The following is a 56,165-nucleotide window of genomic DNA, read 5'->3' as shown; positions in this document are numbered from 1 at the left end:
AGTTCCAGCGTCACGCGGTCGCCCGCGAGAATGCGGATGTGGTTCTTGCGCATGCGGCCCGACGCGTACGCGCCCACCACGACGCCGTTTTCCAGCGTGACACGGTATTTGCTGTCCGGCAGCACTTCGTCGACGATCCCGTCGAGTTCCAGCAGTTCTTCTTTTGCCAAACCAATTCCTCCAGACAAGGTGATTGACCGCGGCCGCGGCGATCTGCCGGGCGCCGTTTCCCGCAACGGGACGACGGCTGGCAGGCTGCCGGGTATCGGTTCGTTCAGACGGGCCACAGGCCTGTCTTGCGATCGGAGCCCGGCGCGTTGCGGCGTTCGGGCGGTCAGTGGCGGCGGCGCAATGAGCGCCGCGCAAGTCGGGACCGCGCCGGCTACTACGGCATGGCGGCGGTCTGCTCGGGTTGATGCGTTGAAGCGGTGATGCGCTGGCGAAGCGGCGGGCGCTTCGCGAGGGCGTTGCGTCGCACGCCGGTCAGGCATGCGATGAGGGAGGCGTCACGACCGATGCATCGTGAATGACGCGATGCATCGGTCGTGCGCATCGGAATCGCGCTGGCCGCCGATAAAACAGGCGCCCCGCGCGAAAGTCCATCCGGCAGCAGCCACCGATTGGCGGCCGATGCCGTTGCGGCTTACTGCGGCGTGATGTTCGACGCTTGCAGACCCTTCGGGCCGCGCTTCACTTCGAAGCTGACCTTCTGGCCTTCGGCCAGGGTCTTGAAGCCCGTGCCGCGAATTTCCGAGAAATGGGCGAACAGATCGTCGCCGCCGTTGTCCGGGGAGATGAAACCAAAGCCCTTGGTTTCGTTGAACCACTTGACGGTACCGGTATCCACAAATACTTCCTTAATACGAATAATTGAACATGCGCCCACGACAGGCACAGAAAGAATCAAAGAGGGAAAGGCCAACGACCGCCGCACGGAGTGCGGCCAATGATGAGCTATCGAACTTCTTGAAGACTTCGGTCACGGACACTACGCGGCAACCGCCGTTTCGTCAAGTTCTTTCTATGCAGCACGGGCGCGCGAATGCCGCGTGCGCCTTATGCGGCGGGTGTTGCCGGCCGACGGCGCGCATTTCGATGCGCCCCTCATTTTTCGGCCGGCGCGCCCGTTTTTACTGCGGCTCGAACACGTGATGCAACGCCGGCGGCTCGGCGCCGTCGCGAATCCGCATTTCAAATGCCTTACGCGCGACGCTCGTCGGCCGCACATCGGCCGCGTCCAGATAGAACTGCGAATACCAGTCGCGCATCTGGTACAGCGGCCCGTCGCCTTCGCACAGCAGCGGGTTGTCGATCCGCGTCTTGCTGTGCCAGATGTCGACGTCCTCGTAGAACGCGCGCTGCGCTTCCTTCACGTACGCGTTCGCGATCTCCAGGTTCTGCTCGTCGCTGAGCCCGACCACCTTCTTCACGATCACGCCGTAACGCAGCTCGAAGCTGTTCATGTCGATCGGCACGTGGCAATTCAGCAGCACCGAATGGATCGGCTGCCCGTTGCTCTGCCCCGTCATCTGCGTGATGTGCACGGCCGGCCCGAAATACGTCGACAGCGCGGTCAGGCTGTCGCCGCCGAGCTTCTCGCTGCGGCCGACCATCAGCTGCGTCGCCTTGTGATCCTCGAACAGGTTCGCGAAATAGTCGATCGGCGCGCGGTGCACGGTCGCGAAGTGCGCGACGTCCGAGATGTTGTCGACCAGCTCGCGGCAGTTGGCCTGGATCACCATCTTGTCGACCACCCAGTCCGACCATTCGTCGGAGAAGCACACGTCGAGACGCGGAATCGCGACGTCCGCCGGCGGCGCGTTGCCTTCCGGGTCGTTCCAGACGAACAGCAGGTTGTTTTCCTCGCAGGTCGGCCATGCGCCGATGCGCGCCTTCGGCGGAATCCGCTTGCAGTATGGGATCGACGCGCACTGCCCTTCGCCGCTCCAGGCCCAGCCGTGGAACGGGCACACGAGGTTGTCGCCCTGGACCGTGCCGAGGCTCAGGTCGGCGCCCATGTGCGGGCAGTAGGCGTCGACGACATTGACCTTGCCGGTCGAATCGGCGAACGCGGCGAGCTTGCGGCCGAACACGTTCAGCGTGTGCGGCTTGCCGTCCTTGTAGTCGCGGGCGAGCCCGAGGCAGTGCCAGCCGCGCGCATAGCGCTGCGCGAGCGGCTGGGCTTCGATCTTGTAAGGGCGTGCGGACATGTGGGTTGACTCCTCTCGTGGGGAACGCGCGGCGGCCCGCCGCGCGCGGGGTGATGGGGGTGCGCCGCTCAGCGCATCGGATTGCCGTGTTCGAACGCGGTTGCCTGCTGCCGCGACGGCGCGGCCACCGGCGACGGCGACGACTGTGTCGCGCGGCGCTCGGCCCGCTCGACGCCGAGCCACGCGGCGAGCGCGGGCAGCAGGAACACCGCGCCGAACAGGTTCACGAGGAACATGAACGCGAGCAGCACGCCCATGTCGACCTGGAACTTCAGCGCGGAGAACGCCCACGTGCCGACGCCGATGAACATCGTGACGGCCGTGAACAGCGCCGCCGTGCCGCGCTGGCGCATCGCGTCGGCAAACGCGTCCGGCAGCGACGCGCCGTGGCGGATGTCGTGCTGCAGGCGCTCGTACAGGTAGATCCCGTAGTCGACGCCGACCCCGACGCCGAGCGTGATCACCGGCAACGTCGCGACCTTCAGCCCGATGCCGAGGCGCGCCATCACCGCGTTGCACAGGATCGACACGAGCGTGAGCGGCACGACGATGCACAGCACCGCGCGCCACGAGCGGAACGTGACCGCGCAGAGCAGCGCGATCGCGCCGAAGATCGACAGCAGCATCGCGATTTCCGCGTCGCCGACCGCCTCGTTGGTCGCGGCCATCACGCCGACGTTGCCGCCCGCGAGCCGGAACGCGACGTTCGGCGTCGGGTTCTCGGCCGCGAAGCGCTTGATCTCGTCGACGATGTGCGCGATGGTCGTGCCCTCGTGGTTCTTCGTGTAGATCAGCACCTGGATCGCCTTGCAGTTCGCGGTGTTCATCCCGTTGTCGGGGTCGAACGCGTTGGAACCCTGCGTGAGCCCGTCGCTGGAACGCGGCAGCGCGGCCCAGCGCGGGTTGCCTTCGTTGAACGCGGCGATGAACACCTTGCCCTGCGACGACACGCTCGTCACCGACTGCACGCCGGCCACGCCGCGCATGTTCATCTCGAACTTCTCGATCGCGCTCATCACCGGGTAATGCAGGCACGCGTCGTCGAAGCCGGTCGTCTCGACGATCACCGACAGCACGTCCACGCCGATGTTGTACTGGTGCGTGATCGCCGCGTTGTCGATGTTGTAGCGCGAGTTCGCGCGCAGTTCCGGTGCGCCGGTGCCGATGTCGCCGATCTCCAGCTTGCGCGATTCGAGCGTGCCGTACGCGAGCAGCGCGAGCGCCACCGCGAACACGCCGAGCGCGGGCGCCGGCCGGGCGAACACCGCGAAGCGCGACCACATCCGGCTGCCGCCGGCCGCCGCCGTGCGCTGCGCGCGCGCCAGCGTGCCGCGTTCGAGACGCGTGTACGACAGCAGGATCGGCAGGAACACCTTGTTCGTCACGATCATCAGCAGCACGCCGAGGCACGCGGTGATGCCGAGCTCGCGCACGATGTCGATCCTGATCCGCATGATCACCATGAAGCCGAGCGCGTTGGTCAGCAGCGCGACGGTGCCCGGCACGAACAGCTTGCGGAACGCGTCGCGTGCGGCGTCGACCGACGACTCGCCGCGCACCAGCGCCTGCTTCCATGCGTTGGTCATCTGCACCGCGTGCGATACGCCGATCGAGAAGATCAGGAACGGCACGAGGATCGACATCGGGTCGATGCCGAGCCCGAGCAGCGGCAGCGCGCCGAGCAGCCAGACAACCGGCAGCAGCGCGACGACGAGCGCCAGCACGGTGGTCTTCAGCGAGCGCGTATAGCCGAACAGCAGCGCGGCCGTCACGAGGAACGCGAGCGCGAAGAACGCCATCACGCCCGCGATGCCGCTCTCGACGTCGCCGACCAGCTTCGCGAAGCCGATGATGTTCACGTCGATGCCCTGCTTCGCGTACTTCGCGCGGATCTCCTCGAGCTGGCGCGCGACCGCGCTGTAGTCGAGCCGCTTGCCGGTGGCCGGGTCGGTCTCGCGCAGCTCGGCGCGGATCAGCGCCGACTTCAGGTCGTTGCCGACGAGGCGGCCGATCTGCCCCGAACGCGCGACGTTGCGGCGCACCTTCGCGAGATCGTCCGGGTTCGCGCTCGAGAACTGGCCCGGCACGACCACGTCGCCGCGAAACCCGGCCTCGGTCACCTCGGTGTAATGGACGTTCGGCGTGAACAGCGAGAACACGCGCGAGCGGTTCACGCCCGGGATGAAGAACACATCGTCGGTCGCATGGCGCAGCGCGTCCATGAACGTCTGGTTGTAGATGTCGCCGTCGCCCTTCCAGCGCAGGCTCACGAGGATCGTGTTGGCGCCGGGGAACGCGCCCGCATAACGCTCGAACACCTGCATGTACGGGTGCTGCATCGGGATCATCTTGTTGAAGCCCGGATCGAGCTTCAGGCGCGTCGCGGACAGCCCGAGCGCGAGCGTCACCGCCACGCAGAGCAGCATCAGCAGCCGGCGCTGGCGAATGATCGTGTTGGCGCAGCGCTCGACGAAGGTGGCGAGGCGCGACGCGGGAACGGCTTCAGGGGGGCGTGACAGGTCGTTCATGGAATTCTCGTGTCGGTACGGACTGGCGATGCGAAACGAACCAAAGCGGACGAAAACCGGCGGCCACTGCGGCCGCCGTGGCCGCGCATCAGGACGGCGCCGCGGCGAGCGGCGCGACGCCGGCCTCGCCGCCGAGCAGCAGCGCGCCGTGGCCCATGTCGAGCACGGCCGCGAGGCTCTGCACGCCGCCGAGCTTGCGCACGTCGAAGGTCAACCCGCCGTCGCGCGACGCGACGATCGCACCGCCCTGACCGACCAGCACGAGTTCGCCGTCGGTCAGCTGGGTCGCGCCGAAGTACGACACCGGCACGTGGCTGTCGACATGCGTCCAGGTCGCGCCGCGATCGGTGCTGCGCACCACATTGCCGCGCATCCCGTACGCGACCCAGTCGCCGTTCGCGAGCATCAACGCGCCGAACAGCGAGCCGGCGTACGGCGAAGGCAGCTTGTCCCAGGTGACGCCGTTGTCGGTCGAGCGCAGCAGCGTGCCGCTCTCGCCCGCGATCAGCAGGCTGCCGTGGCCGTCGCCGACGATCGCGTTCAGGTGACGGTCGCCGGCGGGCGTCTTGACCGTCTGCCAGTTGACGCCGGCGTCGTCCGAGCGCAGCAGCTGGCCGAAGCTGCCGGCCGCGAACAGCGGGCCGTCGGCGGTGCCCCACACCGACAGCAGCGGATCGGAATGCGCGTGGTCCATGTGCACCTCGCGCCAGTGCACGCCCGCGTCGTCGCTGCGGATAATCCGGCCGTCGTGGCCGACCGCGATCCCGAGCATCGGCGTGATGAAGCGCACCTGCGTGAGCGTCGACGCCTGGTCGGGCGTGACCGACGCCGGCCGCCAGTGGGCGCCCGCGTCGTCGCTCAGCAGGATCACGCCACGTTCGCCGACCGCGACGATCCGCGCGCCGGCCCGGGCGAGCCCGTTGATCTGCAGCCGGTCCGCATGGATCGCGGTGACCGGGAACGCCGGCAGCGGGCGCGGCGAGAACGCGAACAGCGCGGCGCCGAGCACGAGCGCCGACATCGCGAGTCCGGGCAAAGTTCGTTTCATGCTTGTCTCCTGTGTCTGCGTTCGACGGCGGTTCGCGCAGAAGCGCCAACCACCGTCGCCTGCAAATCTCCGGGCCGTCGGTCTTTGCCGCGGCCTCGAATGGTCCTGAATGGCTGGCCGCCGTCTCCGGCGGCCGATTCGGCGCCTGCTACGCGCCGACTTCGAACAGCGCGGCGGCACCCATCCCGCCGCCGATGCACATCGTCACGACCGCGTGCCGCACGCCGCGCCGCGCGCCTTCGAGCAGCGCGTGCATCGTCATCCGCGCGCCCGACATCCCGAACGGATGGCCGAGCGCGATCGCGCCACCGTCCACGTTCAGCCGGTCGTCGGAGATGCCGAGCGTGTCGCGGCAATACAGCGCCTGGCACGCGAACGCCTCGTTCAGCTCCCACAGACCGACGTCGGCCACGGTCATCCCGAAACGCTCCAGCAGCTTCGGGATCGCGAACACCGGGCCGATACCCATCTCGTCCGGCTCGCAGCCGGCCACCGCGAGGCCGCGGAACGCGCCGAGCGGCGTCAGACCGCGGCGCGTCGCATCGCTGCGCGACATCACGACCACGGCGGCCGCGCCATCCGACAGCTGCGACGCGTTGCCGGCCGTCACGAACTCGCCCTGCTCGACGACCTTGCCGCCGCTCCACGACGGCTTCAGCCCCGCGAGCCGCTCGGCCGTCGTGTCGGCGCGCACGCCTTCGTCACGCGCCGCGCGCAGGTCTTCATGACCGGCCGGGTTGCCTTCCTTGTCGAACAGCGCGCGACGCACGTCGAGCGGCGCGATTTCCGCGTCGAAGCGGCCGGCGGCCTGTGCTTCGGCGGTGCGCTGGTGGCTCTGCAGCGCGTAGGCGTCCTGCGCGGCGCGCGAGATCCCGTAGCGGCGCGACACGATCTCGGCCGTTTCCATCATCGCGATGTACGCGGCCGGCTGGTGGTCGAGCACGGCCTGCGAACGCGCGCGATACGCGTTCTTGTGTTTGTTCTGCGTAAGCGAGATCGACTCGACGCCGCCCGCGACGACGATCCGCGCATCGCCCGCGCCGATGCTGCGCGCGGCGCTGGCGATCGACATCAGGCCCGACGAGCACATGCGGTCGATCGCCATGCCGGGCACCGACGCCGGCAGCCCGGCCGCCGCGGCCGACAGGCGGCCGATGTTGTAGCCCTGCGTACCCTGCTGGGCGGCGCAGCCGATCAGCACGTCGTCGACGTCCGCCGGCGCGACACCCGCGCGTTCGAGCGCCGTGCGCACGACGTGGCCGCCCAGCGCGGGCGCCTCGGTGTCGTTGAACATGCCGCGAAACGCCTTGCCGATCGGCGTGCGTGCGACGGAAACGATGACTGCGTCTTCCATGTGCTGGCTCTCTGAATCTGGATCTAGAAGTAGTAACGGCTGATCGTGTCGGCGACGCAGCCGGGCTTGCCTTCGCCCTCGATCTCGACGGTCACGCGAATCCACGCCTGCACGCCGCCTTCGAGCGGCTCGACGCGCAGCAACTCGCCGACGCCGCGCACGCGCGCGCCGACTTTCACCGGCGCGGGAAAACGGATCTTGTCGCAGCCGTAGTTGACGCCAAGCCGCGCGCCGTCGATGCGTACGATCTGCGGCAGGAAATAGTTGACGAGCGACAGCGTCAGGTAGCCGTGCGCGATGCACGCGCCGAACGGGCCGTCCTTCGCACGCACCGGATCGACGTGCACCCACTGGTGATCGCCCGTCGCATCGGCAAAGCCGTCGATGCGGATCTGGTCGATCGCGAGCCACGCGCTCGCGCCGAGCATCTCGCCGACGGCCGCCGCGAGTTCGCCGGGATGCGCGAACACGCGGGGTGTCGCGCGCACGGGGTCGAGGGTCGTGTCCATCATGCGTGCTGGCTGCTGACCGACAGCACTTCGCCCGTCATGTACGACGCGTAATCGCTTGCAAGAAACACCATCACGTTCGCGACCTCCCAGACTTCGGCGGCGCGCCCGAAGGCTTCGCGCGACGCCAGTTGATTCAGCAAGTCGGCCGGCGCCGACTTCTTCAGAAAATCGTGCATCGCGATGCTCGGCGCGACCGCGTTGATGCGCACGCCGTACGGCGACGCTTCGAGCGCCGCGCAGCGCGTGAGCGCCATCACGCCCGCTTTCGCGGCCGCGTAGTGCGCCTGTTCCGCCTGCGCGCGCCAGCCGAGCACCGATGCGTTGTTGACGATCGCGCCGCGGCCGCGGGCCTGCATGTGCGGCAGCATCGCGCGCATCATCCGGAACGTCCCGGTAAGGCTAATGTCGATCACGCGCGACCATTCGGCATCGTCCATATCGACGATGCGGGTCGACCCGCCGAGCCCGGCGTTGTTGATCAGCACGTCGACGCCGTCGAGCTTGTCCTGCGCGTCGGCGACGAGCGCCTGCACGTCGGCCTCGACCGCGACGTTGCACGGGCGGCCATGGATCTGTTGCAGCCCCGTTTCGGCGCGCAGCGTCTGCACCGCCTGTTCGAGGCGCTTTTCGTGGATGTCGGAGATGAACAGCGCGCGGCAGCCTTCCTCCGCGCAGCGGCGCGCGGCCGCGAAGCCGATGCCGGCGCCGGCCGCAGCCGTGATCAGCACCGATTTGCCGGCGAGCAGCTGGTGGCCCGGCACGTAGGCCGGTGCTTTCTGGATCTGGGGTTCGGTCATGCTTGTCCTCGCGGTTCTCTCGGCATGCCGAGCCCGCGCTCGGCCATGATGTTGAGCTGGATTTCGTTGGTGCCGGCGTAGATCGTGTCCGCACGGGAGAACAGGAATACGCGCTGCAGATGGGTGAGCTTTTCGTCGGCCGGATCGATCACGTTCGCGCGCGGTCCCAGCGCGTCCATCGCGAGCTGGCCGAGGTCGCGGTGCCAGTTCGACCAGTAGTACTTGTAGATCAGTGCCTCGCGGCGCAACGGCGCGCCGCCGTCGGCGTCGTCCGCGCCGGACAGCATCCGCAGCGCGTTGTAGCGCATCACGCGCAGCCCGGCCCATGCGCGGCCGATCCGCTGGCGCAGCACCGGATCGCGGTCCGCGCCCGATGCGCGCGCCGCGTCGATCACCCATTCGAGCTCACGGACGAACTGCATCTGCTGGCCGAGCGTCGACATCCCGCGCTCGAAGCCGAGCAGCGTCATCGCGATCCGCCAGCCGTCGCCCGGCGCGCCGACCAGGTCGCATGCCTCCGCACGCGCGCCGTCAAAGAACACTTCGTTGAATTCCGCGCCACCGTTGAGCTGCTTGATCGGGCGGATCTCTAGGCCCGGCTGGTCGAGCGGCATCAGCAGGAACGACAGCCCCTTGTTGCCTTTCGACGCCGGATCGGTACGCGCCAGCACGAAGATCCAGTCGGAATCGTGCGCAAGCGACGTCCATACCTTCTGGCCGTAGACGCGCCACGTGCCGTCCGCATCCTGTTCCGCACGCGTGCGCACGTTGGCCAGATCGGAACCCGCGCCCGGCTCCGAATAACCCTGGCACCAGAACTGCGTGCCGGCCAGGATGCCGGGCAGGAAACGCGCACGCTGATCATCGGTGCCGCACGCGACGAGCGTCGGCCCGAGCAGCCCTTCGCCGATATGGCCCATCCGCCCGGGGCCGCCCGCACGCGCGTATTCCTCGTGGAAGATCACCTGCTCGGCGACCGAGAAGCCGCGCCCACCGGCGTCGGTCGGCCAGCCGAGCCCGGTCCAGCCGCCTTTGGCCAGCTCCCGTTCCCATGCCTTGCGCAGTTCCGGCCACGCTTCCTCGTCGCCGGGGCCGCCGCGGTATTTCAGGCAGGCGAATTCGCCGGTCAGGTGCGACTGCACCCAGTCGGCCACTTCGTGCCGCAATTGCTGTTCGCGCGTTTCGCTGTTCATTGAAGGGCTCCTGCGCGCGCGGCGGATGGGCGTGTTGCGGCGGTGATCGGCGATGCGGCCGATCCAGCCGTTTCGGTTTCGTCGCGCGTCGCCACGCTGCCGTCGATCGCGTGGCGCGCGATCCACTCGAGCAGTTGCGGCGTCGTGCCGAACTGCGCACCCGACGCCTGCGCGCGCTTGAAATAGAGATGCGGGTCGTATTCCCACGTAAAGCCGACGCCGCCGTGCAACTGGATCGCCTCCTGCGCACAGAACACATACGCGTCGTTTGCGGCGGCTTTCGCGGCCGCGATGTCGGCGCGCAATGCGGCGCTTGGCGTCGCACCGGCTTCCGCGTCCCATGCATGCGCGGCGCCGAGCACGGCCGAGCGCGCCGATTCGATCGACACCATCATCTGTGCGCATCGATGCTTGACGGCCTGGAACGACGCGATCGTGCGGCCGAACTGCACGCGCTGGCTCGTGTAGTCGAGCGTCAGGTCGAGGCATTGCTGTGCGCCGCCGAGCTGTTCAGCCGCCAGCACGAGCGCCGCGAACCACGCGGTGCGCTCCAGCACCTGTGCTGCATCGCGGCCGGCCAGCAGTGCGTCGCGGCTCACGCGAGTTTCTTCGAACGCCACGCGCGCGATCGGCCGCGTGGCATCGAGTGTTTCGAGCGGCGTGACGGTCAGGCCCGACACCGTTTCAGCGTCGATTGCGAACAGGCCGATCGACTGCCCTTCGTTCGCGATCCGCGCGGGCACCAGCAACAGGTCGGCACGCGCGCCGTCGATGACTTGTTCGATCACGCCGGACAGCGCATAACCGCCCGCTGTTTCCTCCGCGACGATCGGCAGCGACCAGGAGGCCACGGTGCCAGCCGGCAGGTCCAGCGGCAGCGCCAGCGTCGCGCTGCACGCGCCTTCGGCGATCTTCGCGAGCCAGCCGGTCGCCAGCGGCGTGTCGCAGCCGGCCAGCGCGGTCGCCGCAAGGCACGCGGTTGAAAAATACGGCACGCACGCGACGCGCCGGCCGAGCTGTTCCATCAGCACCGTCTGCTCGACCGCGCCGAGCCCGAGCCCGCCCGCCGCCTCGGGCAGCGCCAGCGCGTTCCAGCCGAGTTCGCCCGCGAGCGCGGCCCACAGCGCGTCGTCGCGGCCGGCCGATTGCTCGAGCGCGCGGCGCACGTCGGCGGACGCGCTGCGTTCGGCGAGCACGTCGGCCGCCGCGTCGCGGATCATCGCCTGTTCGTCGGTGAGCGCCAGATCCATGGGTCAGCTCCCGTACACGCGCTGCGCGGGGCGCGCATCGGCGAGGAGCTGCGCGACCGCCGGGCCGACCTCGGCCGCCGCCCAGCGCGCGCCGCGATCGACGCTCGGGCCCGTACGCCAGCCTTCCGCGACCGCGATCATCCCGCCCGCGACCTCGAACACCTGGCCCGTCACGTCGGCCGACAGCGCGCTGCCGAGCCACACGACCAGCGGCGCGACGTTGGCCGGATCGAAATAGTCGAACCCGCCGTCTTCCGGCTTCTTCATCATGTCGGCGAACACGCCTTCGGTCATCGACGTGCGCGCGGCCGGCGCGAGTGCGTTCACGCGCACGCCGTAACGCTGCAGTTCGACCGCCTGCATCAGCGTGAGCGCGGCGATCCCCGCTTTCGCCGCGCCGTAGTTCGACTGGCCGATCGAGCCTTGCAGCCCGGCGCCCGAACTCGTGTTGACGATCCGCGCGTCGACCGGATTGCCCGCCTTCGCGGCATCGCGCCACACGCGCGCCAGCACGCTCGACAGGCAGAAGTGGCCGCGCAGGTGCACGCGCATCACGTCGTCCCAGTCCTGCTCGGTCATGCTCGTGAACATCTTGTCGCGGCAGATGCCCGCGTTGTTGACGAGCACGTGCACGTCGCCGAACGCTTCGCGCGCCGCGTCGACGATCCGCTGTGCAGTGTCGACGCGCGTGATGTCGTCCGCATTCGCGAGCGCGCGGCCGCCTTGTTGCGCGATCTCGTCGCACACGGCCTGCGCGGCTTCGTGCCGGATGTCGTTGACGACGACCGCCGCGCCTTCGGCCGCGAACGCGAGCGCGTATTCGCGCCCGAGCCCGCCGCCCGCGCCGGTGATGATGACGCTGCGTCCGTTACAGATTCCCATGCTTATGCCTCGTGGATCGTGAAAGTGACGCGCTCACAGGCGCTCGATGATCGTGACGTTCGCGAGACCGCCGCCTTCGCACATCGTCTGCAGGCCGTAACGGCCGCCCGTGCGTTCCAGCTCGTGCAGCAGCGTCGTCATCAGCCGTGCGCCGGTCGCGCCGAGCGGATGGCCGAGCGCGATGCCGCCGCCGTTCGGGTTGGTCTTCTCGTGCGGGAAGCGCGTGTCGGCCAGCCAGGCCTGCGCAACCGACGCGAATGCCTCGTTCATCTCGACGACGTCGATCTGCGACCAGTCGAGCCCGCTCTTCGCGAGCGCGGCCTTCGTCGCCGGAATCGGCGCCGTCAGCATCCACAGCGGATCGTCGCCGAGCACGCTCAGGTGGTGAATGCGCGCGCGCGGCGTGAGGCCGTAGCGCTTCAGCGCGTCTTCCGACACGATCAGCAGCGCGGCGGCCGCATCGCAGGTCTGGCTCGCGACGGCGGCCGTCAGCGAGCCGCCCGGCGTCAGCGGTTCGAGCGTCGCCATCTTTTCCAGCGACGTGTCGGGGCGCGGCGTCTCGTCATGCATCACGCCTTCGAGCGGTACGATTTCCCGCTTGAAATGGCCTGCCTCGATCGCCGCGACCGCGCGGCGGTGGCTTTCGAGCGCATAACGCTCCATCGCGTCGCGCGACAGGTTCCAGTGATCGGCGATCCGCTGCGCGGCGACGAACTGCGACACCGGCGCGTCGCCGAAGCGCGCGCGCCAGCCTTGGCTGCCCGAGAACGGATCGGTGAAGCCGAGCGACGCCGCGCAGGTCATCGCGGACGAGATCGGGATCTGCGTCATCGTCTGCACGCCACCCGCGACGACGACGTCCTGCACGCCGCTCATCACCGCCTGCGCGGCGAAATGCACGGCCTGCTGCGACGAGCCGCACTGGCGATCGACGGTCACGCCCGGCACCTGCAGCGGCAATCCGGCCGCGAGCCAGCAGGTGCGCGCGATGTTGCCCGCGAGCGGGCCGATCGTGTCGACGCAGCCGAACACCACGTCGTCGTATTCATCGGCCGGAATCGCGTTGCGCTCGACGAGCGTCTTCAGCACGAAGCCGCCGAGGTCCGCCGCATGCACGTGTGCGAGCCCGCCCTTGCGGCGGCCGGTCGGCGTGCGCAGCGCGTCGACGATATAGGCTTGTTTCATCAGTTGTGTTCCTCGAGGTCGAAGGTCTGCGCGGGGCCGATCGGCAACGCGTCGCCGAGGATCGCGTCGGCCACGCGGGCCTTGTGGAACGCGCTGTCGCCCCAGCTGCCGGAGAGCGCCCAGATGCGTTTCATGAAGATCTGCAGGTCGAGCTCCCACGTGTAGCCAATTGCGCCGTGCACCTGCATCGAGTGGCGCGCGGCCAGCTGCGCGGCCGACGTCGCCGCGAGCTTCGCGTGCGACACGAACACCGCACGCTGCGGATGATCGTCGGCGATCGCCTGCGCGGCGCGCGCGACCACCGGCCGCGCGAACTCGTAGCGGATCGCGACGTCGGCGAGCAGATGCTTGAGTGCCTGGTACGAGCCGATCGCCTTGCCGAACTGCTTGCGCTGCGCGCTGTAGTCGATCGCGACGTCGAGCACGCGCTGCGTGAGGCCAAGCAATTGCGCGGCGACCGCGAACGCGCCGTGGTCGAGCGCGCGATCCAGCAGCGGCGCGGCCTCGGCGGCGCCCGCGATGCGCGTGGCGGCCGACGGTTCCCAGTCGAGCGTGAACAGGCGCCGAGACGGGTCGACGCTGTCCACCGCGCGCCACGCGCATTGCGCGGGATCGACGCGATGCAGCTCGCCGCGGTGTTCGCACAGCAGCACTTGCGCGACGTGCACGTCGGCCGCATACGGGTTCACCGGATGCACGAGCGCGACACGCGCGCGCCCTTCGGCGATGTCGCGCAGCAGCGCGTCGCGCCAGTCGCTCGCGGGCAGCCGCGCGAGCACGCCAGCCGACACGAGCGCCGTATCGAGCAGCGGCTCCGGGCTGCCGAAATAACCGTAGCTCTGCGCGAGCAGCGCCCATTCCGCTTCGGTCAGGCCGAGGCCGCCGTGCGCCTCGGGTACCGACACGGCGGTCAGCCCCTGCGACGCGAACAACGCCCACAGCGCATCCGAGCGCCCGGTCGGCGTGGCCCAGAGCTCGCGGATCAGCTCGGGCGTCATCTCGGTCATCAGCAGGCGCTTCACGCTGTCCGCGAGCGCTTCCTGGTCTTCATCGAATACGAAATCCATACGATGTCCGTTCAGTGAGGGAGTCGCCGGCGCCGTTACGCGCGCGGCATGCCGAGCATCCGTTCGGCGACGATGTTGCGCTGGATCTCGTTGGTGCCCGCGTAGATCGTGCCGGCCTGCGCGAACAGGAAACCGTCGAGCCAGTGGCCGAGCGTCGCGTGCTGTGCGGCCGTCTGCGGGACGACCTCGCCCTGCGCGCCGAGGATGTCGAGCGCCGTCTGGTGCATGCGGAGGTCGAGCTCCGACCAGAACACCTTGTTGGTGCTCGACTCCGCGCCGATATGGCCGCCCTTCAACAGCCGGCTCGCGGTCGCGTAGGTCGACAGCGCATAGGCCTGTGCATCCATCCACGCCGATACCACGCGCTCGCGCAGCGTCGGGTCGCGGTCCGCGCTGTCGCGGTGCGCGAGATACAGATCGCGCAACGCTTGCGCGGTGCGCTGGAAACGGGCCGGCGAACGCAGCATCAGCCCGCGTTCGAAGCCGGCCGTCGCCATCGCGACCTGCCAGCCCGCGCCTTCGGCCGCGAGCCGGTTCTCGACCGGCACGCGCACGTCGTCGAAGAAGATTTCCGCGAAGCCCGTCTGCCCGTTGAGCTGCCGGATCGGCCGCACCGTGATGCCCGGCGCGGACAGCGGCACCATCAGGAACGTGAGCCCGTGGTGGCGCGACGATTCGGGATCGCTGCGGAACAGCCCGAACAGCCAGTCGGCCCACACCGCGCGGGTCGACCAGATCTTCTGGCCGTTCAGCACGTACTCGTCGCCGATGCGGGCCGCCGTCGTGCGGATCGCGGCCATGTCGGAGCCCGCGTTCGGCTCCGACCAGCCCTGCGCCCACACGTGCTCGCCGGCCGCCATCGCGGGCAGGAAGCGTGCCTTCTGTTCCGCGGTACCAAAATCCATCAGCGTCGGGCCGAGCAGGAAGATGCCGTTCTGGTTCACGCGCATCGGCGCGTCGGCACGCCAGTACTCTTCCTCGAAGATCAGCCACTCGATCAGGTCGCAGCCGCGCCCGCCCAGCTCGCGCGGCCACGTGACCATGCTCCAGCGGCCCGAGTGCAGCGTGCGCTCCCATTCACGGTGCGCGGCGAAGCCTGCCTCGGTGTCGAAACTCGGCAGCCGCTCGCGCGGCACGTGCGCGGCGAGCCATTCGCGGATTTCCGCGCGAAACGCCTGCTGTTGCGGCGTATAGGTCAGGTTCATGCGCGCGCCTCCTCGGCTTGGGCGTCGAACCGCGCATCGCGCTTCTCGACGAACGCGGCGCGCGCTTCCGTCGAGTCGTTCGTCATGTACGCCTGCAGCGTGAAGCCTTGCTCCCAGCGGTATTTGTCCTCGAGATCGCCGTCCTCGACGCCGTTCAGCGCCTCCTTCGCGAGCCGCACCATCGCCGGGCTCTTCTCCGCGATCTTGCGGGCGATCGCGAGCGCCGCATCACGCAACGCGTCGCGCGCGACGACCTGCTCGACCGCGCCGAGCCGGTACGCTTCGGCCGCGTCGATCATGTCGCCGGTGAAATACATCGCCCGCACCTTCTGCACGCCGAACAGCCGCTGCAGGTGCGCGCCGCCGCCCATCGCGCCGCGGTCGATCTCCGGCACGCCGAAGCGCGCGCAATCGGCCGCGACGACGATGTCCGCCGCGCCGCAGATGCCGATCCCGCCGCCGAGCACGAAACCGTGCACGGCCGCGATCACCGGCTTCGGATTGCGGTGCACCGCGCGAAACGTCTCGTAGTTGCCCGCGTTGACTGCCACGATCCGCTCCGGATGCGCGGCCAGTTCCTTGATGTCGACGCCCGCGCAGAAGCCGCGGCCTTCGCCGCGCACGACGATCACGCGCACGTCGTCGTCTTCGCCGAGCGCGTCGAGCGCGCGGGAAAGCGCATGCCAGCCCTGCGCGTCGAGCGCGTTCACGGGCGGATGGGCGATCACCAGTTCGGCGATGCCGTCTGCGCGATCGATCCGGAACGGCTGCGCGCCGGCCGGTTGAGTGGATGCTGTCATCTCCATTGCCTCCCTGTGATGTTCTTCATGCGGCCTGCGCCGCTGCCGCGCCACGCAGCGCGGCCAGTGCATCGAGCCGCTCGCCGGCTTCCGCGACGATCCGTGCGATCAGCGCGTCGCACGATTCGATCGCGCCGATCATCGCCGCCGCCTGGCCGCTCGGCAGCACGCCTTCGTCGGGGCGGCCCTCGACGATCGCGCGCTGGATCAGGAACGGCGCGTTCGCGGCCATCAGCGTCTGGCTTGCCGTGTAGTCGTGCGAACGCAGCGCCTTGATCGCGAGGCCGAGCATGTCGCTCGCGCGCAGCCCGTTCTGGCGCCGCCACGCCTCGGCCGTCTTCAGCGCGAACAGCGTGCGGCGCAGCGGGCCGAAGCGTTCGAGCTTCAGCAGATACGGGTTGTCGATCATGCGTTGCGGCAGCCCGTCGAGCGCGTCCGACACGCGGATGCGCGCCGGGTCGCCGACCGCGACGTAGCGGTCGAGCGTTTCGCGCGGCACCGGCGATTCGGCGGTCATCAGAAAGCGCGTGCCCATCGCGATGCCGGCCGCGCCGTACGCGAGCGCGGCAGCCAGCCCGCGCCCGTCGAAGAACCCGCCGGCCGCGACAACCGGCACCCGCACCGCGTCGAGCACCTTCGGCAGCAGTAGCGTGGTCGGCACCGAACCCGTGTGGCCGCCGCCTTCCGCGCCCTGCACCGTCACGATGTCCGCGCCGAGTTCAACCGCCTTCGCCGCATGTTTCGGCGCGCCGACGGTCGGCATGCAGACGATGCCGGCCTCCTTGAAGCGGCGGATCGTCTTCGCGTCGGGCCCGCGGCCGTAGCTGACCGCGCGCAGCCGGTGCTTGATCGCGAGATCGACCACCTGCGCGGCGTTCTTCTGGAACATGTGGAAGTTGATGCCGAACGGGTGGTCCGTCAGCGACTTCACCTTCAGGATCTCGGCCTCGACCTGCTCGGGCTCGAGCGTCGCGCCGGCCAGGAAGCCGAAGCCGCCCGCGTTCGCGGTCGCCGCGACGAGCCGCGCGTCGGCCACCCAGCCCATCGCGGTCTGCACGATCGGGTAACGACAGCCGAGCAGGTCACACAACGGCGTATGGAGCGGGCTGCGAAGCTGGCTGTGAAGCGTCGTGCTCATGCGGCGGCTCCGTTGACGGCGACCGGTGCCGGTGCGTCGCCGCGGTCCGCGCCGTTCGGCTGGCGCTGCGAGCTGGCCATGCTGCGCGCGTCGTAGCCGCCGAGGCGGTCGCCACTGACGAGCTCGTTGTGCGCATGCGCGAAGTGATGCCACGCGAACGCCGCATCCATCGCCGCGCGCTTGCCCTGCAGTTCCTCGACGTGGTTCAGCGCCTGCTTGGTCAGCGTCAGCCCGAGGCGCGGCATCGTCGCGATCTTCGCGGCGATCGCGTAGGTCGCGTCGCGCAGCCGCTCGCGCGGCACCACGCGGTTGACCATCCCCATCTGGTACGCGCGCTCGGCCGGCATCCGCTCGCCGAGGAACAGGAATTCCTTCGCGATGCGCGGGTTCAGCTCGTACGCGTGAGCGAAATACTCGACGCCCGGAATCCCCATCCGCACGACCGGATCGGCAAAGAACGCATCCTCCGACGCGACGATCAGGTCGCACACCCACGCGAGCATCAGCCCGCCCGCGATGCACGCGCCCTGCACCATCGCGATCGTCGGCTTCGGCAGGTCGCGCCAGCGCCGGCACATCCCGAGGTACACCTCCTGCTCGCGCGCATAGAGAAATTCGCCGCCTTCCTTGTCGACGTGGTCGTACCACAGCGATGCGCGATCGAACGACTCGTGGATGTCGCGGCCCGGCGTGCCGATGTCGTGCCCAGCCGAGAAATGCTTGCCGGCGCCCGCGAGCACGATCGCCTTCACCGCGTCGTCGTGCGCCGCGCGCCGGAACGCCGCGTCGAGCGCATACGTCATCTTCGAGTTCTGCGCGTTGTGATACTCGGGGCGGTTCATCGTGATCGTCGCGATGCCGCCTTCGACCGCGTAGTCGACGACACCGTCGCCGAACGTCACCTGGGTCGCTTCCATGTCAGGCCTCATCCCCGGCGCGGCGCCGGATTGTTGCGCACGATCGTCGCGCGCAGGTTGTGCGGATCGAGCGCGCGGACGATACGCAGGTCTTCCGCGTTCGGCGCGGCCGTCGTGGCGAGTTCCGGATGCGCGATCATCGGGAAGCCGGTCGCGTCCTGCACCTCGTCGAAGCTCACGCCCGGATGCAGCGAGCGCACGCGGATCGCGTGGTCCGGCCCGCCGAAATCCATCACGCACAGGTCGGTGACGATGCTGCGCAGGTCGACGAAGGTCTTCATCCCGGGCAACCGGCGTGCCGGGTTGTAGCCGACCGTGCACACCATGTCGACTTCGCCGGCGACGAACGTGCGCTTGCCGTGGCCGCTGACGAAGAACGAGTTCGCGTGGTTCGTCGAGTTGCCGGGGAAGCCGCGTGCGCCGAGCAGTTGCGTCTTCGGGCGTGCGTAGTCGTCGCCGAGCCACGAGATGTTGGCCTGGCCGAAGCGGTCGATCTGCGTCGGCATCACGAGCGCATGGCGGCGGCCGTGCCACAGGCAGTCGAACACGCGTTCGTAGGTCATCCAGCCGCTCGCCTTCACGCGATAGCCGTCGGGGCGCGGACCGAGCGGCACCGGCTCCTCGACGAGATAGGCTTCGCCGTCGGTCAGCATCAGCCCGTTGTTGTACGCGAGCCGCGCGAGGCCGGCCGCGAGCCGCGGGCCCGTACCGATACCGGTCGCCAGCACTTCGCCGTCGTCGCGCCAGAGTCGCGCGGACGCGACGATCATCAGTTCCGCGAGGGAATGGTCGAGAGATTCGCTCACAGGCGCTCCTTTACAGAATCGGCAACGGCAGCGTCGTCACATGCGGCAGGCCGCCGACGCCTTCGAGGTACTGGCGTTCGTCCTGGCCGACCACGTCGCGCAGGTACGCCGCCGTTTTCTCATCGTCTTCCGCGCTCGCGCAGTACGCGCGCAGGTGCGGCAGGTCCCAGCCGTAGGCCGGCCCGCACGACGTCGGATGCGCGCCGCCCGGCGCGTGCACGACACCGGTGACGAGCGAACGCTCGAACGGATTGCGTTTCGCGGCATCGAGGTCTTCCGTCGCGATCGATGCGTCGAGCGTTTCCGCCGACACGTAGCAGCGCTGCGCGGCGCGCGCCATCCATGTATCGAAGAACGGATCGGGGCCGTCGATGCGCGTGTTGCCCATCCGGTCGGCCGCGTTCACGTGCAGCAACGCGACGTCGAGTTCGATCGCGGGCATCGCGAGCAGCGTCTCGCCGTCGTCGTACGGCGAGCTCACCGTGCGCAGTTCCGGCGCGTGATCGAGCAGCGCGGTGCCGAGCCCGGCACGTGTCGGCAGGAACGGCAGGCGCGCGGCGGCCGCACGCAGGCCGAGCTGCAGCATCCCTTCGTCGAGTTCGAGCACGTCGATGCGGCCCTGTTCGCGGGCACGGCGGAAATGCGGTTCGAGCGGGATCACGTCGAGCGACACGAAGCCGAACACCACCTTGCGGACCTTGCCCACCGCACACAGCAGGCCGACATCGGCGCCGCCGTACGCGACGACCGTCAGGTCCTTCAGGTTCGAGCGCGCGATTTCGCGCACCAGTGCCATCGGCTTGCGCCGCGGCCCCCATCCGCCGATGCCGATCGTCATGCCGTCGGCGAGTTGCGCGACCACGTCGCGCGCGGACATCGTCTTGTCGAGAGGTTTCATCGTCATCGTGCTGGCTTACCGGTATCCGATGCTGAAATCGTGGCCCCACTGGCTCACCTTGGTGGCCTCGAATACCGCGTGCTTCGACCAGTCGACCGTGAGGCCGCCGAAGCCGTATTCGAGATCGAAGCCGCCGGGGGTCTTCATGTAGAACGAGATCATCTGGTCGTTGCAGTGCCGGCCGAGCGTCGCCGACATCTTCACGTCGTGCGCGGCGACGCGGTCCAGCGCGCGGCCGACTTCGTCCATCGAGTCGACTTCGGCCATCACGTGCACGCAGCCCGACGGCACGGCCATCTCGAACAGCGCGAGGCTGTGATGGCGTGCGTTGCGGCAATGCATGAAATGGATGCGCTTCTCGGGTTCGGCCGGATCGGCCGTGAACTTCACCCGAAAGATGTCGGACAGCTCGAAGCCGAGCACGCCACGCACGAATGCGTCGGTCGCGTCGAACTGCAGCGCGGGCAGCACCGCGTGGCCGAGCCCCATGTCGCCGGTGACGAAACGCGCGACGCCCAGCGGCGACACGAAGCGGCGGAAGTCGCAGCGCGCGCCCCAGTACAGCTCGTGGCGGTTGCCGGACGGGTCGGTGCACCACGCCATCGCCTGCACGCGGCGCAGCGCGGCTTCGGCGGGCGTCGCGCGGATCGGCTCGACGCCGGCGCGCTGCAGCGCCGCAACCGCGGCGTCGAACGCGGCACCGTCGGGCAGTTCCCAGCCCGATGCGAAATAGCGGTCGGTCGTGCCGGGGACGATCACGTAGCGGAAATCGCGCTCGTCCATCTTCAGGTACAGCGCGCCGTCGGGCGCGTCGAGCGCCTGCATGCCCAGCACGTCTTCCGCGTAGCGGCGCCACGCATCGACGCGCGTCGCCTCGACGACGACATAGCCAAGCGCACGGACATCGATCATGTCGGCCTCCTCCTGGTTCAGAATCCGTTGTTCGTGAAAGGATTCTGGCCGGTCGGGGGTGGTGTTACATCGTCTGTTGGGACGAGAGGCGCCGGGGAATCGTAACGGCGCGGAGAAGCGCGGAAGCCCGGCGGAACGGGCTACGCGCGAAGGGGAAGACGGGAAGCGGACGCAGGTTGCCGCGGTGCGGCAACCCGAATCAATCGAACGGATTCAGCAGCCGGACGCCGGTGCGCGCGAAATCGTCGACATTGCGCGTGACGACCGTGAGATCGTTGATCAGCGCGGTGGCCGCGATCAGCTTGTCGAGTTCGTGCGCCGGATCGGGCACGCGCAAATGCCCCCACATCTGGCTGGTCTCGATATCGACCGGCAGGATGTTCGGCGCATAGCCGGACAGGATCGTCGCCATCCATGCCTCGAGCGCCGACGCCTGGCTGTGATCACCGCGATGACGGATCAGGTCGACGCCGCGCCGAAGTTCAGCCACTGTCACGACGGACAGGTAAAGCGGGCTCGCGTCGGCTTCGGCCTGCCTGAAGAACGCCCGCACGCCGCGGTTGGTTCGCTTGCCCTTCCTGATTTCGCTGATGACGTTCGTATCAATCAAAAACACGCCTGACCTCGCCGGAATCCTGAACACGTTGGAAATCCGTGTCTTCGCCAACATCGGGCATGCTCATCAGCACTTGCGCGAATGTCCTTCGCTTCGGCCGGCCGAGCGCATCGGCCAGAATGGCCCGATGTTCGGCCTCGGCACTCCTGCCATTTGCCGCAGCCTGCTCGCGCAGGCTCTGAACGATATCGTCATCCACGTTACGCACCAGAAGATTTGCCATAGGTCCCTCCATCCAGATTGCTATCAATGATAGCAACGTGACGGTGAAATGCAAGCATTGCTATCATCGTCATGGACAGAGGGAAAACGGTGGTTGGCGTCGGCGAGCGGCAACCGCCGCATGAATCCATTCGGCTTTCGTCGCTCGCCCGACACGTCGAACTGCTGTCTGCAAGGTATGCCGGATCGGAAAAACGGAAAAGACGGCCGATTGGCTAATCGACGCGGTCCAGCCTGCGCAAGCTCGCGCAGACCACCGTGGGGCGGCTGCATTCACTGCGTCCGGGTGGATCACGCAAGGCAGCCCCCGTCCATCCGGCCAGGACCGCCGAATCGCAGGCAACATGTTTGTTGGCACGTCCCTATCGGCAACACACCGCTCAACACGCTCAACGACAACTCCCCCGCTCAAAACCGATACGAAATCCCGATCTGCAAGACCGGGTACCACCGATAACGCGACATCACCTGCCGCAGTTGGTCCAGCCCGCTGGCGGCCAGGATCTGGCTCTTCGCCGGTCCCGCAGCGGCCGCCAGCTCCGGCGACAGCGTGTATGAACACTTCGGTATCCCGTATGCAACGCCGAGGTCGGCGACGAATCCCAGCCCTTTCGACGCCGGCCGATGCCCGTAGCCGATCCCGACGTACGGCATCACGGTCGGATAGCGCGCTTCCGCGACCGCATACATCCCCGGCAACGCCGGATAACGCTTGCCGCCGAACACGTAAGTCCCGTTGGTCGGCTCCGATACGCCGCGTAGCTCGTCGTCGTTGAAGCGCATCCCGACCGTCGCGCGGAAACCGCTGCCCCGCCACGGAAAGATGTCCGCGTACAAGCCGCCCTGGCGCAGCTTCAGGTCGTCCTGATAGCGATTGCCGGCCACCGTGAAGTCATGCGAAAGATCGATCGCATTGAAATCCGCGTGTGCACCGAGCATCGCATTGAAGCTCACGGCCGCGCCGATGCCGACGCCCTGCGTGCCGCCCTGCAGGTAGATTTCCTGCGCGTGCGCGCTCGCGGCGAACAGCACCGCGGCGGCTGCCCATTGGCTCACCGTCATTTTCACGGGCGCCTCCCCCGACATGTGCCGGGCGCGCCGTCCCCCCGCATGCGCCCCTTGCGCAATGCGTGGCGCGATCCCCGGCACGACACCTTGCAAGCAAGCTTGCTGTTCGACGGATCGGGAACGCGTTACACCGTGCGCATGGCCGATACGACCTGCGCGACGCGTACACCGCAACAGGCGGCGCCCGCGACCCGATCCGATTCCCCGTTTGTTTCGATGTCGTTGCATGCGGCCGATGCGCTCATCGTTCTTGCCAATTTCGTTTGCACCGGCGGCACCGGGTCAACTGCAAAGCGCGTGCCATGCGGCGCAAACCGAAGCGGGACAAGCGTTACCGCCGGACACTGACGGTCACGCGGGGCGGAATCGGGAGAAATGTTTCAGGAACGTATCCGTATTCGGCAGACGAAGGCGGAACACGCGATTTGACGTATCGCGCGTTGATGCCGAAACGCGTATCGAATGAGGCCAGACGGCCGTCAGCGCACGCGAGTCGACAATGCGATCAATCGCGCGCGGCGGAATACATCGAAGAAGCGTTGCAAAGGTGTGACCTCGCGCCGGGCGCAAGCGATGCCGATGCGCAATCGCGCGTGACGAGGCAGGGTGAATACCGATGCGTGCGCATGCATCTTGTCCGTCAATGGATCAATACATCAGTCGAGATTACAACGGCGGACCGATGAAGACGTCGATTACGTGACGACCAGTGCGAGGTAACTGCAGCTGCAAAAAAGAATGGCATTGTCATGATGCACAATTCGCCTCAACTTCAACATCATGAAAACCGTCGTGCCTCTCTGTAAAGCAAATCCAATCACGATGTGCTGATTTACGGACTTCCTATGACAACACGTGAACTGCGTGTCTTGGTACAATCCATCGACCAAGAGCAGGCCGATTTGGCAATCAACCTGACCACTAGAAAATCACTGGTGACGCAGCCATTCTCCAGTAACTCGGGATGCCATCGGCAGTAAATGAGACCAATCGACTAGCGGGGAAAATGTGAATCGCATCGTATTTCTTTTGTTGGCTGCAGCCGTGGTAGCAGGTTGTAATTCGAATCAGTCCGACAACAACACTCAATCTTCCGCAGCGAGCCCCGGCGCGTCGAGCGATACCGCCACGACACAACAACCTCCACCGCAGGTAGTTGCTTCGCCTGCACCTCGGCCCCCGTCACACAACTACGCAATGAGTCAGGATGGCACGTATGGTTACGAGCCAGCGCTCAGTGAAGACGACGTGAGAGCAGGAAAAGCGACAAAGGCCCTCGTCATGATGCGCTACATTGGCCTGAAGGACGGTAATTATATTCTGCTGTTGGTCGACGAGGACGATCCGAGCATTTCGAATCGCATCACGTGCAAGGCTCCGTGTGATTTCGCCAAGTCGCAAACCATGGATGGCAAATCGGTTCTTCAAACCGAAACGTTACGGGTTGTACCTAATTCGCTAATCGGCGCGATGATTGAGGATGCAGTGTCCGGACAACTGACTCCCTATGGTCAACGTACGTCCCTTTGACCCAATCGAACTCGCCCGTGGCTCATCCGATTGCCAACCACCCCGCAAGCGATGTGATGGCGTCTCCACTGCAACAAACGACCTTCGACTGTGTCAAGGCCAAAACCACTCCTGAATTTTCGATCTGTCACGATGCAGCTCGTGCAACAGCGGGATTTCCGGGAGGAAAATTGTCACGACAAGGAATGCGTGACATCGTGATACGCGTACCAGAAGTGCATACTGACAAAAAGTGCACAAACCGGTGATGTCGCTGTTCCGGGCATCTGACACACCTTGAGTAAATCTGAAGCCCGCTCATCCAAGCGGGCTTTTTCACGCCCGCTACAACCCATACCCACCAGAAACATTCAACTGCTGCCCCGTAACATAATCCGCCCTGTCCGACGCCAGAAACACCGCCGCCCGCCCCACGTCGTGCGCCTTCCCCCAGCGCTTGAGCGCGAGCATCTTCTGCGTCTCGTCGATCCACGCCTGGTCGAACTGCCCCTGTTCGAGCAGCACCGGAAACATCCCCGCTTCGATCACGCCGACCAGGATCGAATTCGCGCGAATGTTGTACCTGCCCTCCTCACGCGCGAGCCCCTTGACCAGCGCCTCGTTCGCCGCCTTCGGCGCGACCGACAGCCCGTCGCGATCGGGCCAGCGCAGATGCCCGGCCGAACCGAGCGTCACGAACGATCCGCCGCCCGATGCGCGGAAATGCGGCAGCGCGGCTTTCGCCGCCACGAAGAAGCCGATCGTCTCGACCTCGATCGCGCGCCGCCAGTCGTCGAGCATCATGTCGCCGATATGGCGCTGGTTCACGAACGGCCCGGCCGCCCAGACGACCGTGTGCACGCGGCCATGCGCGTCGATCGCGGCCGCGAGCGCGGCGTCGACCTGCGCGGGATCGGTCACGTCCACGCAGTGCGTGGTGGCCGCCACACCTTCGCCGCGAATGTCGCGCGCGACGCGTTCGGCCACGTCGGCCTTGCTGCGATAGCCCACCGCAACCGGCACGCCGGCGCGCGCGAACTCGAGCGCGACGCCCTGCCCGACCCCGCCGCTGCCGCCGAACACCAGCACCGCGCCCTGCGGAAACCCGTTGTCGTTCATGCGTTCATCCCGTTCGTATGTGGCAGCAGCGATCAGGCCGCCGCTTCGGTCGCCGCGCGCAGCCGGTACTTCAGCACCTTGCCCGCCGCGCTCGTCGGCAGTTGCTCGACGAACGTGAAAAAACGCGGCACCTTGTAGTTCGCCATGTTGCGGCGCGCCCAGTCGTTCAGTTCGTCGACGTCGGTATGCGCGCCCGGACGCAGCACGACATATGCGTGCCCGACCTCGCCCAGCCGCGTATCGGGCACGCCGACCAGCGCGACCTGCGCGATCGCCGGATGCGCGGCGAGCAGCCGCTCGATCTCCGCCGGATAGCAGTTGAAGCCGCCGACGATGAACATGTCCTTGATGCGATCGGTAATCTTCAGGTTGCCGTTCGCATCGACGCAGCCGAGATCGCCGGTATGCAGCCAGCCTTCCGCATCGACGGTCTCGCGCGTCGCGTCCGGCTGGTTGAAATAGCCGCGCATCACGTTGTAGCCGCGCACCCAGATCTCGCCGGTCTCGTCCGGCCCGAGCGGCGCGCCGCCCGGCCCCGCGATGCGCAGCTCGACATCCGGCATCGGCCGGCCCGACGTATAGGCGACGGTCTCCGCATCGTCGCCGTGACGGCACAGCGTCGCGAAGCCGCACGATTCGGTCAGCCCATAGCCGGTCAGCACCGTTTCGAAGCCGAGCTCCGCGCGCATCCGCTCGATCAGGCTCGGTGCGATTGCCGCCGCGCCCGTCACCGCGATCCGCAGCGACGACAGGTCGCGCGTCGCGCGATCGGGCGCATCGAGCAGCGCGTAGTACAACGTCGGCGGGCCGGGCAGCACCGACACGCGGTCGTCGGCGACGCGCCGCAGCACATCGGCCGGCTGAAACACGAGATGCGGCAGCACGGTCGCGCCGCTCGACAGCGCGGCGAGCCAGCCGGCCTTGTAGCCGAACGTGTGGAAGAACGGATTGACGATCAGGTAACGATCGTCGTGGCGCACGCCCGCGATCGCCGCCCACGCCTGCGCGGCACGCAGGTTCTGGCCATGCGCGGTCATCACGCCCTTCGGGCGGCCCGTCGTGCCGGACGTGAACATCAGGTCCATCACGGTGTCGGGCGTCACCCGCGCCTCGCGTTCGCGCACCGCAGCCAGCGGCACCGCCGCGCCGCGCGCGAGGAACGCGTTCCAGGTCTCGTCGCGCGCGCCTCGCGGCGGCTCGCCGTCGAACACGACGACGCGCTCGAGCGTCGCGGGCCGATGCGGCGCGAGCATCTCCGGATAGGATTCGCCGAGGAAGGTGCCGCAGCAAAACAGCAGCCTTGCGCCGCCGTCGTGCAGGATGCCGCCGACCTCCATCCCCTTCATCCGCGTATTGACCGGCACGAGGATCGCGCCGACGGTGTGGATCGCGAGCGCCGCGACGATCCACTGCGGCAGGTTCGGCGCCCAGACCGCGATGCGGTCGCCGGCCTCGATGCCGCTTGCCAGCAGCGCGCGCGCCGCATCGAGACGCGCCGCATCGAGTTCCGCGTAGGTCAGCCGGCCATGCTCCGATTCGATCGCCGGATGCGCGCCGTGGCGCGCGGCAGCCCGCGCGATCAGCGCGGGCGTGGTCAGGATTTCATTGTCCATCGTCATAGGCATCAGGGTTGCCGTGCGCGCCGCCGGCGCGGCACGGCTCAATCGGGAAACACCACGCGCAGCGCATCGCTCGCGGGCCGCGCGCAACAGGCGAGCGTCCAGCCGGCTGCCATCTCGTCTTCATCGAGCACGTGGTTGCTGTCGAGCGCGACCTCGCCGCGCTCGATCCGGCACATGCACGCGCCGCATTGCCCCATCCGGCAGGAATTCGGCGCCGGTACGCCCGCGCGCAGCATCGCGTCGAGCAGCGTTTCGCCGGGCGCGCTGTCGAACGCGAACGCGTCGCCGTCGAGCACCGTCTCGATCGCCGCGCCGTCGCCGGACGCCGCCGGTGCCGCAGCCGATGCCGCGGTATCGGCCTGCGCTGGTGCATCGGGCAGCGACGCGAACCGCTCGACGTGCACGCGCGTACGCGGCAGCCCGAGGCCGAGCATCGCGGCCAGCGCGTTCTCCATGAACAGCGCGGGGCCGCAGATGAACGTCTCCTGCTGGCTGAACGGCCGCGCGAGTTCCTCGAGATGGCGCTGCTGCGGGATGCCCTGCACGCTGTCGAGCCAGTGGATCACGCGCACGCGGCCCGGATGGCGCTGCGCGAGCTGCTGAAGCTCGTCGCGGAAAATCACCGAGCGCTCGTCGCGGTTCGCATAGATCAGCGTCAGCATCCCGCGCCCGTGCACGAGCGCCGATTTCAGGATCGACAGCACGGGCGTGATGCCGCTGCCGCCCGCGAACAGCAGCAGGTCGCCGTCGAGCGTGCGCGGCGTGAACACGCCGGCCGGCGGCAGCACGTCGAGCGTGTCGCCCGCCTGCACGCGGTCGCACAGCCAGTTCGATGCGCGGCCGTCGCGCACGCGCTTGACGGTGATCTTCGGCGCGGCGTCGATGCCGGGCGCACTCGACAGCGAATAACAGCGCGCGACGGTCGCGTCCGCGCACGGCACGTTCAGCGTCAGGAACTGTCCGGGGCGGTACGCGAATGCGTCGCGCAACGCGGCCGGTACGTCGAACACGAACGAGCACGCGTCGTCGCTTTCGGAAATCACTTCGGCAACGGTCAGCCGGTGGAAGCGCGAATCGCTCATCGCCGGCTCCTCACGCTGTGCCGGCGGGATGGCGGGCGCGCTCGCCGTGGCCGGCTTCGCGACCGGCAACGACCAGCGCCGCGTTCGACGCAAGCGCCGGTGCGACGCACGCGAACGCGTTCAGCACCTGCGATGCCGCACCGCCGAGCATGCTCACGATCTCGCGCGCGGCCGATGCGCCGGCATCGCGCCGGGCCTCGTCAACGTTCGCGGTGGTGCCGTTCAGTCTGCGTGTCATGGTTCGTCTCTTGCGGATGCTGGAAAACCCGTGCGGCCGTCACGCGGCCACGCGGTTCGCGGGTGCGCCGGGTGTCGTGTAGGCGCCGTCGAGATAGACGAGCGGATCGACGTCGCCGCTCATCAGCACCTCGCGGATGCGCCCGATGAACACCGTATGCGTGCCGTATTCGAAGCGGCCGTCCTGCTCGCACACGAAGCTCGCCTGCGAATCGCGCAGATAAGGCACGCCGTGCGGCGACGTGTGCCAGTCGCCGGTCGTGAAGCGCGCTTCGCCCTTCAGGCGGCCGCTGCAGTCGATCGCAATGCCTTCGTGGCGCGCCGACAGCACGTTCACGCAGAACGGCGCGCCCGCATCGAGCGGCGGATACAACGACGCGGTGCGGTTGATGCAGATCAGCAGCGACGGCGGATCGGTCGACAGCGAATCGACCGCCGTCGCGGACATCGAGTAGCGCCGGCCGTCGTGCGCGCTGCTGATGACCGTGACGGAGCGCGCGAGGCGGCGCATCGCGAGCAGCATGTCGGTGCGCAGCGGGTGGGTGGTGAGATCGCTCATGATCGGACTCCGTCAAGTTCAGTCGTGGATGGCCGGGCTGGCCGGCCGCCGGCGTCGGCCGCCTGCGCGGCCAGGTGGTCGGCGGCGATGAAACCGAAGGTCATCGCCGGGCCGAGCGTCGAGCCCGCGCCGGGGTAGCTCGTGCCCATCATCGATGCGCTGGTGTTGCCGATTGCGTAGAGGCCGTCGATCGGCGCGCCGTCGGCGCGCAGCACGCGGGCCAGCGCGTCGGTGACGAGCCCGCCCTTCGTGCCGATATCGCCCGCGTCGATCCGCACCGCGTAGAACGGCGCCTGGTCGACCGGCCCGAGGCACGGGTTCGGCGTGTTCCGCGGATCGCCGTAGTACGTGTCGAACGCGTTGTCGCCCTTGCCGAACGCTTCGTCGATGCCGGTGACCGCGTAGCGCGCCATGTCGCGCAGCGTGTCGTGCAGACCGGCCGCGTCGACGCCGATTCGCGCGGCGAGCGCGTCGATCGTGTCGGCCTTCACCAGCACGTCGCGAAACGCTGCCGGAATCCGCGAATCGGGCATCATCGACGCCGGCATGATCGGCCCGCACGGATACTTGCGGCGAAAACGCGCGTCGAACACCATCCACGCAGGCACGCTCACGCCGGTGCGCGCATGGTCGCGATACATCGCCGGCACGAATTCGGAATACGGCGCGGCCTCGTTGACGAAGCGCTTGCCGAGACGATTGACGATCGCGCAGCCCGGCAGGTTGCGTTCGACGAACAGCGCGCGCTGCTTCTCCTCGCCGCCAACGCCGACCGTCGGCGCGCCCCACACGTGCTCCATCAGCGCCAGCGCGCCGCCGAGCCGGTGGCCTTCGGCGATCGCGTCGCCGGTGTTGGACGGCGGCGTCGCGCTCCACTGCGCCTGCGTCGGTTGCGGCAGGTAGCGCTCGCGCATCGGCTGGTTACGCTCGAAACCGCCCGCGCCGAGGATCACGCCGCGCCGCGCGGCGATCGTCACGGGCTGCCCGAAGCGCTGCGCGCGCACGCCGGTCACGCGGCCGTCCACATCGAGCAGGTCGCGCATCGGCGTGTCGAGCCACACGGGCACGTTGCGGTCGAGCAGCGCGCGGCGCAGCCCGCCGATCAGCGCGTTGCCGAGCGTCAGGCGCCGGTCGCGCCGCGTGCGGCGGCGCATCCCGAGGTCGAGCCAGTAGCGGCCGAATTGCGCGATCGCGAGCTTCATGAAGCCGGGCCCGCGCGAGAACAGCGTGTGCGCCTCCTTCGACGTCACCGCGACACGCCCGCCGATCAGCGTGCCAGGCGACGGCGGCCGCAGCCGGTCGAACTCGTCGCCGAGCAGCCCGCCGTCGAACGGCAGCGGATCGAGTGCGCGATAGCCCGGCATCGCACCCGGCACCTTCTGGAAATAGTCCGCGTACTTCGGCAACGACTGGTAGCGCACGGGCGTCTTCGATTCCAGGTAGCGCAGCATCTGCGGCGCCTGGTCGAGATACGCGTCGAGCTTGTCGGGTGTCGACGCACCGGCCACGCACGCTTCGATATAGCGGCGCGCGGCCTCGCGTGTATCGGTCACGCCGAGCGCCGCGATATGGTGGTTGCACGGCACCCAGATGCCGCCGCCCGATACGGCCGACGTGCCGCCGTACAGCGCCGTCTTCTCGATCACGACGACGGACAGGCCGCGGTCGGCCGCGCGGCACGCGGCGAGCAGCGCGCCCGCGCCCGAACCGACGACCACCACGTCGAACACGTATTGCTGTGCTTGCGGGTCGCTCATCTCGGCCTCGTCAGATGAAGAAGTCGGTGTTCTCGCGGCCGAGCATCACGGCGCCGAGGTTCTGGCCGAAACGGTCCACGTTGTTCGCGTAGTGCGCGCGGGCCGCGTGCAGGTCGAGGAAGCGGCGCACCAGTGGATTGCGGTGGTAGATGCCGTTGCCGCCCGCGTAACGCAGCAGCGCGTTCGCGGCCTGCGCGCAGCGCTCGGCGACCTGCGCGGACTGGTAGCGGAAATGCACGCGGCGCTCGATCGACACGGCCGGGCCGCCGGTGACGGATGCCATCAGTTCGGCGAAATTGCGTTTGAGCACCACCTTCATCTCATCGATCGCGACGGCCGCGTTCGCGCACGCGTTCTGCGCGCCCGGATCGTCGGTCGTCTTCGCGCCGCTGTTCGCGGACACCCGCGTCGCCGCATAGCCGGTGAAATCGTCGAGTGCGCCCTGCAGCGCGCCGATGCACGACGTGCACACCGCGCGCACGAAGATCTGCGCGAACGGCAGCTTGAACAGCGGCGCATCGTTCACCGCGAGGCCGGGGCTCGTGCCCATCATCCCGTCGATCGCCTTGTGCGTGCGGTACGCGGGCACGAACACGTCGTCGACGACAATGTCGTGGCTGCCGGTCGCGCGCAGGCCGAGCACGTCCCAGTCCTGCTGGATCCGGTAGTCGGATTTCGGCAGCAGGAAGGTCCGGTATTCGGGCGGCTGGCCGGCAACGGCTGCCGGCACCAGCGCGCCGAGGAACACCCATTCGCACAGTTCGCTGCCGCTCGAGAACTTCCAGTGGCCCGACAGGCGGAAACCGCCGTCGACCGGCGTCACGCGGCCGACCGGCATGTAGGTCGACGCGATCAGCGTCGCCGGGTCGTTGCCCCACACATCCTGCTGCGCGCGCTCGTCGAACAGCGCGAGCTGCCAGTTGTGCACGCCGACGACGCCGTACACCCACGCGGTCGACATGCAGCCGCGCGCGAGCGCCATCTGGATGTCGAAGAAGGTCTGCGGATCGAGCTCGTAGCCGCCGTAGCGCTTCGGCTGCAGCACCTTGAAGAAGCCGGCGGCCTGCATGTCGGCGATCGTCTCGGCCGGGATGCGGCCCTGCGCTTCCGCCTGCGCGGCACGGCCGGCCAGCGTCGGCGCAAGCGCCTCGGCCCGGGCGATCAGCGTGGCGGCCAGTGCGTTCGTATCGTTGTCGCGATGCACGAATGTCTCCTGTGGAACGGAGCGTGCGCCGCGGCGCCTGCTCCGGTCTCTCTCAAAGTTGTTCGTCGCGGCCCGCGCCGCGAGCGATGGGTCCTGCCGCCGATGGTCGGCGTCGCGCGCCCGCGCCGCATCGTCCGAAGGGACGACGGGCGCGGCGCGGCCGGCCTTACGCGCAGGCCCGTTCCTTCTCCTTGTTGAAGAACGGGATCACGTGCTCGCCGATGTTGCGGATCGTCTCCATCTGCGCTTCATGCGGCACCGTGCCCATCTGGCACAGGAACAGCACTTCGTCGACGCCAGCTTCCTGCAGGCGGCCGACGTAGCCGATGCAGTCGTCCACCGTGCCGTACGCGTGGTTCGGGTTCATCATCGCGAGCGCCGGATCGGCGAAGTTCACGACGACTTCCTCCGACGCGAAGCGCGAGCGGATCACCATCTCGCCGGTGTCGGCCTGCACGAGGTCGTCGCCCCACTTCGCCGGGTCCGGCCGCTCGCCGCCCGTGTACCAGTACGCGAGCGATTCCATGAAATAGCGCTGGCCGCGAATGCCGATCTTGCGGGCCGCCTGGCCGTCGGCCATCACGACCGTCGGGCACAGCGCCGCGAGGTGCTGGGTCGGGCGGAAGCCGACCTGGTCTTCCGGCTTGCGGTTCGCCCACGCTTCGCGGTACACCGCGTTTTTCTTCGCGACTTCGTCGGGGCCGCCGAAACCGAGCACCAGCGCGCCCATCCCGCGCTGGCCGGCGCGCAGCAGCGCGTCGGTGTTCGTGCACGCGAGATACATCGGCGGGTGCGGATCCTGGAACGGCTTCGGGTGGATCGGGCGCTTCGGGATCTTGATGTACTTGCCGTCGTGCTCGATCTCGTCCTGCACGAACATCTTCGGCACCAGGTACATCGACTCGTCGATCATCGGCTGCAGTTCGTTGAGGTCGTAGCCGAACGCGCCCGCTTCCTGCTGGCTGCCGCCCTTGCCGACGCCGAAGTGCACGCGGCCGCCCGACAGGATGTCGAGCAGCGCGACGCGCTCGGCGACCTTGATCGGGTGATTCATCGCCGGCGGCAGGCACACGACGCCGTGGCCGAGGCCGATGCGCGTCGTGCGGCCGGCCAGGTACGCAAGGAAGGTTTCCGGCGCGCTCATGTGCGCATAGTTGGTCAGCGACGTGTGCTCCACGCACCAGATCGTGTCGAAGCCGACCTGCTCGGCGAGCAGCGCCTGTTCGACCGTCTCCTTGAACACCCGGTGGTCGCCCTCGCGCGATGCGTCGGTGGTCTGGGCTTCGTAGATGAGGGAAAACTTCATTGCGTGCGTCTCCATGTTTGTTGGACGAGTCGGGGTCGTGCGGCCCGCCCGCACGATACGGACCAATAGCGACGGTCCACGAATGGGAGTGTCGGCGCGCGGGCGGGCGCGGGCATCGTCTGTTTGGAGTAACGGCATGCCTGCGGGGACAGAGGGGTTTCACGGTCATCCGATCGGACTGCGTGAGCGCGCGAACGGCGCGCTAGCATCGAGCGGCGGCGCATTGCACGCCGCCCACATCAAGACAAGGGAGATCCGGGATGAAGGTATCGATGCTGCTGTATCCGGTCGACGACATCGACACGGCGTTGCCGCTGTTCGTCGACGGGCTGGGCCTGACCGTGAAGTTCCGCGACGGCGACCGCTATTGCGCGCTCGACGGCGGCCCGCTGACGATCGCGCTGGTGGCCGGCGACGAGCAGATCGTCGAGCGCGCGGCGCTCACGCTGCGCGTCGACGAGGACGACGATCTGTATGCGGCGATGGCGCGGGTCGTGAAGGCCGGCGCATCGGTGCGCGTGCCCGTGCAGGCCGGGCCGCACGAATTTCGCGCGGTGCTGGAGGACAAGAACGGCGCGCTGCTCGTGATTTCGCAGAAACGGTCGGCATGACGATGCGCGGTGCGGGCACCGGATGCGCGCGGATCACGCGTGGCAGGTGCGGCAGACGCGGCAGGCGCGCTATGCGTCCGCGCCCGATGCGCGCAGGTCGCTGGTCTCCAGCAGTTCGAGCAGCGTGCCGGCCGGCTGGCTGAGCCGCTTCGCGGCCAGCGCGATGAATTCGACGTCGGGCAGCACGGGCAGCCCGTCGCCGTTCACGGGCGGCGCCAGGCCGCGCGCCGACAGATACTGGGATGTCGCGGTGAGCCCCAGCCCGGCACGGGCGGCCGCGATGCAGCCCGGCTGGCTGCTGCTCGAACAGACGACCTCCCAGCCGATCCCCTTTTCCGCGAGCGCATTCAGCACGACCGCGCGCGTGACGCTCGGCTCGGCGACCAGCACGAGCGGCAGCGGCCGCTCCAGATCGACGACGGTGCCGGGCCGCGCGACCCATTCGAGCCGCGCGCGCAACAACGGCGTGCCGCGCCGCTCGCCGAGTCGCCGCTTGCCGACCATCAGGTCGAGCGCGCCCGCGTCCATCAGTTCGTAGAGCCGGCTCGTCATGCCGGTCGTGATCTCCAGCGCAACGTCGGGGTGCGCGGCGCGGAACGCCGCGAGCACGTCCGGCAGCGCGACGAGCGCGAGATCGTCCGACGCGCCGAGACGCACGCGCCCCTGCAGCCGCGGCTTGCGGAACTGCGATTCCGCGCGGTTCAGCGCCTGCAGTATTACGTTCGCATGCACGAGCAGCGCCTCGCCGTCGGCCGTCATCGCGATCGAATGCGTGTCGCGCACGAACAGCCGCCGGCCGACGCTCTCTTCGAGGCGACGGATGTGTTCGCTGACGCTCGACTGGTTGAGCCCGAGCTGCCGGCCTGCTTCGGTGAAGCTGCGGCAGTTCGTGACGGTCGCGAACGTCTTGAGCCAGACGGGATTGAGCATCCCGCATTGTCATCGGCATAAACGATGACAGTCAATGTCTTCAGGCGGCTTCCCGATGACCATCGGAATCGGTACCATCGAGCGCTTGTAGACCGGCAGGCGCCGCGCGACCGCGCAGCGGCGCCGCCCGCGCCGGGCTTTCGCACCACCCATTTCGCCATGTCCCGGGAACCCACTCACTCCGTGCTGCTCTGGATCGTCGCCGCTGCGTTCTTCATGCAGTCGCTCGACACGACGATCGTCAACACCGCGCTGCCTTCGATCGCGCAAAGCCTGCACGCGTCGCCGCTTGCGATGCAACCCGTCGTGGTCGCCTACACGCTGATGATGGCGATGCTCACGCCGGCGTCCGGCTGGCTCGCCGACCGGTTCGGCACGCGCCGCGTGTTCTCGGTCGCGATCCTCGTGTTCGTGCTCGCGTCGATCGGCTGCGCGGCGTCGCATACGCTCGGCCAGCTCGTCGTCGCGCGCGCCGTGCAGGGTATCGGCGGCTCGATGCTGCTGCCGATCGGGCGGCTCGCCGTGCTGCGCCGCGTGCCGGGCGAACAGTACGTCGCAGCGATCGCATTCGTGTCGATCGCCGGCCAGCTCGGCCCGATCGTCGGGCCGACGCTCGGCGGCTGGCTCACGCAGGCGATTTCATGGCACTGGGTGTTCATCGTCAACGTGCCGGTCGGCGTCGTCGGCTACGTCGCCGTGCAGCGCTACCTGCCGCACGACCAGGCCAAGCAGCCGCCGCCGTTCGACTTCGTCGGCTGCGCGCTGTTGTCGGTCGCGATGATCGCGCTGTCGCTCGCGATCGACCCGCCGATGTCCGCGCACCGCGCCGCCTGGGCGGCCGGGCTCGCCGTGCTCGGGCTGGCGAGCGCGCTGGCGTACCTGCCGCACGCGCGGCGGCGCGCGCAGCCGCTGTTCCGGCTCGGGCTGTTCCGCGAGCCGAACTTCGGTTCGGGGCTGCTCGGCAACCTGCTGTGCCGGATCGGCACGAGTTCGGTGCCGTTCATGCTGCCGCTGCTGATGCAGGTGCAGCTCGGCTATACGCCGCTGCAGTCGGGGCTGATGATGCTGCCGGCCGCGATCGCGGGCGTCATCGCGAAACGCTGGATCGCGCCGCTCGTGAAGCGCTTCGGCTACGCGGCGTTTCTCGTCGTGAATACGGGGATCGTCGGTTGCGCGATTGCGGGGTTCGCGCTGGTGTCGGCGCGGCCCGCGCCGGTGCTGGAGATCGTGCTGCTGATCGTGTTCGGCACCGCGAACTCGATGCAGTTCGCGGCGATGAACGGCGTGACGCTCAAGGGGCTGTCGCATGCCGACGCCGGCAGCGGCAACAGCCTGTTCACGATGATGCAGATGCTGGCGATGGGGCTCGGCGTGTCGATCGGCGGCGGCCTCGTCAACCTGTTCGCCGCCTATTGGGGCTCGATGGCGCACGGGTTCATGCTGTCGTTCGCGTGCATGGGCGTGGTCACGCTGCTGTCGTCCGTCGTGTTCCGGCGGATCGATACGGCCGCGCCGCCGCGTGCGGTGGCGTCGCGGCCGTCCGTGTGAGCGCGGCCGTCAGTTCGCCTGGCGGCGCTCGACGACGCGCTTGAGCACCCAGCGGATCGACGAGCCGTCGGCCGGCGGCTGCACGACGGGGTATTCGTCGATTTCGAGCGTGTACAGGTAACCAGGCTGGTATGCGAAACCTTCGATGCCCGCGTACCACAGGCTCCACGGCTCGCTCGGGCTGCTGCGCACCTGCAGGCATTCCATCGGCGCGACGCCCGTGCAGCGCGCGGATTGCGGCGCGACATAGACGGTCCTGGTCACCGGCCGGCCGTCGGCCGGGCGGGCCGCGTTCGAGGCCGTGACGGCCGCGTTGGTCTGGCATCCGGCGAGGAGCGTGCTGCCGGCAATGACGGCCGCGCCGAGCAGCGTTCTGGATTGGCGAATCATCTGATGTTCCTCTGGGAGCGTTAGAGGGCCGATTAGACGGCCCGCGCGGCGAGAAAGTTAACAAATAGCTTACAGAAGAGAAGCGAATCACCCCCCTCATTCGTGCGATGTGGCGCGCACGCCGACACGTTACCGTGTTCCGGTTCAGCCGCGCGCCTCGCCGCCGGCGGTCCGCACGTGCACGCCGGGCGCCTTGCGACCGGGCGGCCGCAACAGGAGACAACCCGAATGACCACGGCGCCCGCGGCCCTTCCGCCGCACCTTGCCCAATCGAAACTGACGCTCGAGCAATTCGACGCGCTGCTCACGAGAATCTACGAGGGCCCGCTGGAAGACGTGCCGTGGGGCGGCGCGCTGGAGCAGATCCGCGCGCATCTGCATGCGAACTACGTGACGATGATCCTGCGCTGGCCCGCCAGCGGCCATGCGGGGCTGATGATCAATGCGTCCGACCACAGTGCGCCGCTGCCGGGTGTCGCGTCGTACAACAACTACTATTACGCGCTCGATCCGTTCGTGAACCTGCCGACCGATCGCGTCGTCACCGTCGACGAGCTGCTCGGCGTCGGCGTCTGGCGCAACAGCGCGATGTATGCCGAGTTCCTGAAACCGCTCGACGTCGGTTATCTGATGGGCGCCGACCTGCGCACGCATGACGGCGTCGAATGCCGTTTCCGCGTGTGCCGTTCGCATCGCGGCGCCGCGTTCTCCGCGACCGACAAGGCCGCCTGCAACGCGCTGCTGCCGCATCTGAAGCGCGCGGTGCGGCTGCACGCGAAGTTCGGGATGGTCGAATCCGAGCGCACGCTGTATGCGAGCACGATCGACCGCATGCTCGTCGGCACCGCGATTCTCGACGAGCGCGGCACGATCATGAAGACCAATTCCGTCGCGGACGAGATCTTCGCCGAATGCGACGGCCTGCGCGTGCGCGGCGGCGCGCTCGAAGCGTCGTATCCGCTGGAGGACCGCAAGCTGCAGAAGCTGATCCGCCAGGTGCTCGCGGAACGCGCGGGCGGCGTGCCGTCGGTCGTGCAGGCGATCGCGGTGCCGCGCCCGTCCGGCAAGCCGCGGCTCGGCGTGCTGATCCGCGCGGTGCCGTTGAGCGAATGGTCGGAGGACAATCCGCGCCGGCCGGCGTGCGCGGTGTTCATCCGCGATGCCGAACGCAAGTCGCAGGCGTCGCACGACATCGTGCGCAAGCTGTTCGACCTCACTCCGGCCGAAACCGCGCTGGCGCTCGCGCTCGTCAACGGGCAGACGCTCGAGGAAGCGGCCGACGAACTCGCGATCAGCAAGAACACCGCGCGCTCGCATTTGCGCGCGATTTTTTCGAAGACGGGGGTGACGCGGCAGGCGACGCTCGTGCGAACGTTGTTGAATAGCGTGCTGTCGCTGGGGTGACGCGTTCGTGCCGCGCGATACGTTCGTCGCGCAGTCATGCCGCTCATGTTGCCGGTCTAGCGAGCGCCGTCGACGACCGATTCACCGCATGACGATCGTGTACCATCAGCGCTTCCCGATACGCTTCGTCGCGCTGCGTTCGTCCGCCCGACCACGCCCGCGCGGCACGCACTGCGCCACCCTCCGCATGACCTCACCCGTTCCGTCCGACGCCGCGCTGCGCCCGCTGCCGATCGATACGCTGACCGTGCCGGCCGCGCTCGACGGACGCGCGGGCACCAACCGCTCGAGCAGCGCGCACCCGCAGATTGCCGCGACCAACGACCTCGACGCCGTGCGCGCATGGCTCGCGCGTTTCGTCGATACGCCGACCACGTTCCAGAACTACCGCAAGGAAGCCGAGCGCCTGCTGCTGTGGGCCGTGATCGCATGCGGCAAGCCGCTGTCGTCGCTCACGCACGAGGATCTCGTCGTCTACAGGCAGTTCCTGCTCGCGCCCGCGCCGGCCGACCTGTGGTGCGCGAACGGCGGCCGCAAGCATCCGCGCGACGATCCGCGCTGGCGGCCGTTCTACGGGCCGCTGTCGGCGGCCAGCCAGCGGCAGGCGCTGGTGATCCTCAACGTGATGTTCTCGTGGCTCGTGCAGGCCGGCTATCTGGCCGGCAATCCACTCGCGTTGTCGCGGCAGCGGCAACGCCGGCCCGCGCCGCGCGTCACGCGCCATCTCGGGCAACCGCTGTGGCAGTCGGTCAAGGACGCGATCGCCGCGATGCCGCGCGACGACGCGCGTGCATGCTTCCATGCGGATCGCGCGCGCTGGCTGTTCACGCTGCTGTATCTCGGCGGGCTGCGCATCACCGAAGCGGCCGACACGACGATGGGCCAGTTCTTCTGCCGGCGCGACGCGAACGGGCACGACCGCTGGTGGCTGGACGTGACGGGCAAAGGCGGCCGGCAGCGGCTCGTGCCGGCCACCGACGAAATGATGGCCGAGCTGTCGCGCTACCGGCGCGCGCACGGCCTGCCCGCGCTGCCGTCCGACGGCGAGCCCACGCCGCTCGTGCTGCCGGTCGGCCAGGCGCGCAAACCGCTCACGCGTGCGGCGCTGCACCGGATCGTCAAGCAGGTGTTCCAGCACGCGGCCGACCGGCTGCGCGCGAACGGCGCGGCCGGCGACGAACAGGCGCGCGTGCTCGAACAGGCGTCCGCGCACTGGCTGCGCCACAGCGCGGGCTCGCATATGGCCGACGGCCGCGTCGACCTGCGGCTCGTACGCGACAACCTCGGCCACGCATCGCTCACGACGACGAGCCAGTACCTGCACGCGGACGACGACTGGCGCCATCGCGAGACGGAGGAGAAGCACCGGATCGGGTGGTAGATAGCAGACGCTCCGCGTGCTGCGCGCGAATGCGTGTCGCCGATGTCGATGTCGACGCCGGCCCGTGTTTCGTCCCGGTGCTCAGTGGACGAGTTCGAGTCCGCCAAGACCGCCGTTGCTGCGGCACTTCGCGCGGTCGCTTTCCACCGGTACGTCGATCTGGCCGCACAACACGTCGATGCGCTTGCGGTAACTGTCGATCAGGCACTGCGTCGTCGTGCAGCGGTTGCGCGCCTTCAGCCATACCTTCTGGCTCGCGACGAACTGGTGATATTCGGGCGGATCCTCGACCGGATAATTGGCGAAATCGTCGACGACGTGCTTGTAATCCGCGTTGAGCGCATCGTCGAGACGCGACAACGCCGGATTGCCGCAGATTTCGCGCTCCACGAACGTGGACGCCTTCGCGCAGTCGAACGACGCAGCCTGCGCGCCGGTCATGCCGGCCGCGACGGCCAGTGCAACGAGCCATGCCTTCATGTGGGTGCCGTAGAAAAAACGGCGGCCGCGCATCGGCTCGCCGTGATGGACGAACGGGAATGCCCGCCGTCGAATGCCCGTCGCCGGGATTCGGAAGCTTAGGCCAATGCGCATCGCGGTTCAATACGCCGCCCTGCTTCCCGGCACCCGCGCCGCACGGCACGCGGCACGCGGCACGTCACGCCCGATCAGTACACGGCCACCCAGTGCCCGGGCACCCATGCCCAGTGATTGCCGGCCCAGCGGTAATGCCCCTTTGCCCAGCGATAACCCGGTGCCGGCGGTGGCGGCGGCACCTCGGCGACGGGCGCCGGCTGCGGTGGCCGCACGGGTTCGACCACGCATGCGGACATCAGCGCGGCACTCACGCTCACCAGCACGGCAAGCGAAACGGATCGGAGCTTCATCTTCGATTCTCCCTGTTGTGTCATCGGTCGACGGGGACGAACGCGGCAACGCGCCGCGTCACGCAACCCCGCGGATCAGGCCGGTCATCGGCCGCGTCTCGCCGCTTTCCGCGAACAGCGCGGACGCGGTGCGGCGGGGATCGAGCCGCAGGCTTTCGGCGGCCGCCCCCGAGATCAGCGCATCGAGCGACGCGGTCGGTTTCAGGTCGCGCCCTTCGTACAGGTCGCCGGGCCGCAGCCCCGGCCAGTCGGCGATCACACGACCGCCCGCGACCGCGCCGCCAGCGAGCATCGCGACCGACGCCTGCCCGTGATCGGTGCCGCCCGTGCCGTTCACCGCGGCCGTGCGGCCGAACTCGGTCGCAACCAGCACCGTGGTGTGCTGCCACGCGGGGCCGAGGCCGTCGCGCAGCGCGGCGAGCATGGTGTCGAGCGCTTTCAACTGATTCGCGAGGCGCGCGTTCTGCGCGCTGTGCGTGTCCCAGCCGCCCGTCTCGATCATCGCGATCCGCGGGCCGTCGTCGCGCGCGAGGAAGGTCGCCGCGAGCTTGCCGACGCCCGCCGGATCCTGCCGCGCGTGCGCATCGCCGGCGAGGCCGCGTGCGTCCATCGCCGACTGCCACAGCGGGCCGAGCTGCGTGTCGGCCTCGTAGAGCGCCGACACGCGCGCGAGCAGGTCGTCCGGTGCGGCCGGCAAACCGGACGGCGCATACGACGCGGCCTGCACGGTGCCGCGCAACGCGAGCGGCACGGTCGGCGCGAACGCGATCGCGCTTTCGCGCGTCGCCGGCAGCAGCGCGGCGAGCCGGTTCAGCCAGCCGTCCTTCACCTGGTATGGCGCGCGGCCGCCCGTCTCGAGCACGTTCTGGCCGTCGAAATGCGAACGGTCGCGATACGGCGACGCGATCGCGTGGACGAACAGCGCCTGCCCGTCGCGGTACAACTGCGCGGTCTGCGCGAGCGACGGATGCAGCGCGAACGTGCCGTCGAGCCGCGTCGCGGCCGACGTATCGATCGCGAGTGCACCGCGCAGCGACGCATACGCCGGTTCCGCATACGGGACGACGATGTTCAGGCCGTCAGCTGCGCCGCGCTGGATCACGAACACGAAGCGCCGGTCGGTCGCGACGTTCGCGAACACGATCCGCGGCGCGACGAGGATCGCGCCTGCGCCGGCGGCGGCGACGCTGAGGAATTGTCGGCGGGACAGTGCCATGTTCATCTCCGTTGGAAATCGGGCGATACGAGCAGCAGCGCGAGCGACGTAGTGGCGCTTTCGGCGCGCGACAACGCGGTCGCGGTGGGCGCGCTCATCGAACCGGCCAGCAGCGTGTTGCCGAGCGTGCGCGGATCGAGCCGGTCGCCGGTACGTGCGGCCAGGCGCTGCGCGATCTCGACGCGGCGCACGAGCGCGTCAGGTGCGGCCCAGCTCGCGGCGACGTCGTCATAGCCGGCCGGCGAGCCCGGCCGCCACACCGGCTGGCCGAGCTGCGTGAGCAGCGGCGCGGCCTTCAACTCGCCGGTGTCGCGCCAGCCAAGCCCGCGCAGCGACGACACGGCCCACTCCCACGGCGTCTTGAACTTGCGGTTGACCGGCGCCCATGCTTCCGGCGCATCGACGAGCGCGCGATAGACGGTCGGCAGGTCGCCGCCGCTCGCATCGAACGCGCGGGCGAGCCGGTCGGTCAGCGCCGGTGGCGGATTGTCGGCGACGAAATGACGGGCCAGCTGGAATGCGATGTGCCGGCCCGTTGCCTGCGAATGCGCGAGGTCGTGCAGGATCGCGCGCGCCTGCGCTTCGCCCGGCTGGTCGTAGGTGCGCCCCATCACCGTGCGCGTGCCCGGCTCGTGCAGCTTCGGGCGGAACACGAACGCGCCGGGCGCGGCATCGCCCGGCTGCGGCCCGTTCCCGCCGGCGATGCTCCAGCCGGTCAGCGCACGCGCGAATTCCGTCACGTCGGCTTGCGTGTAGCCCGTGCGCACGCCGAGCGTGTGCAGCTCCATGATTTCGCGTGCGAGGTTCTCGTTGAGCCCGCGCTTCGCGGAAGGATTGCGCGCTTGCGCGCGCATCGCGGCCGGGCTGTCGGGGCCGACCGAGCGCGCCTGGTCGAGGAAGATCTGCATCGCGGGATGCTGTTCGACGGCGACGAGCATGTCCTCGAAGCGGCCGAGCACGTGCGGGCGGATCGCGTCGCGTTCGAATGCGCCCGCGTACGCGGCGACCTGCCCCTTGTCGACCGATACCGCGAAATGGTTCGCCCAGAAATGCACGAGATGCTCGACGAACGGCGCGGGCGTGTTCAGAGCGCTGTTCAGTCGCGCGGCGACCGCGCTGCGATACGCGTCGTAGCCGTCGCGGCGGATCGATTGCGCGGTCGCGCGTTTCGCGGCCGCGTCGTCGCCCGTCATCGCGTTGCGCGCGTTCGCGAAGCGTGTCGCGAGCGCCACCGCGTCGGGCTCGCCGGCCCACGCGGCGGGCCGCGCGTCGTAACGGTCGAATTGCGCGACCAGCGCCGCCTTCGGGTCGGCAGGCGGTGCTTCGTCGGCCCGCGCGCCGAGACCGAAGCGGTTCAGCGCGATGGCGGCCGGCGTGATGTCGTTCGGGTGGTCCATGACGGGCTCTCTTGCGGTGCGTACCCACGTTTAACGCGGGGGCACCGGGAAATCCGTCGCGGGGATGGCAAATATTTTTGGGGGATCGGGAAAGCGAGGAACGGGAGAGTCGGCGGAGGCGATGTGCGACAACGACGCAAGTCAATCAGGAATTGGGCGGCCGCGCCTGGATCGGCCTACATCTGCATGACGCATGGCAATCAACGGGCCCCCATGGCGCGCACCGTCAACGGCAGGTAAGGTCAGATCCGGTCGAAGTTGAACGGCGTCACGTCCGGCAAGCCGTCGACCCGCTGCACGTCGATGCCGCACCAGACGCCGATCATGTTGGCCATGCGGCGCGCTTCATCACCATCATCGATCCGGCCCATCAGATCGATCGGCCGACGGTTGCGAAAAACGAGCACGAGTTGCACCAGATCGCGCCGGATCGTCACCAGCGAGCCGCCCACGACCGCGCCGTCGAAACTTCGTCGACCGCCAACCAGCAGGCGATCCAGATCGCGACACGCGTACGTATTCAGCACCGGCTTGCGTAGCAGGCGTGTGGTGCTGATATCGATCCAGCGCTCTTCGTCGCGCCAGCAGAAGCGGGTTTCACGCAGCGGGCCGGCGAACCAGCGCGCGCGCATCAGCTTGCGGCCGATCCAGATCAACAGAACACCCAGACCGATCATGAGCACACCGGTGACGCCGAGGCCGAGCCATTCGTACCATGCATGCGATGCGTTTCCGGTCAGGGTCCCGGCCAACGCGGGTACGCCGATCACGCAGGCCAGCCCCATGGCGCCCAGACCGAAGCCGAACGACCACCAGACGAAGTGCCCGAAGCGCATGCGCCGCGGAGACAGGATCAGGCTTCGACCGTCGGGAACGCATGCATAGCCGGCCTCGAACACCCACCGGTCCGGTGTCATCGGCCAGATCATCATGCAGAGCAGACCGAGTGCGGCTAGCGATACCGTGACCCAGTCAAGGATTGCTTCGACAAGAGGAGGCATATGAGCGCCAATATGCGAATCCGCCGCGCTGGGCGAAACGGACGTCCGAGCCGGTTTGATCGTCGCGATTCTGTCCGATCTCCTGCAAGGCGGCAAGCGGATCGCTTTTCGAAACAGTCTCTTACTGGCTCGCCGGCGCGTCCGGTTTCTTCTGCAGCTTCGGCGGCAAACGCCAGTTGCCGCTGCGCTGCAACCCGTCGACGAACTTCACGCGCTCCTCGGGCGTCAGCGTCGCCGCGAAATCGACGACGCTGCGCTCGACCTGCGCCCGCAGCGCGGTGTCGGCCGCGCGCGTGCGGTCGAGCGCGGCGTCGATCGCCGCGCGATCGAGTTGCGGGGCGGCGAGCAGGTCCAGCACGGTGATCCGGCCGTCGCGCCCTTCCCGCGCGAAATCGCGGCCGTCCTTGCGCGCCGCCTTCAGCGCGGCGGCGAACTCACGCTGCCGCGCATCGGGCAATTCGTCCGCCGCGAAACGCAACGCGGTACGTTGCGCGGGCGCACCCTCCGCGTGCAGGTCGCGATGCGTCGAGAACCACTGATACGCGCCGCCGCCGATCGCGCCGAGCATGAACACGTTCAGCACGACCGAGCCGACGAGGATGAATTTCCAGCTGCGTTCACTCATTCGTCGCTCCAATCGACGCTCGGGCCGCCGAAGGTCGTCGTCAGATAACCCGGTTCATGCAGCGATTGCGGCACGCTGCCGAGCATCAGCATCGACACGGCCACCGCGCCCGCCAATGCGCCGGCCAGGCCGACGCCCGCGAACGCCGCGCCCGACCACCACACGGTGCCGCGCCGACGCGCGCGTTGCGGCGCGGGCGCCGACGCGACGATGCGCTCGACGAGCGCCGGCGCGGGCGGTGCGATCATGTCGTTCGAGAGCCATGCGTCGAGGTCGGCGGCATCGTCCAGTGCCAGCAGCGCTTCGCGCGGGTTCGCGTGCGCCCATGCCTCGGCGGCCGCGCGCTCGCCGCTCGGCCAGCGCCGCGCGTCCGAGCCGTATGCGGCGACGATGGTACGAAATCGTTCGGGTGTCATCGCTTGTCCTCGCTAGGTGTGTCGCCGGCCAGCTGCGCGCGCAGGTTGCGCCTCGCGCGCGCAAGCAGGCTTTCCAGCGCATCGACGGTGATGCCCATCAGGTTGGCCGCTTCCACATTCGACATTTCCTGATAGTACTGGAGCACGAGCGCTTCCCGCTGCCGGGACGGCAACGCGGCGAGCGCCTGGCGCACGCGCGCATCGCGCGAACGCAGTTCCGCATGCGCGGCCGGCTCCGGTTGCGGGTCCGGCACGTCGGGCATCGTATCGACGGGCTCCTCGCGCCGGCCGCGCAACCGGTCGTAGCACAGGTTCAGCACGACACGATGCAGCCACGTATCGAAGCGCGCCTCGCCTTCGCGCCAGCGCGGCGCCTGGTTCCAGATTCGCAAGAACGTCTCCTGCGCGACGTCCTCGGCTTCGTTCCGGTCGCCGAGCATGCGCGTCGCCAATGCGAGCAGCCGCGGCAGCTTGCGCGCGACGAGCACGCGCACCGCCGACGAATCGCGCGCGCCGACGCGCGCGACGAGTTCCGCGTCCGGATCGCGGTCGCCGCGATCGCTCAACGCAGCCTGCTCCGCAGCGCGGCGCGCGTGCGCCGCCATGTGCCGGCAGGTGTGCCCGCCGCCCGGCTGAAGCTCATCGTCGTGCTCTCCTTGCATGCGTCGGGCCATCACCGGACGGCGCCACGCCGACTGTTCGGCGACGCCGCGCGTTTCGCGCCCGGCCTCGCACACGGCGTCGGCCATGTCCGTTTCATCGACATCCGGTTCGAGCGGCATCTCGATCCTGTCGGCCGGCCGCGCGACCGGCGGCCGGCGTGCTCAATATACGACGACCGGCGCGGGCCGGTAATACGCCGGACGCGCCGGCACCACGACGCAGCCGGCCAGCACGATGGCTGCGGCCGCCAGTATCACGATGGTTCGAAAAGGCATGGCTTCGACTCATGACGTTGCGTGAAGGATCCGCCGCGCCGGCACCGCGTGCCGCGCGACGGCGTACACGTCAGGCCCAGTGGCCCGGCACCCAGCGCCAGGCCGGGCCGCGCGCGGCCCAGTGCCCGGGCACCCAGTGGTACCCGACGCGCACCACTTGCCAGTGCCCCGGAATCCAGACGTAGCGGCCCTGCTGCCAGTGCCAGTGGCCCTGATCCCACACGTAGCCCGCGCGCGGCGCCGGCATCACTTCGACACGCGGCGCCGGCGGCGCGTAAGGCGCGACGATGACGGCCTGCGCGAATGTCGCGGACGCCGCCAGCGCGGCCACGCATGCCGCGGCAAACCGCAATGGAACAGAAAGTTTCATGAAAGACTCCGAAGTAACGGGCATCGGCCGGAAGCGGCCGTTCATGCGTTAAACGGCGCGGGCGAAAAAAATCCGTCGCGGTATCGGCAAAAAAATTCGGCCGGACCGGATGCGCGTCGGAGCGGGCTGGATATCGTGACGCGCCAGCGCACACTCCCGCCGGGTTGCCGTGCTGTCACAACCCGGCAAAACTGCCCTTCGACAATGCGTGACACCGGGATCCCGCTCGCTTCCGGCCCACGCCCCGGCCGTGCTCGCGCTTTCGCACGACCTGGCGGTTCCACATCTCGCGTCCTCATCAACGAAAATTACGACCATGTCGAACCAGGACAATCTCCCCGCCCAGCCGAACGAGCCGGCCGCGTCCGTGTCACGTCGCGGCTTCCTGAAACTCGCCGGCGTGTCCGGCCTCGCCACCGCCGCGGGCGGCCTCGCAGCTGCCAGGGCCGCCGCGTCGAATCCGGACGGCACGCCCGAACAGGTCCACCTGACATGGGGCAACGACCCCACGTCCGAGGTCGTGATCTCGTGGGCATCGCTCGCGCCGGCCGTCAATCCGCGCGCGCGCATCGTCGCCGACGGCGAGCCGCCGCGCACCGTGCACGGCGTCCAGCGCCTGTACACGGACGGCCTGAACGGCGAGACCGTGTTCGCCTACCACGCGCGCGTGCACGGGCTGAAGCCGAATACGCACTACCGCTACGAGATCACGGCCGACAACGACAGCAATGCCGCGCAGCCGTTCTCCGCGAATATCTCGACCGCGCCGCGCGGCCGCGCGCCGTTCCGCTTCACGAGCTACGGCGATCTCGCAACGCCGAACGGCGCGTGGGTGCTGTCGTCGCCGCAAAGCCGCTTCGCGGTGCAGGCCGTCGAGCAGTTCCAGCCGCTGTTCCACTTGCTGAACGGCGACCTCTGCTACGCGAACCTGAACCCCGCGCACCAGCCCGAGGTGTGGCGCGACTTCGGCAACAACAACCAGACGTCGGCCGCGAATCGCCCGTGGATGCCGTGCCCCGGCAATCACGAGATCGAGTTCAACAACGGCCCGCAGGGCCTCGACTCGTATCTCGCGCGCTATACGCTGCCGGAAAACGGCACGCGCTTTCCGGGCCGCTGGTACAGCTTCCGCGTGAGCTCGGTGCTGTTCGTGTCGCTCGACGCCGATGACGTCGTGTACCAGGACGCCGCCGCGTTCGTCGGCGGCCCCGCCCCGCTCGTGCCGGCCGCGAGCACGGGCCGCCCGCCGATCGAACCGGGCACGTCGTTCTACGTGCGCGGTTACAGCAATGGCGAGCAGACGCGCTGGCTCGAACACACGCTGCGTCATGCTGCACATGACGACGACATCGACTGGATCGTCGTGCAGATGCACCAGGACGCGCTCAGTTCGTCGAAGACGGGCAACGGTTCCGACAAAGGCATCCGCGAGGCATGGCTGCCGCTGTTCGACCGCTACGGCGTCGACCTCGTGCTGTGCGGCCACGATCACGACTACGAGCGCAGCTACCCGGTGCGCGGCTGCAATCACCGCGCGGGCGTCGACGCGTCGACCGGCGAAGTGGTCGAGACGCTGCAGCCGCGTCCGGTCGGATCGAACGACCCGGACCGGACGAAGTTCGACACGAGCCACGGCACGATCCACCTGATCCTCGGCGGCGGCGGCACCAGCGCGCCGCTCGACGTGTACGGCGAGAATCCGGCAACCGGCTTTGCACGGGCCAAGGTGTTCACGAAACCGAACCGGCCGGTGCCGGGTACGGCGCCGAACACGTTCGTGCGCCAGCCGGCCGATGCGCTCGAGGATGCGATCTGGTCCGCGCGCCGCGATACGGGCACCGGGTACGGGATCGCCGTGTTCGACCACGACCCGGGCAAGCCGGGCGGGCACACGACGATCACGATGCGCTACTACCATGCGCCGGGCGCCGACCAGCACCCGACCGCGGATTACGAGCTGTTCGAAACGATCGAGCTGAGCAAGAAGCGGCACGAGCGCTGATCGGGCGGGCGCCCGCCGCGGCGGGCGCCGGTTGCGCCGGTTGCGTCCGCATCGACGGACGGGGATGCCGTCGGGCAGGTTAGACTGCCCGCCTCGCACACCGGCCCATGCAGATGAGTTTCGAATACCGCATCCACACCCTTCCGTCGGCCGACGCATTCGATGCCATCGCGCGTGCGCTGCGGCAAACGCATGGCGATATCGACATCGATCCCGACCGACGTCAACTTGAACTTCGCGACGACACCGGCGGCTGGCCGCTGATCGGCCTGTCGGCCGACGAAGACGGCTTCTTCCTGGTCACGACGCTCGGCCCGACACGAAACGCGATGCTCGACTCGATCGGACGCGCGTTGTCGGCAATCGGCGCGGCATGGCACATCGACGACGCATGACCGGCTGCCCCGTTTCACCCACTCGCCTGAAGCAGCCGCACGCGTGGCGTCGTCTCGCCATCAACGCCCGCCATTCGTCCCTGCCGGCTCGCCCCCTGTAAACTACGCATCTCCGGACGCAACAGCCACATTGAATTGCCGTCCGCGGTCGCTGCACACGCGAGCGGAACCGAATCATCCAATCCCGAATTTGAATGTCGAAACAAGCAGGAAGCATGAAGCGCAGGAATAAGGCAACGCTCGTCGGGCTCGGCGCGGTGTTGTTGTGGGCCTCGGTGGTCGCCCTCGTTCGCGGGGTCAGCGAAAGTCTCGGTGCGACCGGCGGCGCCGCGATGATCTATACGGTGGCGTCGGTACTGCTACTGTTTTCGATCGGCTTTCCCGACCTGAGCCGATTCCCGAAAAAGTACCTGCTCTGGGGCGGGCTGCTGTTCGTTTCGTACGAGCTGTGCCTGGCGCTGTCGATCGGGTATGCGAGCAACGGCCGACAAGCGATCGAAGTCGCGATGGTCAACTATCTGTGGCCGAGCTTCACGCTGGTCGCGGCCATCCTGTTCAACAAACAGCGCGCCAACCTGCTCGTCGTGCCCGGTGTGCTGCTGTCGATGCTCGGCATCTGCCGGGTGCTCGGCGGCGACCAGGGTCTCGATCCGGCCGGCATGCTGAACAACGTCGCGGACAATCCGCTGAGCTACGGCCTCGCTTTTTTCGGCGCGCTGATCTGGGCCGGCTATTGCACGGTGACGGCACGCATTGCCGACGGCAAGAACGGCGTCACGCCGTTCTTCATAGCGGTCGCCGCGATGCTCTGGATCAAGTTCGCGATCGAAGGCGGCGGCGGCATGACGTTCAGCCTCCACGCGATCGTGTATGTCGTGCTGGCCGCATCGGCGCTGGGGTTCGGCTACGCCGCGTGGAACACCGGCATCATGCACGGCAACGTGACGATCATCGTCGGCGCGTCGTACTTGACGCCGGTGCTCGCCGCCGCGCTCGCCGCGACGCTGCTGCATGCGCCGCTATCGATCGGATTCTGGCAAGGCGCGTTGATGGTGTGCGGCGGGTCGATCATGTGCTGGCTCTCGACACGCAGCCGACGCAGTGAAAAAACAGCGCCAGTCCCGGTCGGGAAGGATGCCGAGGGCAACTGCCACGGGTGACGAAGCCGCTTGCTGCGCGCTCGCCAGCTTCGCGTCGGGATGCTAGATTGGCATCGCGACTTGTTCGGTTTCCGGTTAGACGAGCAAACGCGGTGGATGCGGGTTCATGCAGTGCATCCGCCGGTTTACTGCGTCAGATATCGGTATGAACAAACGCGACTCATCCCCCACGTCGAAGGCCCCCCCATGATCGACCACGTCTACCTCTCCGTCACCGACATCGACAAGTCACTGGCTTTCTACGCTGAAGCGTTGAAGCCGCTCGGCTGGCGCCTGTTCGGCAACTACGACTCGTCGTCGGGCCCCGCGGGCGTCCCCGATCTTTACGGCATCGGCGACGACATGTACGGCAACGGAACGGCGGTCGGATCGAGCATCTGGCTGCGTCGACGCAATCCCGGCGAGACCGGGCTGTACCTCGGGATCGTCTGCGACAGCAACGAGCTGGTCGACGCCGCCTATGCGGCTGCGATCAAAGCCGGCGGCACCGACGAGGGAAAACCGGCCGATCGCACCTACTTCGCGCCCGGCTACTACGCCGCCAACGTTGCGGACTTCGACGATAACCGACTCGAGTTCGTCCATAAGGCATGGAATCCCAAGCGACGCGTATAACGAGCGGAACGCCCGTTCCGCCGCGTAGCGGGAGCACGGCGGCAAGCATCGACGCGATGCTTGTGGCTTTCATCCCGTCATCGTTAGCTTCGCGACTCCAGCGCGATACGCACCGCCAATCCGGCCAGCACGGTGCCCATCAACCAGCGCTGAACCGACGCCCAGACCGGCCGCCCCGCGAGAAAACCCGCGATGGAACCGGCCATGCACGCAATCAGCGCATTGACGCTGATGCTCACCGCGATCTGCACGCAGCCGAGCGCCAGTGATTGCGCGAGCACACTGCCGTGCCCCGGTGAAATGAACTGCGGCAGCAGCGACAGATACATCACCGCGATCTTCGGATTCGCGAGGTTCGTGACGAAACCCATCGTGAAAAGCCTGACGCGGCTGTCATGCGGCAACTGCCGGACCTGGAACGCGGAGCGGCCGCCCGGCTTCAGCGCCTGCCACGCGAGGTACGACAGATACAACGCGCCGCAAAAACGCAACGCGTCGTACGCATACGGCACGGTCAGCACCAGCGCGGTGATACCCAGCGCCGCGCAGAACATATAGAAAACGAACCCCAGCGCGACCCCGCCGAGCGATACCAGGCCGGCACGGCGGCCCTGGCAGATCGAGCGCGAAACCAGGTAGATCATGTTCGGTCCGGGCGTCAGCACCATGCCGAGCGACACGAGTCCGAAAGCAAACAAGGTGGGCAACGCCGGCACGGCAATCTCCTTCGGGGCAGCACAGTCAGGGTGACGAGGTTCGAACAATGTATTGCATCTCGACCACCGACATCATGAATAAGCTGCAAGTCGCCCATGAACGCTTTTCATCGCGCCGGCCGCGCGTTACCTGCCTTTGTTCGCGCGGGTCTGGAGCGCCTTCGCTGCCTTCGCACGCTGTGCGTCGACGAGCCTCACGAATTCGTCGGTGATCGCGTTGCCGGCCGCATTCCACGACAGCCGCACGGAACGATGCAGCCTCGGCGACAGTTCCAGCACGCGGCCGCCGAACGGCGTGTACGTGAGCGTGATGCGCGGAACGATCGACACGCCCATGCCGGCCTCCGCCATCGAAAGAATGGTGCGCATCTCGACCACGTTGAACGCGGCCCGCAGCGGCGCGCCGCCACGCGCGAAATAATCGGCGATCACCGGCCCGCACCCTGCCTTCGAGAAAATGAACGGCGCCGCGGACAACTGCCTGGCCGACACGCGCTTGCGGCCGGCGAACATGCCGTCCGCCGCGACCGCGACGAAATCCTCGTCGAGCAGCGGCAGATTGTTAGCGAACGTCTTCGTGCCGGCCACCACGCCGACGTCGGCGGTACCGTCGTCGAGCCAGCCCTCGACTTCGCTGTCCGTGCCCTCGAGCAGCACCGCCGACACGCCCTGATGCATCTCCTTCAACGCCTCGAGCGCGGGCACGACGAACGCCAGCGATACGCTCGGCAACGACGCGACCACCAGCTTCCCTTCAAGCTTGCCGCGCGACAGGCTGAACTGCTGGCGCAGCATCTGCGCCTCCCGAACCACGTTCTGGACGTACGGCCACAGGCGTTCGCCCGCCGCCGTCAGCACGACCGGCTGCCGGTCGCGCCAGAGCAGCTTGACCTGCGTGATGTCCTCCAGTTCGGTCAACGCATGACTGATCGCGGATTGACTGCGGCTGAGCCGGTCGGCCGCGGCCGTGAGCGAACCGAGTTCGACTACGGCAGCCAGAGCCTGCAACTGGGCAAGCGTCATCGGGTCTCCTCAATTCAAGGTATGTACGCCGTACATGATACGGCCAGCCGTCATGAATGATATCGAACCAGTGCGACGGACCGGCAGACGTCACTGCAACTGCGCGGCGGCCGACGCAGATGTCCGCCGCGACGCTCAGGTAAGATGCGTCGTCGAATCGACACGTCGATTGCAGGCGCACCCGGCCGTCTGAAAAGCTGCGACGCGATCGAATGACCGGTTCAAGCCCATCCAGAACGAAACCATGCAAAACGCACGCGACCGCAACGGACTCCATCGGCAGCGCTCGCTGCCGGATATCCCGCGACATGCCACGCCATGATTCCTTTCAATCTCACTGAAGGTGTGCTGGTCTCCAGCCTGCAGGCGCTCACCCCGCTCGATCTGGCCGGCATCGCCGTCGCGCTGCTGTTGGGCGGCATGGCCAAGGGGATCACGGGCATCGGCGTGCCGCTGATCGCGATGCCGATACTCAGCCAGTTCCTGCCGATCCGGCACGCGGTGCTGCTGCTGTCGATGCCGATCATCCTCGGCAACATCCCGCAGGCGCTGGAAGGCGGCCAGGTACTGGCGACGGCGCGGAAGATCGCCGCGCCGATCGCGGGCACCGTGATCGGGAATGTCGTCGGCGTCGCCATTCTCCTGTCGCTCAATCCGGGGCACGCCCAGGCCGCATCCGGCGCGCTGCTGATCTTCGCCGCGACGCTGATGCTCGCCGCGCCGAAGCTCAACCTGCCGGACGCGTGGCAGAAGCCGGTCGGTTTCGTGCTCGGGTTCGGCGCGGCGCTGATGGAAAGCATCGCGTCGGTGCCGGGCCCGCTGCTGGCCACCTACCTGATTTCGTCCGGCGCGACCGGACGCGTGTTCACGAAGCAGATCGCGATCATCCTCGTGGTGTCGATCGTCACGCTGATCACGACGTTCAGCGGCGCCGCGCACGCCAGCGGCGCCGACCTCGCGATCTCGGCGGCGGCCAGCCTGCCGGCCATTGCCGGCATGTGGCTCGTGCGCCCGCTGCGAGACAAGATGTCGCCCCGGATCTTCAGGATGGTCGTCCTGCTGTTCGTGCTCGCCGCGGCATCGCAGATGATCTGGAAATCGGGCGTATTCCGGCACGGCGGATCGCAGGTGACCCAGACGGGCAACGGGCACGCCGTCGCGAAGTAACGGCGTGCCGCACCGCCCTCGATCGCGCATGCGTTCTGAAAGCTGCAAGGCGTAGTATTCGCGGACCCGACGTATCGCCGCACCCGACGGCACCGGACATCGTGAAACGATGCGGACGATACGTTACCGACTTTGCTACTCGCGCGCCGATGCCGACATCGGCGCCGCCACGTTTTCAGAGGCACGAAATGGAAACCTATGTGTTGCTGGGCTGCGGATTCGGCCTTGGCCTGCTGATCGCCATCTGGGGAATCTGGTCGCTCCGCTGACGCGCGCAACACCCGTCGATGCGCAAGCCATTCGCATCGAATCCCGCCACACACGTCACGCCTGCCTGCTCCCGCTCGGAAGCAGGCGCGGTCGCGCTTCGTCGAAGCGCGCGCACTCGGCCTTGAGCCAGTCCGAAAACGCCGCCGTACGCGGATCCTCGGGGTTGCGGGAAAGCAGCACATAGCGCGCCGGCGCACGCACGTGCGTGCCGAACACATCGACAAGCCGTCCGCTCGCAATCTCGTCATGCACCAGCGCCGCGCGCGCCATCGCGACACCCTGATGGTTCAACGCGGCCGTGATCGCAAGGCTAGAGAAATTGAACTGAGGTCCGCCCAGCTGCGCGATCCACGCCGGATGGACTGCCTCCAGCCACGTGCGCCACTCCACGAACTCGGGCGCGCCGACCCACGGCGCGGCGTCGTGCAGCAAGACGATGCCGTCGAGCGACTTCCCTTTGGCGAAGGACGGATGCTTCGCCAGATACGCTGGCGTGGCGACCGGAAACAGCGTTTCGTCGAGGATCACGTCGGCATGCAGCCGGCTGTATTGCACCGGGTCGTAGCGCACCGCCACGTCGATGTCGTCGGACTCCATGGCCTGCCGGTCCAGCACCTGAAACTCGGCTTTCAAGCGAACCGACACGTTCGGCTGTTGCCGGTGAAATTCGGTCAGGCGCGGCATCAGCCATTGCAACGCAAACGACGGCAGACAACTCACCTGCAGCGGCGCATCCGACATGTCGAGCGCCTGCAGCGTGCGATGGATGTCGAAGAACGCGCTCGACATCGTCCCGAGCAGGATCCCGCCCTTCTCGGTCAGCTTCAGCCCGCGCGCCTGGCGCACGAACAGCGAATAACCGAGCCGGTCTTCCAGATGCCGGATCTGCTGGCTCACAGCGCTTTGCGTCAGATTGAACGCCTGCGCCGTCTTCGTGAAGCTCAGCAACCGGCCGGCGGTTTCAAAGCAGAGCAACGCACCGAGGATCGAACCATCAAGTCGCATAGACATAAGTCACGCTAATACATTCATTAGAAATCGGCGCTTTTGCGCAGTCTGCGGGAATCGTAGCATTGCCGTCCAGCATCCCGCTTGACGAACACAAGGCCGATCCATGACCGTGACGCTCCAACCCGCCGACCTATTAGCCAGACTGCAATCCCGCCATCCGCTGCTGTGGCTGAACCCCGAAACCGGCAGCCCGCTGCCGCAGGACGCGCCATCGTTCGACGCCATTGCGACGGCGGAAGCCCGGCTGGCGCGATGCGAACCGCTGATGGCCGAGCTCTTTCCCGAGCTTGCGGCAAGTGCGGGAAAAATCGAGTCGCCGCTGATGCCCGCGGACGACTTGCAGCGCGCGTTGTCGCACCCGGCCGACGCGCACGGCGCGTGGTTCATCAAGCGCGACGACGCATTGCCGGTTGCCGGCTCGATCAAGGCGCGCGGCGGCTTTCATGAAGTGCTCGCGCTCGCGGAATCGATCGCGATCGAACACGGGCTGCTCGAACCTGCGGGAGACCGGCGGATCCTGGCGTCGACCGCCGCACGCGCGCTGTTCGCCACGCACACCGTCATCGTGGGCAGCACCGGCAACCTCGGCCTGAGCATCGGCGTGATGGCCGCCGCGCTGGGGTTCGAGTCGGTCGTTCACATGTCGACCGACGCGAAGCCGTGGAAGAAGGCGCGCCTGAGAAAACGCGGCGTTCGCGTGGTCGAGCACGACGGCGATTATGCGCAAGCCGTCGCGGCCGGACGAGCGCAGGCGCGCCATCAACCGCGCTGCCATTTCGTCGACGACGAAGGCTCGCTGATGCTGTTCCTGGGTTACGCCGCCAGCGCCCGGCATCTCGCCGCGCAGCTCGCCGGGGCGGGCCGCGGCGTCGATGCCGCACATCCGCTCTTCGTCCATATCCCGTGCGGTGTCGGCGGCGCACCGGGCGGCATCACGTACGGCCTCAAGGCGCTGTTCGGCGAGCACGTGCATTGCTTTTTTGCCGAGCCCGTCGCGTCGCCGTGCATGCTGGTCCAGCTTGCCGCCGGCTCCCGCCAGCCGGTGTCCGTCTACGACGTGGGGCTCGACAACCGGACCGAGGCCGATGGCCTGGCCGTCGCGCAAGCCTCGCATCTGGTCGGCCCGCTGATGGCGTCGCTGCTGTCGGGCGTCTTCACTGTCAGCGATCAGCAGCTTTACGCGCAGTTGCTCGCGGTTCAGCGCGCCACCGGCGTGGAACTGGAACCGTCGGCCGCGGCTGCCGTCGGCGGGCCCGGCTGGCTGACGCAGTCTTCCATCGGCCGCGACTACCTGCACCGCCACGCGATCGACATAAGCGCGGCGACGCACGTGATCTGGGCAACGGGCGGCTCGCTCGTTCCGCCGGAAGAACACCGCCGCTTCCAGTCGCATGCGAAAGCGCTCGCCGGCGCCGCGCCCGGCGCGTGATCGCGTTCGGCCCGCGCGTCTCGCCGTTTCCCAAGACGCGTTAGACTGTCCCACATGGAACAATGCCGTTATTGCCAGAGAATCCGCGATGAATGGGATTGCCACGGGGACGAATGCCGCCGGGCAATCGCCAAGGCGCTGCGCCGGCAGCGGGCGGGCCTGCCGATGGTGCCCGATCGCATCCGCAACGAGCTGCCGTCCGGCGCACCGACCCAGCAGGTGATCGCCGTGCTGTCGCGCCAGCGCCTGCGCGCGCGCCG

At 68.1% G+C, this 56,165-nt stretch carries 56 protein-coding genes and 1 pseudogene (1 of these 57 running past the window's edge); 12 read left to right on the top strand and 45 right to left on the bottom strand.

Annotated elements, in window-relative coordinates; all coding sequences use genetic code 11:
* The 23 genes from infA to VL15_RS33355 form a co-directional block, all read right to left on the bottom strand.
* Positions 1-170 carry the 5' portion of a translation initiation factor IF-1 gene (infA, locus tag VL15_RS33465; RefSeq protein WP_048251091.1) on the bottom strand. Its footprint begins 94 nt before the window's first position, so the window shows 170 of its 264 coding nt (coding positions 1-170); its start codon is at positions 168-170; its stop codon lies beyond the left edge, outside the window.
* A gap of 473 nt (positions 171-643) precedes the next feature.
* On the bottom strand, positions 644-847 hold the full coding sequence (locus VL15_RS33460; protein ID WP_006483056.1) for a cold-shock protein: 204 nt from the start codon (positions 845-847) through the stop codon (positions 644-646).
* Positions 848-1,130: 283 nt separating this feature from the next.
* Positions 1,131-2,210, bottom strand: a complete 1,080-nt coding sequence (locus VL15_RS33455; RefSeq protein ID WP_048251090.1) for a Rieske 2Fe-2S domain-containing protein — start codon at positions 2,208-2,210, stop codon at positions 1,131-1,133.
* A 68-nt stretch (positions 2,211-2,278) separates the two neighbouring features.
* A complete protein-coding gene (locus VL15_RS33450; RefSeq protein ID WP_048251089.1) occupies positions 2,279-4,738 on the bottom strand; it encodes an efflux RND transporter permease subunit in 2,460 nt (819 codons plus the stop codon).
* 88 nt (positions 4,739-4,826) lie between these two features.
* Positions 4,827-5,786, bottom strand: coding sequence for a WD40/YVTN/BNR-like repeat-containing protein (locus VL15_RS33445; RefSeq protein WP_048251088.1), 960 nt, complete (start codon positions 5,784-5,786; stop codon positions 4,827-4,829).
* A 148-nt stretch (positions 5,787-5,934) separates the two neighbouring features.
* Positions 5,935-7,140, bottom strand: coding sequence for an acetyl-CoA C-acyltransferase (locus VL15_RS33440; protein WP_048251087.1), 1,206 nt, complete (start codon positions 7,138-7,140; stop codon positions 5,935-5,937).
* 23 nt (positions 7,141-7,163) lie between these two features.
* Positions 7,164-7,649, bottom strand: a complete 486-nt coding sequence (locus tag VL15_RS33435) for a MaoC family dehydratase (RefSeq protein ID WP_048251086.1) — start codon at positions 7,647-7,649, stop codon at positions 7,164-7,166.
* Complete coding sequence (locus VL15_RS33430; RefSeq protein ID WP_048251085.1) at positions 7,649-8,449, bottom strand: SDR family oxidoreductase; 801 nt, start codon at positions 8,447-8,449, stop codon at positions 7,649-7,651. The genes VL15_RS33435 and VL15_RS33430 overlap by 1 nt, the downstream gene beginning before the upstream one ends.
* Positions 8,446-9,642, bottom strand: coding sequence for an acyl-CoA dehydrogenase family protein (locus tag VL15_RS33425; protein ID WP_048251084.1), 1,197 nt, complete (start codon positions 9,640-9,642; stop codon positions 8,446-8,448). The genes VL15_RS33430 and VL15_RS33425 overlap by 4 nt, the downstream gene beginning before the upstream one ends.
* Positions 9,639-10,892, bottom strand: coding sequence for an acyl-CoA dehydrogenase family protein (locus VL15_RS33420; protein ID WP_048251083.1), 1,254 nt, complete (start codon positions 10,890-10,892; stop codon positions 9,639-9,641). The genes VL15_RS33425 and VL15_RS33420 overlap by 4 nt, the downstream gene beginning before the upstream one ends.
* A 3-nt stretch (positions 10,893-10,895) precedes the next feature.
* Complete coding sequence (locus tag VL15_RS33415) at positions 10,896-11,774, bottom strand: SDR family oxidoreductase (protein WP_048251082.1); 879 nt, start codon at positions 11,772-11,774, stop codon at positions 10,896-10,898.
* Between the two features lie 33 nt (positions 11,775-11,807).
* Positions 11,808-12,959, bottom strand: coding sequence for an acetyl-CoA C-acetyltransferase (locus tag VL15_RS33410; protein ID WP_048251081.1), 1,152 nt, complete (start codon positions 12,957-12,959; stop codon positions 11,808-11,810).
* Positions 12,959-14,026 (bottom strand): acyl-CoA dehydrogenase family protein, encoded by a 1,068-nt coding sequence (locus VL15_RS33405; protein ID WP_048251080.1) that lies wholly within the window; start codon positions 14,024-14,026, stop codon positions 12,959-12,961. Before VL15_RS33405 ends, VL15_RS33410 begins: the two co-directional genes overlap by 1 nt.
* 35 nt (positions 14,027-14,061) lie before the next feature.
* Positions 14,062-15,231, bottom strand: coding sequence for an acyl-CoA dehydrogenase family protein (locus VL15_RS33400; RefSeq protein ID WP_048251079.1), 1,170 nt, complete (start codon positions 15,229-15,231; stop codon positions 14,062-14,064).
* Complete coding sequence (locus tag VL15_RS33395) at positions 15,228-16,037, bottom strand: enoyl-CoA hydratase family protein (RefSeq protein ID WP_048251078.1); 810 nt, start codon at positions 16,035-16,037, stop codon at positions 15,228-15,230. The genes VL15_RS33400 and VL15_RS33395 overlap by 4 nt, the downstream gene beginning before the upstream one ends.
* Positions 16,038-16,056: 19 nt before the next feature.
* Entirely contained in the window at positions 16,057-17,169 is a 1,113-nt protein-coding gene (locus VL15_RS33390; protein ID WP_048251077.1) for an NAD(P)H-dependent flavin oxidoreductase, read from the bottom strand.
* A complete protein-coding gene (locus VL15_RS33385) occupies positions 17,166-18,086 on the bottom strand; it encodes an enoyl-CoA hydratase (protein WP_048251076.1) in 921 nt (306 codons plus the stop codon). The genes VL15_RS33390 and VL15_RS33385 overlap by 4 nt, the downstream gene beginning before the upstream one ends.
* 8 nt (positions 18,087-18,094) lie before the next feature.
* A complete protein-coding gene (locus tag VL15_RS33380) occupies positions 18,095-18,892 on the bottom strand; it encodes a CoA-transferase subunit beta (RefSeq protein WP_048251075.1) in 798 nt (265 codons plus the stop codon).
* 10 nt (positions 18,893-18,902) lie between these two features.
* Entirely contained in the window at positions 18,903-19,796 is an 894-nt protein-coding gene (locus VL15_RS33375; RefSeq protein WP_048251074.1) for a CoA transferase subunit A, read from the bottom strand.
* Between the two features lie 9 nt (positions 19,797-19,805).
* The gene (locus VL15_RS33370) at positions 19,806-20,702 is read right to left on the bottom strand and encodes a VOC family protein (RefSeq protein WP_048251073.1); all 897 of its coding nucleotides are present in this window, start codon (positions 20,700-20,702) and stop codon (positions 19,806-19,808) included.
* Between the two features lie 199 nt (positions 20,703-20,901).
* A complete protein-coding gene (locus VL15_RS33365) occupies positions 20,902-21,318 on the bottom strand; it encodes a type II toxin-antitoxin system VapC family toxin (RefSeq protein WP_230684579.1) in 417 nt (138 codons plus the stop codon).
* A complete protein-coding gene (locus tag VL15_RS33360) occupies positions 21,305-21,541 on the bottom strand; it encodes a FitA-like ribbon-helix-helix domain-containing protein (protein ID WP_048251071.1) in 237 nt (78 codons plus the stop codon). The genes VL15_RS33365 and VL15_RS33360 overlap by 14 nt, the downstream gene beginning before the upstream one ends.
* Positions 21,542-21,948: 407 nt before the next feature.
* The gene (locus VL15_RS33355; RefSeq protein WP_048251070.1) at positions 21,949-22,626 is read right to left on the bottom strand and encodes a hypothetical protein; all 678 of its coding nucleotides are present in this window, start codon (positions 22,624-22,626) and stop codon (positions 21,949-21,951) included.
* 1,179 nt (positions 22,627-23,805) lie between these two features.
* On the opposite strand from VL15_RS33355, the pseudogene VL15_RS43870 reads away from it, so the two are divergent.
* Positions 23,806-24,408 (top strand): annotated as a pseudogene (locus VL15_RS43870) (hypothetical protein).
* Positions 24,409-24,462: 54 nt separating this feature from the next.
* On the opposite strand, the gene VL15_RS33345 reads toward VL15_RS43870, so the two are convergent.
* The 8 genes from VL15_RS33345 to VL15_RS33310 form a co-directional block, all read right to left on the bottom strand.
* Complete coding sequence (locus VL15_RS33345; RefSeq protein ID WP_048251069.1) at positions 24,463-25,236, bottom strand: SDR family NAD(P)-dependent oxidoreductase; 774 nt, start codon at positions 25,234-25,236, stop codon at positions 24,463-24,465.
* Between the two features lie 32 nt (positions 25,237-25,268).
* Positions 25,269-26,855 (bottom strand): FadD3 family acyl-CoA ligase, encoded by a 1,587-nt coding sequence (locus VL15_RS33340; RefSeq protein WP_048251068.1) that lies wholly within the window; start codon positions 26,853-26,855, stop codon positions 25,269-25,271.
* A gap of 41 nt (positions 26,856-26,896) precedes the next feature.
* Positions 26,897-27,940, bottom strand: a complete 1,044-nt coding sequence (locus VL15_RS33335; RefSeq protein ID WP_048251067.1) for a ferredoxin--NADP reductase — start codon at positions 27,938-27,940, stop codon at positions 26,897-26,899.
* 10 nt (positions 27,941-27,950) lie between these two features.
* Positions 27,951-28,178, bottom strand: coding sequence for a hypothetical protein (locus VL15_RS33330; protein WP_048251066.1), 228 nt, complete (start codon positions 28,176-28,178; stop codon positions 27,951-27,953).
* A gap of 39 nt (positions 28,179-28,217) precedes the next feature.
* Positions 28,218-28,736 (bottom strand): flavin reductase family protein, encoded by a 519-nt coding sequence (locus VL15_RS33325; RefSeq protein WP_048251065.1) that lies wholly within the window; start codon positions 28,734-28,736, stop codon positions 28,218-28,220.
* Positions 28,733-30,493 (bottom strand): FAD-dependent oxidoreductase, encoded by a 1,761-nt coding sequence (locus tag VL15_RS33320; protein ID WP_048251064.1) that lies wholly within the window; start codon positions 30,491-30,493, stop codon positions 28,733-28,735. The genes VL15_RS33325 and VL15_RS33320 overlap by 4 nt, the downstream gene beginning before the upstream one ends.
* A 10-nt stretch (positions 30,494-30,503) precedes the next feature.
* Positions 30,504-31,697, bottom strand: coding sequence for an acyl-CoA dehydrogenase family protein (locus tag VL15_RS33315; RefSeq protein ID WP_048251063.1), 1,194 nt, complete (start codon positions 31,695-31,697; stop codon positions 30,504-30,506).
* Between the two features lie 166 nt (positions 31,698-31,863).
* Positions 31,864-33,003, bottom strand: a complete 1,140-nt coding sequence (locus VL15_RS33310) for an LLM class flavin-dependent oxidoreductase (RefSeq protein WP_011355016.1) — start codon at positions 33,001-33,003, stop codon at positions 31,864-31,866.
* A gap of 260 nt (positions 33,004-33,263) precedes the next feature.
* On the opposite strand from VL15_RS33310, the gene VL15_RS33305 reads away from it, so the two are divergent.
* Positions 33,264-33,614: a VOC family protein gene (locus VL15_RS33305; protein ID WP_048251062.1), complete on the top strand. Its 351-nt coding sequence runs from the start codon at positions 33,264-33,266 to the stop codon at positions 33,612-33,614.
* Positions 33,615-33,683: 69 nt separating this feature from the next.
* Here the strand turns inward: VL15_RS33305 and VL15_RS33300 are convergent, their stop codons facing one another.
* The gene (locus tag VL15_RS33300) at positions 33,684-34,544 is read right to left on the bottom strand and encodes a LysR family transcriptional regulator (RefSeq protein WP_048251061.1); all 861 of its coding nucleotides are present in this window, start codon (positions 34,542-34,544) and stop codon (positions 33,684-33,686) included.
* A 159-nt stretch (positions 34,545-34,703) separates the two neighbouring features.
* Between VL15_RS33300 and VL15_RS33295 the strand changes: the two genes are divergently transcribed.
* Positions 34,704-36,092 (top strand): DHA2 family efflux MFS transporter permease subunit, encoded by a 1,389-nt coding sequence (locus VL15_RS33295; protein ID WP_048251060.1) that lies wholly within the window; start codon positions 34,704-34,706, stop codon positions 36,090-36,092.
* 9 nt (positions 36,093-36,101) lie between these two features.
* On the opposite strand, the gene VL15_RS33290 is transcribed toward VL15_RS33295, so the two are convergent.
* Complete coding sequence (locus VL15_RS33290) at positions 36,102-36,482, bottom strand: DUF4377 domain-containing protein (protein ID WP_048251059.1); 381 nt, start codon at positions 36,480-36,482, stop codon at positions 36,102-36,104.
* Positions 36,483-36,710: 228 nt separating this feature from the next.
* Here VL15_RS33290 and VL15_RS33285 point away from each other — a divergent pair, with 228 nt between their 5' ends.
* Together VL15_RS33285 and VL15_RS33280 are read left to right on the top strand one after the other, a co-directional pair.
* Positions 36,711-37,886 carry a helix-turn-helix transcriptional regulator gene (locus VL15_RS33285; RefSeq protein WP_048251058.1) on the top strand — a complete coding sequence of 392 codons (1,176 nt, stop codon included), beginning with the start codon at positions 36,711-36,713 and terminating at the stop codon, positions 37,884-37,886.
* Positions 37,887-38,073: 187 nt separating this feature from the next.
* A complete protein-coding gene (locus VL15_RS33280; RefSeq protein ID WP_048251113.1) occupies positions 38,074-39,267 on the top strand; it encodes a tyrosine-type recombinase/integrase in 1,194 nt (397 codons plus the stop codon).
* An 81-nt stretch (positions 39,268-39,348) separates the two neighbouring features.
* On the opposite strand, the gene VL15_RS33275 is transcribed toward VL15_RS33280, so the two are convergent.
* From VL15_RS33275 to VL15_RS33230, 9 genes are all read right to left on the bottom strand, one after another.
* Entirely contained in the window at positions 39,349-39,747 is a 399-nt protein-coding gene (locus VL15_RS33275) for a lysozyme inhibitor LprI family protein (RefSeq protein WP_080971033.1), read from the bottom strand.
* 188 nt (positions 39,748-39,935) lie between these two features.
* Positions 39,936-40,154: a YXWGXW repeat-containing protein gene (locus VL15_RS33270; RefSeq protein ID WP_048251056.1), complete on the bottom strand. Its 219-nt coding sequence runs from the start codon at positions 40,152-40,154 to the stop codon at positions 39,936-39,938.
* A 58-nt stretch (positions 40,155-40,212) separates the two neighbouring features.
* The gene (locus VL15_RS33265) at positions 40,213-41,370 is read right to left on the bottom strand and encodes a DUF1501 domain-containing protein (RefSeq protein ID WP_048251055.1); all 1,158 of its coding nucleotides are present in this window, start codon (positions 41,368-41,370) and stop codon (positions 40,213-40,215) included.
* A 2-nt stretch (positions 41,371-41,372) separates the two neighbouring features.
* On the bottom strand, positions 41,373-42,767 hold the full coding sequence (locus VL15_RS33260) for a DUF1800 domain-containing protein (protein WP_048251054.1): 1,395 nt from the start codon (positions 42,765-42,767) through the stop codon (positions 41,373-41,375).
* 242 nt (positions 42,768-43,009) lie between these two features.
* Complete coding sequence (locus tag VL15_RS33255) at positions 43,010-43,699, bottom strand: phage holin family protein (protein WP_048251053.1); 690 nt, start codon at positions 43,697-43,699, stop codon at positions 43,010-43,012.
* Between the two features lie 190 nt (positions 43,700-43,889).
* Positions 43,890-44,393 carry a periplasmic heavy metal sensor gene (locus VL15_RS33250; protein ID WP_048251052.1) on the bottom strand — a complete coding sequence of 168 codons (504 nt, stop codon included), beginning with the start codon at positions 44,391-44,393 and terminating at the stop codon, positions 43,890-43,892.
* Positions 44,390-44,809 carry a hypothetical protein gene (locus VL15_RS33245; protein WP_048251051.1) on the bottom strand — a complete coding sequence of 140 codons (420 nt, stop codon included), beginning with the start codon at positions 44,807-44,809 and terminating at the stop codon, positions 44,390-44,392. Before VL15_RS33245 ends, VL15_RS33250 begins: the two co-directional genes overlap by 4 nt.
* Positions 44,806-45,591, bottom strand: coding sequence for an RNA polymerase sigma factor (locus tag VL15_RS33240; protein ID WP_080971031.1), 786 nt, complete (start codon positions 45,589-45,591; stop codon positions 44,806-44,808). The genes VL15_RS33245 and VL15_RS33240 overlap by 4 nt, the downstream gene beginning before the upstream one ends.
* A gap of 226 nt (positions 45,592-45,817) precedes the next feature.
* A complete protein-coding gene (locus tag VL15_RS33230; RefSeq protein ID WP_048251049.1) occupies positions 45,818-46,117 on the bottom strand; it encodes a YXWGXW repeat-containing protein in 300 nt (99 codons plus the stop codon).
* Between the two features lie 316 nt (positions 46,118-46,433).
* Here VL15_RS33230 and VL15_RS33225 point away from each other — a divergent pair, with 316 nt between their 5' ends.
* The 4 genes from VL15_RS33225 (at position 46,434) to VL15_RS33210 (ending at position 50,289) form a co-directional block, all read left to right on the top strand.
* Positions 46,434-48,119 (top strand): purple acid phosphatase family protein, encoded by a 1,686-nt coding sequence (locus tag VL15_RS33225; RefSeq protein ID WP_048251048.1) that lies wholly within the window; start codon positions 46,434-46,436, stop codon positions 48,117-48,119.
* A gap of 107 nt (positions 48,120-48,226) precedes the next feature.
* On the top strand, positions 48,227-48,514 hold the full coding sequence (locus VL15_RS33220; RefSeq protein ID WP_048251047.1) for a hypothetical protein: 288 nt from the start codon (positions 48,227-48,229) through the stop codon (positions 48,512-48,514).
* A 215-nt stretch (positions 48,515-48,729) separates the two neighbouring features.
* Positions 48,730-49,674, top strand: a complete 945-nt coding sequence (gene yddG / locus VL15_RS33215; RefSeq protein WP_155420344.1) for an aromatic amino acid DMT transporter YddG — start codon at positions 48,730-48,732, stop codon at positions 49,672-49,674.
* 186 nt (positions 49,675-49,860) lie between these two features.
* On the top strand, positions 49,861-50,289 hold the full coding sequence (locus VL15_RS33210) for a VOC family protein (RefSeq protein WP_048251045.1): 429 nt from the start codon (positions 49,861-49,863) through the stop codon (positions 50,287-50,289).
* Between the two features lie 83 nt (positions 50,290-50,372).
* Here VL15_RS33210 and VL15_RS33205 read toward each other — a convergent pair whose 3' ends face one another.
* Together VL15_RS33205 and VL15_RS33200 are read right to left on the bottom strand one after the other, a co-directional pair.
* Positions 50,373-51,005: a LysE family translocator gene (locus tag VL15_RS33205; RefSeq protein ID WP_048251044.1), complete on the bottom strand. Its 633-nt coding sequence runs from the start codon at positions 51,003-51,005 to the stop codon at positions 50,373-50,375.
* Between the two features lie 126 nt (positions 51,006-51,131).
* Positions 51,132-52,028, bottom strand: a complete 897-nt coding sequence (locus VL15_RS33200) for a LysR family transcriptional regulator (protein ID WP_048251043.1) — start codon at positions 52,026-52,028, stop codon at positions 51,132-51,134.
* A 318-nt stretch (positions 52,029-52,346) separates the two neighbouring features.
* Between VL15_RS33200 and VL15_RS33195 the strand changes: the two genes are divergently transcribed.
* On the top strand, positions 52,347-53,195 hold the full coding sequence (locus VL15_RS33195; RefSeq protein ID WP_048251042.1) for a sulfite exporter TauE/SafE family protein: 849 nt from the start codon (positions 52,347-52,349) through the stop codon (positions 53,193-53,195).
* 324 nt (positions 53,196-53,519) lie between these two features.
* On the opposite strand, the gene VL15_RS33190 is transcribed toward VL15_RS33195, so the two are convergent.
* Positions 53,520-54,476, bottom strand: a complete 957-nt coding sequence (locus VL15_RS33190) for a LysR substrate-binding domain-containing protein (protein WP_048251041.1) — start codon at positions 54,474-54,476, stop codon at positions 53,520-53,522.
* 103 nt (positions 54,477-54,579) lie between these two features.
* On the opposite strand from VL15_RS33190, the gene VL15_RS33185 reads away from it, so the two are divergent.
* Both VL15_RS33185 and VL15_RS33180 read left to right on the top strand, forming a co-directional pair.
* Entirely contained in the window at positions 54,580-55,905 is a 1,326-nt protein-coding gene (locus tag VL15_RS33185; RefSeq protein ID WP_048251040.1) for a D-serine ammonia-lyase, read from the top strand.
* A gap of 54 nt (positions 55,906-55,959) precedes the next feature.
* On the top strand, positions 55,960-56,165 hold a 206-nt coding region (locus VL15_RS33180), incomplete at its 3' end, for a hypothetical protein (RefSeq protein ID WP_048251111.1).

It is taken from the genome of Burkholderia cepacia, assembly GCF_001039005.1.
Taxonomy (GTDB): domain Bacteria; phylum Pseudomonadota; class Gammaproteobacteria; order Burkholderiales; family Burkholderiaceae; genus Burkholderia; species Burkholderia theae.
Note: the sequence above shows the minus strand (reverse complement) of the source record. Positions and strands in the feature narration are given on the sequence as shown.

Excerpts from the sequence above, each read along its gene's own strand:
- VL15_RS33400 (WP_048251079.1), bottom strand. The coding sequence starts at position 15,231 with ATGAACCTGACCTATACGCCGCAACAGCAGGCGTTTCGCGCGGAAATC.
- VL15_RS33240 (WP_080971031.1), bottom strand. The coding sequence starts at position 45,591 with ATGCCGCTCGAACCGGATGTCGATGAAACGGACATGGCCGACGCCGTG.
- VL15_RS33275 (WP_080971033.1), bottom strand. The coding sequence starts at position 39,747 with ATGAAGGCATGGCTCGTTGCACTGGCCGTCGCGGCCGGCATGACCGGC.
- VL15_RS33210 (WP_048251045.1), top strand. The coding sequence starts at position 49,861 with ATGATCGACCACGTCTACCTCTCCGTCACCGACATCGACAAGTCACTG.
- VL15_RS33195 (WP_048251042.1), top strand. The coding sequence starts at position 52,347 with ATGATTCCTTTCAATCTCACTGAAGGTGTGCTGGTCTCCAGCCTGCAG.
- VL15_RS33440 (WP_048251087.1), bottom strand. The coding sequence starts at position 7,140 with ATGGAAGACGCAGTCATCGTTTCCGTCGCACGCACGCCGATCGGCAAG.
- VL15_RS33230 (WP_048251049.1), bottom strand. The coding sequence starts at position 46,117 with ATGAAACTTTCTGTTCCATTGCGGTTTGCCGCGGCATGCGTGGCCGCG.
- VL15_RS33370 (WP_048251073.1), bottom strand. The coding sequence starts at position 20,702 with ATGATCGATGTCCGTGCGCTTGGCTATGTCGTCGTCGAGGCGACGCGC.
- VL15_RS33245 (WP_048251051.1), bottom strand. The coding sequence starts at position 44,809 with ATGACACCCGAACGATTTCGTACCATCGTCGCCGCATACGGCTCGGAC.
- VL15_RS33390 (WP_048251077.1), bottom strand. The coding sequence starts at position 17,169 with ATGAGCACGACGCTTCACAGCCAGCTTCGCAGCCCGCTCCATACGCCG.
- VL15_RS33200 (WP_048251043.1), bottom strand. The coding sequence starts at position 52,028 with ATGACGCTTGCCCAGTTGCAGGCTCTGGCTGCCGTAGTCGAACTCGGT.
- VL15_RS33415 (WP_048251082.1), bottom strand. The coding sequence starts at position 11,774 with ATGGGAATCTGTAACGGACGCAGCGTCATCATCACCGGCGCGGGCGGC.
- VL15_RS33185 (WP_048251040.1), top strand. The coding sequence starts at position 54,580 with ATGACCGTGACGCTCCAACCCGCCGACCTATTAGCCAGACTGCAATCC.
- VL15_RS33445 (WP_048251088.1), bottom strand. The coding sequence starts at position 5,786 with ATGAAACGAACTTTGCCCGGACTCGCGATGTCGGCGCTCGTGCTCGGC.
- VL15_RS33265 (WP_048251055.1), bottom strand. The coding sequence starts at position 41,370 with ATGGCACTGTCCCGCCGACAATTCCTCAGCGTCGCCGCCGCCGGCGCA.
- VL15_RS33410 (WP_048251081.1), bottom strand. The coding sequence starts at position 12,959 with ATGAAACAAGCCTATATCGTCGACGCGCTGCGCACGCCGACCGGCCGC.
- VL15_RS33385 (WP_048251076.1), bottom strand. The coding sequence starts at position 18,086 with ATGGAAGCGACCCAGGTGACGTTCGGCGACGGTGTCGTCGACTACGCG.
- yddG (WP_155420344.1), top strand. The coding sequence starts at position 48,730 with ATGAAGCGCAGGAATAAGGCAACGCTCGTCGGGCTCGGCGCGGTGTTG.
- VL15_RS33280 (WP_048251113.1), top strand. The coding sequence starts at position 38,074 with ATGACCTCACCCGTTCCGTCCGACGCCGCGCTGCGCCCGCTGCCGATC.
- VL15_RS33310 (WP_011355016.1), bottom strand. The coding sequence starts at position 33,003 with ATGAAGTTTTCCCTCATCTACGAAGCCCAGACCACCGACGCATCGCGC.
- VL15_RS33425 (WP_048251084.1), bottom strand. The coding sequence starts at position 9,642 with ATGAACAGCGAAACGCGCGAACAGCAATTGCGGCACGAAGTGGCCGAC.
- VL15_RS33285 (WP_048251058.1), top strand. The coding sequence starts at position 36,711 with ATGACCACGGCGCCCGCGGCCCTTCCGCCGCACCTTGCCCAATCGAAA.
- VL15_RS33435 (WP_048251086.1), bottom strand. The coding sequence starts at position 7,649 with ATGGACACGACCCTCGACCCCGTGCGCGCGACACCCCGCGTGTTCGCG.
- VL15_RS33290 (WP_048251059.1), bottom strand. The coding sequence starts at position 36,482 with ATGATTCGCCAATCCAGAACGCTGCTCGGCGCGGCCGTCATTGCCGGC.
- VL15_RS33260 (WP_048251054.1), bottom strand. The coding sequence starts at position 42,767 with ATGGACCACCCGAACGACATCACGCCGGCCGCCATCGCGCTGAACCGC.
- VL15_RS33430 (WP_048251085.1), bottom strand. The coding sequence starts at position 8,449 with ATGACCGAACCCCAGATCCAGAAAGCACCGGCCTACGTGCCGGGCCAC.
- VL15_RS33330 (WP_048251066.1), bottom strand. The coding sequence starts at position 28,178 with ATGACACGCAGACTGAACGGCACCACCGCGAACGTTGACGAGGCCCGG.
- VL15_RS33355 (WP_048251070.1), bottom strand. The coding sequence starts at position 22,626 with ATGTCGGGGGAGGCGCCCGTGAAAATGACGGTGAGCCAATGGGCAGCC.
- VL15_RS33335 (WP_048251067.1), bottom strand. The coding sequence starts at position 27,940 with ATGAGCGATTCGCGCTTCCACCGGCTGACCGTTGCCGAAGTGATTTCC.
- VL15_RS33325 (WP_048251065.1), bottom strand. The coding sequence starts at position 28,736 with ATGAGCGATCTCACCACCCACCCGCTGCGCACCGACATGCTGCTCGCG.
- VL15_RS33270 (WP_048251056.1), bottom strand. The coding sequence starts at position 40,154 with ATGAAGCTCCGATCCGTTTCGCTTGCCGTGCTGGTGAGCGTGAGTGCC.
- VL15_RS33190 (WP_048251041.1), bottom strand. The coding sequence starts at position 54,476 with ATGTCTATGCGACTTGATGGTTCGATCCTCGGTGCGTTGCTCTGCTTT.
- VL15_RS33375 (WP_048251074.1), bottom strand. The coding sequence starts at position 19,796 with ATGACGATGAAACCTCTCGACAAGACGATGTCCGCGCGCGACGTGGTC.
- VL15_RS33360 (WP_048251071.1), bottom strand. The coding sequence starts at position 21,541 with ATGGCAAATCTTCTGGTGCGTAACGTGGATGACGATATCGTTCAGAGC.
- VL15_RS33255 (WP_048251053.1), bottom strand. The coding sequence starts at position 43,699 with ATGATGATCTGGCCGATGACACCGGACCGGTGGGTGTTCGAGGCCGGC.
- VL15_RS33455 (WP_048251090.1), bottom strand. The coding sequence starts at position 2,210 with ATGTCCGCACGCCCTTACAAGATCGAAGCCCAGCCGCTCGCGCAGCGC.
- VL15_RS33250 (WP_048251052.1), bottom strand. The coding sequence starts at position 44,393 with ATGAGTGAACGCAGCTGGAAATTCATCCTCGTCGGCTCGGTCGTGCTG.
- VL15_RS33405 (WP_048251080.1), bottom strand. The coding sequence starts at position 14,026 with ATGGATTTCGTATTCGATGAAGACCAGGAAGCGCTCGCGGACAGCGTG.
- VL15_RS33320 (WP_048251064.1), bottom strand. The coding sequence starts at position 30,493 with ATGAGCGACCCGCAAGCACAGCAATACGTGTTCGACGTGGTGGTCGTC.
- VL15_RS33225 (WP_048251048.1), top strand. The coding sequence starts at position 46,434 with ATGTCGAACCAGGACAATCTCCCCGCCCAGCCGAACGAGCCGGCCGCG.
- VL15_RS33300 (WP_048251061.1), bottom strand. The coding sequence starts at position 34,544 with ATGCTCAATCCCGTCTGGCTCAAGACGTTCGCGACCGTCACGAACTGC.
- VL15_RS33295 (WP_048251060.1), top strand. The coding sequence starts at position 34,704 with ATGTCCCGGGAACCCACTCACTCCGTGCTGCTCTGGATCGTCGCCGCT.
- VL15_RS33345 (WP_048251069.1), bottom strand. The coding sequence starts at position 25,236 with ATGAACGACAACGGGTTTCCGCAGGGCGCGGTGCTGGTGTTCGGCGGC.
- VL15_RS33450 (WP_048251089.1), bottom strand. The coding sequence starts at position 4,738 with ATGAACGACCTGTCACGCCCCCCTGAAGCCGTTCCCGCGTCGCGCCTC.
- VL15_RS33340 (WP_048251068.1), bottom strand. The coding sequence starts at position 26,855 with ATGACGATGGACAATGAAATCCTGACCACGCCCGCGCTGATCGCGCGG.
- VL15_RS33395 (WP_048251078.1), bottom strand. The coding sequence starts at position 16,037 with ATGGAGATGACAGCATCCACTCAACCGGCCGGCGCGCAGCCGTTCCGG.
- VL15_RS33420 (WP_048251083.1), bottom strand. The coding sequence starts at position 10,892 with ATGGATCTGGCGCTCACCGACGAACAGGCGATGATCCGCGACGCGGCG.
- VL15_RS33305 (WP_048251062.1), top strand. The coding sequence starts at position 33,264 with ATGAAGGTATCGATGCTGCTGTATCCGGTCGACGACATCGACACGGCG.
- VL15_RS33220 (WP_048251047.1), top strand. The coding sequence starts at position 48,227 with ATGCAGATGAGTTTCGAATACCGCATCCACACCCTTCCGTCGGCCGAC.